The sequence below is a fragment of the Bradyrhizobium sp. KZN70725 genome, from assembly GCF_055264925.1.
In genome coordinates, this window is sequence record NZ_JBUYWT010000065.1 from 1 (window position 1) to 40,543 (window position 40,543).

38 protein-coding genes and 2 pseudogenes are annotated in these 40,543 nt (G+C 65.3%); 13 read left to right on the top strand and 27 right to left on the bottom strand.

Annotated elements, in window-relative coordinates:
* Window positions 1-136 precede the first annotated feature (136 nt).
* From ACZBJS_RS36155 to ACZBJS_RS36165, 3 genes are all read right to left on the bottom strand, one after another.
* The gene (locus tag ACZBJS_RS36155) at window positions 137-982 is read right to left on the bottom strand and encodes an IclR family transcriptional regulator (protein ID WP_057015479.1); all 846 of its coding nucleotides are present in this window, start codon (window positions 980-982) and stop codon (window positions 137-139) included.
* Between the two features lie 249 nt (window positions 983-1,231).
* Window positions 1,232-2,518: an MFS transporter gene (locus ACZBJS_RS36160; RefSeq protein ID WP_316398417.1), complete on the bottom strand. Its 1,287-nt coding sequence runs from the start codon at window positions 2,516-2,518 to the stop codon at window positions 1,232-1,234.
* A 233-nt stretch (window positions 2,519-2,751) separates the two neighbouring features.
* Entirely contained in the window at window positions 2,752-4,137 is a 1,386-nt protein-coding gene (locus ACZBJS_RS36165; RefSeq protein WP_316398416.1) for a M20 family metallopeptidase, read from the bottom strand.
* Window positions 4,138-4,375: 238 nt separating this feature from the next.
* Between ACZBJS_RS36165 and ACZBJS_RS36170 the strand changes: the two genes are divergently transcribed.
* On the top strand, window positions 4,376-5,755 hold the full coding sequence (locus tag ACZBJS_RS36170; protein WP_316398415.1) for an LLM class flavin-dependent oxidoreductase: 1,380 nt from the start codon (window positions 4,376-4,378) through the stop codon (window positions 5,753-5,755).
* A 282-nt stretch (window positions 5,756-6,037) separates the two neighbouring features.
* Here ACZBJS_RS36170 and ACZBJS_RS36175 read toward each other — a convergent pair whose 3' ends face one another.
* The 3 genes from ACZBJS_RS36175 to ACZBJS_RS36185 form a co-directional block, all read right to left on the bottom strand.
* Window positions 6,038-7,702: a thiamine pyrophosphate-binding protein gene (locus tag ACZBJS_RS36175; RefSeq protein WP_316398414.1), complete on the bottom strand. Its 1,665-nt coding sequence runs from the start codon at window positions 7,700-7,702 to the stop codon at window positions 6,038-6,040.
* Between the two features lie 130 nt (window positions 7,703-7,832).
* Entirely contained in the window at window positions 7,833-8,348 is a 516-nt protein-coding gene (locus ACZBJS_RS36180) for a GFA family protein (RefSeq protein ID WP_229190744.1), read from the bottom strand.
* A gap of 62 nt (window positions 8,349-8,410) precedes the next feature.
* A complete protein-coding gene (locus ACZBJS_RS36185; protein WP_463439904.1) occupies window positions 8,411-9,538 on the bottom strand; it encodes an alkene reductase in 1,128 nt (375 codons plus the stop codon).
* A gap of 161 nt (window positions 9,539-9,699) precedes the next feature.
* Here ACZBJS_RS36185 and ACZBJS_RS36190 point away from each other — a divergent pair, with 161 nt between their 5' ends.
* Window positions 9,700-10,083 carry a winged helix-turn-helix domain-containing protein gene (locus tag ACZBJS_RS36190; RefSeq protein WP_016846469.1) on the top strand — a complete coding sequence of 128 codons (384 nt, stop codon included), beginning with the start codon at window positions 9,700-9,702 and terminating at the stop codon, window positions 10,081-10,083.
* 289 nt (window positions 10,084-10,372) lie between these two features.
* On the opposite strand, the gene ACZBJS_RS36195 is transcribed toward ACZBJS_RS36190, so the two are convergent.
* Window positions 10,373-11,869, bottom strand: coding sequence for an aldehyde dehydrogenase family protein (locus ACZBJS_RS36195; protein WP_316398412.1), 1,497 nt, complete (start codon window positions 11,867-11,869; stop codon window positions 10,373-10,375).
* 192 nt (window positions 11,870-12,061) lie between these two features.
* Here ACZBJS_RS36195 and ACZBJS_RS36200 point away from each other — a divergent pair, with 192 nt between their 5' ends.
* On the top strand, window positions 12,062-12,913 hold the full coding sequence (locus ACZBJS_RS36200; protein WP_076827619.1) for an SDR family NAD(P)-dependent oxidoreductase: 852 nt from the start codon (window positions 12,062-12,064) through the stop codon (window positions 12,911-12,913).
* Window positions 12,914-13,191: 278 nt separating this feature from the next.
* Here ACZBJS_RS36200 and ACZBJS_RS36205 read toward each other — a convergent pair whose 3' ends face one another.
* The 8 genes from ACZBJS_RS36205 to ACZBJS_RS36240 all read right to left on the bottom strand — a co-directional run bounded on the left by ACZBJS_RS36205 (window position 13,192) and on the right by ACZBJS_RS36240 (window position 20,085).
* A complete protein-coding gene (locus ACZBJS_RS36205; protein WP_024581255.1) occupies window positions 13,192-13,398 on the bottom strand; it encodes a hypothetical protein in 207 nt (68 codons plus the stop codon).
* An 82-nt stretch (window positions 13,399-13,480) separates the two neighbouring features.
* A complete protein-coding gene (locus ACZBJS_RS36210; RefSeq protein ID WP_316398822.1) occupies window positions 13,481-14,476 on the bottom strand; it encodes a nitroreductase family protein in 996 nt (331 codons plus the stop codon).
* Window positions 14,473-15,594, bottom strand: a complete 1,122-nt coding sequence (locus tag ACZBJS_RS36215; protein ID WP_463439905.1) for a GNAT family N-acetyltransferase — start codon at window positions 15,592-15,594, stop codon at window positions 14,473-14,475. The genes ACZBJS_RS36210 and ACZBJS_RS36215 overlap by 4 nt, the downstream gene beginning before the upstream one ends.
* Complete coding sequence (locus ACZBJS_RS36220; RefSeq protein ID WP_076827625.1) at window positions 15,591-16,790, bottom strand: hypothetical protein; 1,200 nt, start codon at window positions 16,788-16,790, stop codon at window positions 15,591-15,593. Before ACZBJS_RS36220 ends, ACZBJS_RS36215 begins: the two co-directional genes overlap by 4 nt.
* Window positions 16,787-17,662 (bottom strand): HesA/MoeB/ThiF family protein, encoded by an 876-nt coding sequence (locus ACZBJS_RS36225; protein WP_076827627.1) that lies wholly within the window; start codon window positions 17,660-17,662, stop codon window positions 16,787-16,789. The genes ACZBJS_RS36220 and ACZBJS_RS36225 overlap by 4 nt, the downstream gene beginning before the upstream one ends.
* Entirely contained in the window at window positions 17,659-18,726 is a 1,068-nt protein-coding gene (locus ACZBJS_RS36230; protein WP_316398824.1) for a hypothetical protein, read from the bottom strand. Before ACZBJS_RS36230 ends, ACZBJS_RS36225 begins: the two co-directional genes overlap by 4 nt.
* A gap of 304 nt (window positions 18,727-19,030) precedes the next feature.
* The gene (locus ACZBJS_RS36235) at window positions 19,031-19,306 is read right to left on the bottom strand and encodes a YiaA/YiaB family inner membrane protein (protein WP_038384293.1); all 276 of its coding nucleotides are present in this window, start codon (window positions 19,304-19,306) and stop codon (window positions 19,031-19,033) included.
* Window positions 19,307-19,389: 83 nt separating this feature from the next.
* Window positions 19,390-20,085, bottom strand: a complete 696-nt coding sequence (locus tag ACZBJS_RS36240; RefSeq protein ID WP_316398825.1) for a PspA/IM30 family protein — start codon at window positions 20,083-20,085, stop codon at window positions 19,390-19,392.
* A 112-nt stretch (window positions 20,086-20,197) separates the two neighbouring features.
* On the opposite strand from ACZBJS_RS36240, the gene ACZBJS_RS36245 reads away from it, so the two are divergent.
* The 4 genes from ACZBJS_RS36245 to ACZBJS_RS36260 all read left to right on the top strand — a co-directional run bounded on the left by ACZBJS_RS36245 (window position 20,198) and on the right by ACZBJS_RS36260 (window position 23,658).
* The gene (locus tag ACZBJS_RS36245; RefSeq protein ID WP_316398826.1) at window positions 20,198-20,806 is read left to right on the top strand and encodes a TetR/AcrR family transcriptional regulator; all 609 of its coding nucleotides are present in this window, start codon (window positions 20,198-20,200) and stop codon (window positions 20,804-20,806) included.
* A 298-nt stretch (window positions 20,807-21,104) separates the two neighbouring features.
* Window positions 21,105-21,314: a cold-shock protein gene (locus ACZBJS_RS36250; protein ID WP_028341292.1), complete on the top strand. Its 210-nt coding sequence runs from the start codon at window positions 21,105-21,107 to the stop codon at window positions 21,312-21,314.
* A 232-nt stretch (window positions 21,315-21,546) separates the two neighbouring features.
* A complete protein-coding gene (locus ACZBJS_RS36255) occupies window positions 21,547-22,680 on the top strand; it encodes an acyl-CoA desaturase (protein WP_463439913.1) in 1,134 nt (377 codons plus the stop codon).
* 237 nt (window positions 22,681-22,917) lie between these two features.
* Window positions 22,918-23,658 carry a hypothetical protein gene (locus tag ACZBJS_RS36260; protein WP_463439906.1) on the top strand — a complete coding sequence of 247 codons (741 nt, stop codon included), beginning with the start codon at window positions 22,918-22,920 and terminating at the stop codon, window positions 23,656-23,658.
* A gap of 50 nt (window positions 23,659-23,708) precedes the next feature.
* Here the strand turns inward: ACZBJS_RS36260 and ACZBJS_RS36265 are convergent, their stop codons facing one another.
* The gene (locus tag ACZBJS_RS36265) at window positions 23,709-24,533 is read right to left on the bottom strand and encodes an amino acid kinase family protein (protein WP_316398829.1); all 825 of its coding nucleotides are present in this window, start codon (window positions 24,531-24,533) and stop codon (window positions 23,709-23,711) included.
* A 13-nt stretch (window positions 24,534-24,546) separates the two neighbouring features.
* A pseudogene (locus ACZBJS_RS36270) lies at window positions 24,547-25,358 on the bottom strand (amino acid kinase family protein).
* 445 nt (window positions 25,359-25,803) lie between these two features.
* Between ACZBJS_RS36270 and ACZBJS_RS36275 the strand changes: the two are divergent.
* Window positions 25,804-26,598 carry a hypothetical protein gene (locus ACZBJS_RS36275; protein ID WP_463439907.1) on the top strand — a complete coding sequence of 265 codons (795 nt, stop codon included), beginning with the start codon at window positions 25,804-25,806 and terminating at the stop codon, window positions 26,596-26,598.
* On the top strand, window positions 26,564-27,802 hold the full coding sequence (locus ACZBJS_RS36280) for a hypothetical protein (RefSeq protein ID WP_463439908.1): 1,239 nt from the start codon (window positions 26,564-26,566) through the stop codon (window positions 27,800-27,802). The genes ACZBJS_RS36275 and ACZBJS_RS36280 overlap by 35 nt, the downstream gene beginning before the upstream one ends.
* 68 nt (window positions 27,803-27,870) lie before the next feature.
* Here ACZBJS_RS36280 and ACZBJS_RS36285 read toward each other — a convergent pair whose 3' ends face one another.
* Window positions 27,871-28,848 carry a zinc-dependent alcohol dehydrogenase family protein gene (locus ACZBJS_RS36285; protein WP_463439909.1) on the bottom strand — a complete coding sequence of 326 codons (978 nt, stop codon included), beginning with the start codon at window positions 28,846-28,848 and terminating at the stop codon, window positions 27,871-27,873.
* A gap of 119 nt (window positions 28,849-28,967) precedes the next feature.
* Here ACZBJS_RS36285 and ACZBJS_RS36290 point away from each other — a divergent pair, with 119 nt between their 5' ends.
* Together ACZBJS_RS36290 and ACZBJS_RS36295 are read left to right on the top strand one after the other, a co-directional pair.
* Window positions 28,968-29,549 (top strand): TetR/AcrR family transcriptional regulator, encoded by a 582-nt coding sequence (locus ACZBJS_RS36290; protein ID WP_229192409.1) that lies wholly within the window; start codon window positions 28,968-28,970, stop codon window positions 29,547-29,549.
* A gap of 142 nt (window positions 29,550-29,691) precedes the next feature.
* Window positions 29,692-30,048: a hypothetical protein gene (locus ACZBJS_RS36295; RefSeq protein WP_316398832.1), complete on the top strand. Its 357-nt coding sequence runs from the start codon at window positions 29,692-29,694 to the stop codon at window positions 30,046-30,048.
* Between the two features lie 279 nt (window positions 30,049-30,327).
* Here the strand turns inward: ACZBJS_RS36295 and ACZBJS_RS36300 are convergent, their stop codons facing one another.
* The 5 genes from ACZBJS_RS36300 to ACZBJS_RS36320 all read right to left on the bottom strand — a co-directional run bounded on the left by ACZBJS_RS36300 (window position 30,328) and on the right by ACZBJS_RS36320 (window position 35,949).
* Window positions 30,328-32,403, bottom strand: coding sequence for a 2Fe-2S iron-sulfur cluster-binding protein (locus ACZBJS_RS36300; RefSeq protein ID WP_463439910.1), 2,076 nt, complete (start codon window positions 32,401-32,403; stop codon window positions 30,328-30,330).
* 61 nt (window positions 32,404-32,464) lie between these two features.
* Window positions 32,465-33,079 (bottom strand): glutathione S-transferase family protein, encoded by a 615-nt coding sequence (locus ACZBJS_RS36305; RefSeq protein WP_229192412.1) that lies wholly within the window; start codon window positions 33,077-33,079, stop codon window positions 32,465-32,467.
* 197 nt (window positions 33,080-33,276) lie between these two features.
* On the bottom strand, window positions 33,277-33,690 hold the full coding sequence (locus ACZBJS_RS36310; RefSeq protein ID WP_057017901.1) for a Rieske (2Fe-2S) protein: 414 nt from the start codon (window positions 33,688-33,690) through the stop codon (window positions 33,277-33,279).
* A 7-nt stretch (window positions 33,691-33,697) separates the two neighbouring features.
* Complete coding sequence (locus ACZBJS_RS36315) at window positions 33,698-34,810, bottom strand: amidohydrolase family protein (protein ID WP_316398834.1); 1,113 nt, start codon at window positions 34,808-34,810, stop codon at window positions 33,698-33,700.
* 74 nt (window positions 34,811-34,884) lie between these two features.
* Complete coding sequence (locus ACZBJS_RS36320; protein WP_316398841.1) at window positions 34,885-35,949, bottom strand: amidohydrolase family protein; 1,065 nt, start codon at window positions 35,947-35,949, stop codon at window positions 34,885-34,887.
* A gap of 235 nt (window positions 35,950-36,184) precedes the next feature.
* Here ACZBJS_RS36320 and ACZBJS_RS36325 point away from each other — a divergent pair, with 235 nt between their 5' ends.
* Entirely contained in the window at window positions 36,185-36,664 is a 480-nt protein-coding gene (locus tag ACZBJS_RS36325; RefSeq protein ID WP_316398835.1) for a hypothetical protein, read from the top strand.
* 58 nt (window positions 36,665-36,722) lie between these two features.
* Here ACZBJS_RS36325 and ACZBJS_RS36330 read toward each other — a convergent pair whose 3' ends face one another.
* The gene (locus ACZBJS_RS36330) at window positions 36,723-37,496 is read right to left on the bottom strand and encodes a DJ-1/PfpI family protein (protein ID WP_316398836.1); all 774 of its coding nucleotides are present in this window, start codon (window positions 37,494-37,496) and stop codon (window positions 36,723-36,725) included.
* A 64-nt stretch (window positions 37,497-37,560) separates the two neighbouring features.
* On the opposite strand from ACZBJS_RS36330, the gene ACZBJS_RS36335 reads away from it, so the two are divergent.
* Window positions 37,561-38,556 (top strand): GlxA family transcriptional regulator, encoded by a 996-nt coding sequence (locus ACZBJS_RS36335; RefSeq protein WP_229192419.1) that lies wholly within the window; start codon window positions 37,561-37,563, stop codon window positions 38,554-38,556.
* A gap of 56 nt (window positions 38,557-38,612) precedes the next feature.
* Here the strand turns inward: ACZBJS_RS36335 and ACZBJS_RS36340 are convergent, their stop codons facing one another.
* From ACZBJS_RS36340 to ACZBJS_RS36350, 3 genes and pseudogenes are all read right to left on the bottom strand, one after another.
* Window positions 38,613-39,161, bottom strand: coding sequence for a carboxymuconolactone decarboxylase family protein (locus tag ACZBJS_RS36340; protein ID WP_463439911.1), 549 nt, complete (start codon window positions 39,159-39,161; stop codon window positions 38,613-38,615).
* 191 nt (window positions 39,162-39,352) lie between these two features.
* Window positions 39,353-40,270, bottom strand: a complete 918-nt coding sequence (locus ACZBJS_RS36345; protein WP_463439912.1) for a LysR family transcriptional regulator — start codon at window positions 40,268-40,270, stop codon at window positions 39,353-39,355.
* Between the two features lie 80 nt (window positions 40,271-40,350).
* A pseudogene (locus tag ACZBJS_RS36350) lies at window positions 40,351-40,543 on the bottom strand (IS630 family transposase); the annotation flags it as partial.

The window sequence follows — 40,543 nt, forward strand, 5'->3', positions numbered from 1 at the left end:
ATATCGCATGCTCGGCCCTCTGTGTCTCGACAACCAGAAAAGACCGATTTGCCTCGGTCCTGCCGAGCATGCACCGCGACACAGTGAATCATTCCCCGGACACCCCTGCGCACGCGGGGAGAGGCGAAGCGGCAGCTCAACCGACCTTCGCCGCACGCCCGTTCTTCGGCGCCTGGGCCAGCGCGCGGGCCAGCACCTGGGCTTCCTTCTTCAGCATGTCGGCGAGCTCGCCTTCGCGGCGACGGATGCGGTCGGACGCGGCGCCGATCGAGAGCGCGGCGACCACCTCGCCGGCATCGTCGCGCACCGGCACGCCGACGCCGCCCATGCCGGGGAACGCGGCGTCGATCAACACGGTGTGGCCGGCCTTGCGCGCCATGGCGATCCGCTCGCGCAGGAACTTTGGCGTGATGCGCGGCGATTTCGCCAGCCGCGGCACGATCACCTCGATCACAGCCTCGATCTCGGCATCCGGCAGCCAGACCAGCAGCGCCAGCGCGCCGGCGCCGACGCCGAGCGGACGGCGGCTGCCGATCTGCAAATAGTTCGGTTGCAGCGGATGGTTGCCGACCGAGCGCGCCAGATAAAGCGCCTCGACGCCGGATCGCACCGACAGCAGCGCGGTATCGGCCGAGCGCTCCGACAGCCGGAGCAGGCTCGGCTGCGCCAGCTCGGCGATGTCGACCGAACGGCGCGCGCCGACCGCCATCACCCGCGCCTCCTGGCCGAGCTCATAGGTCTTGGCGCCGGCGACGCGGCTGACGAAGCCTTCCTCAATCAGCGAGTTGAGAATGCGCAGCGCCGTCGCCTTGTTCAGCGAGGTGGAGTCGGCGATGTCGGTGAGCCGCAACGGCGAGCGCTGCGCCAGCACGCGCAGGATCGCGCAGACCTTCTGGATCGCGTTGAACTTGTCGGGTTGGCCCGGCTCCGGCAGTGGCCTCTTGCGGCTGGTCCGTGCGGTCGCAGTCGTGGAGGCGTTCATGCCCTGGCCTTCCTTGCCGTCAATTCCAAATCCTGAACCGGGCAGGACGAAGATGCGCGCCCGGCCGACATCATCCTAGGACGGATGACGCACGCCGGACACCGTATACTTTCGTCAGATGAAACTTTGATTTCGACTATCTACGCTGCTGTGCAACAATAAGGATATTTGAATTTCGCATCACGAAATCTGATGCGGTTTGCGCGTGATCTCTTCGAAAAACCGCTTCGCACTTTTTCGGATCATGCGCTACGCCAGCCGCAGCCTGCGGATCGTGAACAGCGCGCAGAGGCTGAGGATGCAGACGGCGGTGAGATAGTAACCCGGCGCGAGCTCGCCGATCGCCGCGAAGCCACCCATCCAGGTCATGATCGCCGGCCCCATGCCGCCGAACAAGGTGACGCCGATATTGTAGCTGAGACCGAGCCCGGTCGCACGCGTCGCCGCCGGAAACAGTTCCGACATCAGCGCGGCGAGCGGCCCGTAATACAGCGACTTGAGGACGCCGAGCCAGAGCACGCCGATCAGGATGATCATCGGCGTCGGCTTGCCGGTGAGCAGGAGGAAGGCCGGGAAGATCGACACCAGCAACAGCAGCGCGAACAGGATCATGTGGGTGGTGCGTCCGATCTTGTCGGAGACCATGCCTGCGATCGGCGCCAGCAGCGCAACCGCGGTCTGCGCGGCGAACGAGGCGATGAAGCCAACCGATGGCGCGAGGTTGAGCGTCTTCACCACATAGGTCGGCATGTAGACGATCAAATAGTTGACCGCGGTCGACACCGCGAGTGCGCCGATCGCGAGCATCGTGGCGAGCTTCTGCCGCGCGAACACTTCCCTGACCGGCGATTCCTTCTTCGCCGCCGGCGGCGGGGTCGCATCGTCGACGTGGTTGCGGATGTAGATGCCGACCGGGCCGATCAGGACGCCGAACAGGAACGGCAGCCGCCAGCCCCAGGACTGCAAATCCTCCGGGCTCATCAGCGAGGTCAGCAGTGCACCAAAGCCGGCGCCCAGCAGCCCGCTGACGCCCTGGCTCGCGAACTGCCAGCTCGCCACGAAGCCGCGCCGCTCCGGCATGTGCTCGACCAGGAACGCAGTCGAGGAGCCGAACTCGCCGCCGGCGGAAAAGCCCTGCACCAGGCGTGCCAGCAGCACCGCGATCGGCGCCAGGATGCCGATGGTCTGATAGGTCGGCATCAGCGCCAGCACCAGCGTGCCCAGCGTCATCAGCACGATCGACAGCATCAGCGAGGCCTTGCGGCCGTGCCGGTCGGCATAGGCGCCGAGCACGACGCCGCCGATCGGGCGGATCAGAAACGACAGGCCGAAGCTGCCGAAGGTCAACAGCAGCGAGGTGGTCGGATCATTGGCCGGGAAGAACGCCTTGGAGAGATACACCGCGAAATAGGCATAGACCGAGATGTCGTACCATTCGAGCGCATTGCCGACCGAGGTCGCGACGATCAGGCGGGTGATGTTTTTCTTGTCGACCGCTGTTGCGCGCTGAGCGTCCGCCGAAGTTGATAGTGTCATTACATTTTCCTTGCCGGTGAAGGCACCAGCTTTTCAACTCGAAATGGCCGGCTTGACCCGGCCATCCACGTCTTCCCCGTCATCCGCGCGCAAAGGCTTCGCCTTTGTCGCTGGAGGTGCGAGCTCTTGCGAGCCTCGAAGGATGCACGGCGCCACTGGTGGCCGTCGATCCTTCGAGGGCCGCTGAAGAAGCGGCCACCTCAGAATGACGGGGAACAAGCGAGCCCAGCTCCTTATCCCTTGTGCTTTGCCTCGCCGAGGTCCCAGAACAGGCCGGCCATGATGGTCAGCGCCTCCTCGGTCACCGGCAGCAGGATGTGCTCGTCGGGGGCGTGCTGCGAGCAGCCCGGATAGGAATGCGGCACCCAGATCGTCGGCAGGCCGAGGCCTTCGGAGAACACGTCGTTCGGCAGCGAGCCGCCGAAGTTCGGCAGCACCGCCGGCGCCTTGCCGGTGGTGGCGCGGATCGAGTTCGCCGCCCAGTCGATCCACGGGCTGTCCATGTCGGTGCGCGAGGCGGCAAAGCGCTGCGTGCCCGAGACCTCGACCATCGGAAAACCGTTGTTGTGCAGATAGTCCCGCACCGCGTCGATCACCTCGAGATGCCGGGTGCCGACGACGAAGCGGAGCTGCAGCACGGCGTTGGCCTTGCCAGGGATCGCGTTGGCGGGCTTTTCGATATTGCCCGACGACATCGCCAGCACCTCCAGAGTGTTCCAGGCATAGAGCCGCTCCGCCGCGGTCAGGCCCTCCTCGCCCCAGTCTTCCGCCAGCGCCGGTTCGTCCGCCGTCGGCTTGACCTCGACGTCGGCGAGCGCGGCGCGGACGCGGTTGGAGATCGGCGGCGGTTTGAGGATATCGAGCTTCATGCGACCCTTGCCGTCGACCAGGCTCGCGATCGCGCTCGCCAGGATCGTGGCGGGGTTGGCGAGCACGCCGCCCCAATTGCCGGAATGGTTGCCGCCCTCGCGCAGATTGACGTCGAGATGGATGCGGTTGCCGCCGCGGCAGCCGAGGAAGATGGTCGGCCGCTCCGCCGACAACCGCGGCCCGTCGGACGCGATGAACAGGTCGGCCTTCAGCTCCTCGCGATGCGCCTCGCAGACCTCGCGCAGATCGGGCGAGCCGATCTCCTCGCCGGTCTCGATGATGAATTTGGCATTGAAGCCGAGCTTGCCGCCGCGCGCCTGCTTCACCGCGCGCAGCGCCGCCATGTTGATCGAATGCTGGCCCTTGTTGTCGGCGGTGCCGCGGCCATAGACGCGCTCGCCCTTGACCGTGGTCTGCCAAGGATTGAGCCCGTCGCGCCATTCGCCGACCATGCCGTCGACGACGTCGCCATGGCCGTAGGTCAGCACGGTCGGCCGCGAAGCGTCTTCCTGATAGTCGGCAATCAGATAGGGCCCGCGGCCGGTCGGCGACTCGATCAGGTGGGTCTTGAAATCGAGCTCGGCGAAGGCCGGTTGCAGATTCTCCACCAGATAGGCGCGCAGCGCATCGGCCTTGTCGGCATTCAGGCTCTCGGTCTGGTAGCCGACCCTGCGGTCCAGTTCCTTCAAGAACTCTCCCGATTGAAAATGCTCTCGCACCTTTGCGATTGCGTCGGCCCGTGTCGCCATGATTGTTCCTTCGTCCGGTCGCGTCTTGGCATGATCGCACCGGAACGCCATGCTTTGCGTCCCGATCATGCTTCTGGAGGGGCGCAACCTATCGGGATCGGCTCGCGACCGGAAGGGCGCGAAATGCGAATGGGCCTTGCCAAAACGTGGGAAGTCGCAACAAGTTGAAGCGGGACGCCCGGCACCGACCGGGCAGCAATCGAAGCGGCGCGCAAGGTTTCGACCAAGGTTTTCGACAATGACAAAACAAATCCGGCTCAACGCCTTTGCCATGAACTGCGTGGCGCATCAGTCGCCGGGGCTGTGGACCCATCCGCGCGACCGCACCAAGGACTACAACAAGCTGTCCTACTGGATCGATCTGGCGAAGACGCTGGAGCGCGGCCGGTTCGACGGGCTGTTCCTCGCCGACGTGCTCGGCGTCTACGACGTCTATGCCGGCAATCCGGATGCGGCGCTGCGCAACGCGGCGCAGACCCCGGCCAATGAACCGTTGATACTGATCCCGGCGATGGCCGCGGTGACCGAAAATCTCGGCTTCGGCGTCACCAGCAATCTCTCCTTCGAGCCGCCCTACCCGTTCGCGCGGCGGATGTCGACGCTCGATCACCTCACCGGCGGCCGGGTCGGCTGGAACGTGGTGACCGGCTATCTCGATTCCGCCGCGCGCGGCGCCGGCAAGGACAAGCAGACCGCGCATGACGACCGCTACGAGCTCGCCGACGAATATATGGAGCTGGTCTACAAGCTCTGGGAAGGCAGCTGGGAGGACGACGCCGCGATCCGCGACGTCGCGCGCGGCATCTTCACCGATCCGAGCAAGGTGCATCCGGTACGCCATGACGGCAACAACTACCGGCTCAACGCGATCCACCTGTCGGAGCCGTCGCCGCAGCGCACGCCGGTGCTCTACCAGGCCGGCACTTCGCCGCGCGGCCGGCAGTTCGCCGCCGAGCACGCCGAATGCGTGTTCATGTCGGGACCGTCGGCGAAGGTGATCGGCCCGCGGGTGTCGGCGATCCGCGAGCTCGCGGCCGCGAAGGGCCGCAACGCGGCCGAGATCCTGATGTTCTCGATGATGTGCATCGTGGTGGCGCCGACCGAGGCGGAGGCGAAAGCGAAGTACGCCGAGTATCGCAGCCATATCAGCCATGAAGGCGCACTGGCGCTGATGTCGGGCTGGACCGGAGTCGACTTCTCGACCTATTCGCTCGACCAGGAGGTCCGCCACGTGCAGAACGACGCCGGCCGCTCCGCGATGGACAACGTCACCCGCGCCGATCCCGACCGGGTCTGGACCGTGCGCGAGGTCGCCGAGCATGTCGGCATCGGCGGCGCCGGCCCCGTGGTGGTCGGCTCGCCGGAGCAGGTCGCCGACAAGATCGAGCAATGGTTCGAGGACACCGACGTCGACGGCCTCAACATCGCGTTCGCGATCTCGCCCGGCGATTTCGAGGACATCGCCGACATGCTGGTGCCGGAGCTCGTCAAGCGCGGCCGCTACAAGCGCGAGTATGCCAAGGGCACCTTGCGGGAGAAGCTGTTCGGCGCAGGGCGTGCGAGGCTGGACGCGACGCATCCGGCGAGTCGGTATCGGGCGAAGAAGATGACGACGTAGCCAGCCCCGTCATTGCGAGCCACCCGGTCGGCGCGAAGCGCCGCCGGATGACAGGCTCAGCGAAGCAATCCATAGCTCCGCATATGCGGGATCATGGATTGCTTCGTCGCTTCGTGCCTCGCAATGACGCGGCACACACATCTGCCCATCCCGTCATCCTGAGGAGCGCGCTCTTGCGCGCGTCTCGAAGGATCGACGGCCACCGGCCGGGCCGTGCATCCTTCGAGGCTCGCTCCGCTCGCACCTCAGGATGACGGTGAGAGGAGAGCGCATCGTGAAAAGTCAATTCACCGCATTGCTCACCACCACCTCGATCAGCTTCGCACCCGGGCGGCTGAACGCCGACTTCATCACGCTCTTCAGCTCTTGCGGGTCGGTGATCCTGATCGCCTCGAGCCCAAGCGAGCGTGCGACGCCGGTGAAATCGACCGGCGGGTCGATGAAATCCATGCCGACATAGTTGTCGTCGCCGTGGAAGGCGAGCAGGCGCTGCTTGATGATGCGGTAGCCGCCATTGTTGACGATGACGAAGGTCAGCGGCAGCTTGTGATTGGCGGCGGTCCACAGCGACTGGATCGAATACATCGACGAGCCGTCGCCGGAATAGCACACCACCGGCCGCTCTGGATTGGCGAGGCTGACGCCGACCGCGGCCGGCAGGCCCCAGCCGATGCCGCCGGATGCCAGCGCGTGATAGCCGTAGCGGTCGCGATGCGGCCGCAAGCCAATGATCTGACGCGACGAGGTCAGGCCCTCGTCGACCAGGATCGCGTTGTCGGGCATCGCCTCCACGACCTGCAACGCCAGCCAGTCCGGATCGATCGGCGAGGTCTGACTCGCCTTCGAGATCTGTTCGACCAGCGCCTTGCGCTTCGCCGCCCAGTTCTTCGTCGACAAGGCCGCGAGTCCCTGCCTGGCACGCGTCTCCAGCGCGCCGCCGCCGGCCTCCTTCAACGCCGGCACCAGCGCGCGCAGCGTTTCCTTGACGTCCGCCTTCACCGCGATCTCGGCGCCATAGTTCCTGGCGAGGTCGCTGTCGACCAGGCCGACCTGTACGATCGAGAGCCCGTCCGGCAACGGATCGACCTCGCTGTAAACGGACATCCGCAGCGGATCGCCGCCGAGCGCGATCAACAGATCATGCGGTGCCAGCACGTCGCGCGCGACCTTCTGCAGCCGCGCGATCGCGCCCATGAAGCTCGGGCTTTCGGAGAGGAAGTGCGAACCATAAGGAGTCGGCGATTGCCAGGCCGGGCAGCCCAGCGTCTCGGCGAGATCGGCCGCCTCGCGCAGCGCATCGCTTTTCACGATCTCGTCGCCGACGACGATCACCGGTCGCTCCGCTTTCAGGATGCGCGCGGCCAGCGCCTTGAGCGAATCCTCCGACGGCCTCACCCGCGTGTCGATCCGGGTGGAGCGGCCGAGCTCGATGCCGGCTTCGGAATTGAGGATGTCGCCGGGCAGCGAGATGAACACCGGCCCGGTCGGCGGCGTGGTCGCGATCTTGGCGGCGCGGCGCACGATGCGCGGCAGGTCTTCGAGCCGCGTCACCTCGACCGCCCATTTCACCAGCGGCGTCGCCATCTGCACCAGCGGACCGTAGAGCACCGGTTCGGTCAGGCCGTGGCCCTGTTCCTGCTGCCCGGCGGTCAGGATCAGCGGCGTGCCGGTGAAGCTGGCATTGTAGAGCGAGCCCATCGCGTTGCCGAGGCCCGGCGCAACATGAACATTGCAGGCGACCAGCTTGCCGGAGGCGCGGCTGAAGCCGTCGGCCATCGCGACCACCAGGCTCTCCTGCATCGCCATCACATAGGTGAGATCGGGATGGTCCTTCAGCGCGTGCATGATCGGCAGTTCGGTGGTGCCGGGATTGCCGAACAGATGGGTGACGCCCTCATCCTTCAGCAGCGCCAGAAATGCCGAGCGGCCGGTAATGCGATTTTTCATGTTCCCTCCAGGCCTGTCGGCGCGTTGGCCGACGGGGATCGAGGGAGATGACCAAACTTGCGCGCGAGGGGCAATCGAGCGAGCGGTCATGGCCGCATTCCGCAGGCGCGCGCCTGAGGTGAAGCACTCGCTAGAACATCCCCTCACGCGCGCTGCGCTTCCTCTTTTTCGAGCGCTGCCAGACCACGCCGGGATAGCCCTTCAGCGGCACCAGCGGCTCGCCGGTGTAGGCCCATTCCTGCAGTTCCTCGATCGCGATGTGATAGAGCGGCTGCCGGCCGGTGCGCCCCGAGAACAGCGCGCGCGGGATGTTGACCATGTGCGGCGACCGCGCGCGCTCGTAGATGATCGGCGTGCCGCAATTGGCGCAGAAGCTGCGCGCGGTCTTGCTTTTCGCGTCCTCGTAACGCGACAGCTCGCTTTCGCCTTGCGTGATGCGGAAGCGCTTCTTCCAGCTGCCGACATAGGTCGCGTAAACCGCGCCGTGCGCACGACGGCTGGCGGCGGTGTGATCATGCCAGGCCCAGCGCGCCGGCACGTCGATCTCGAACCGCACCTTGCCGCACAGGCATTGGCCGGCCGCGGGCTTCGCCAGCGCCACCGGCTTTGGCTTTTTGGTCGGCTCGAACTCGTCGTCCGGAAACATCACGGTCTCCCATCAAGGCATCGTAGCCCGGACGAGCGAAGCGATATCCGGGCTACGAAGAGTTACGCCTGCGCCAATTCGTCGTGCACCGGATAATCCGTGTAGCCCTTCTCCTCGCCGGCATAGAAGGTGGCGCGGTTGTACTTGGTCAAGGGATAGCCGCGCTGCAGACGGCGCGGCAGATCCGGGTTGGAGATGAAGTAGCGGCCGAACGCGATCGCATCGGCATGACCTTCGGCGACCGCGCTCTGCGCGGTTTCGCCGACGAAATTGCCGGCGGTGATCAGCACGCCGCTCCACATCGGGCGGTACAGCACCATCGCCGCCGGCACGTTCTGCCAGTCGACCTCGGCACGCCCGGTGCCCGAGGCGCGCGGCTCGATGAAATGCAGATAGGCGAGCCCGAGCTTGTCCAGCGCCGTGATGGCGTGGCTGTAGAGCGGCATCGGGTCGGCCTCGCCACTGCCATTGGCGATGCCGTAGGGCGAGAGCCGCACACCGACGCGGCTCGCGCCCCAGACCTCGGTCACCGCCTGCGTCACCTCCATCAGGAAGCGGACGCGGTTCTCGATCGAGCCGCCATACCGGTCGGTGCGCAGGTTGCTGCGCGACTGCAGGAACTGCTCGATCAGATAGCCATTGGCACCGTGAACCTCGACGCCGTCGAAGCCGGCGGCGAGCGCGTTCTTCGCGCCCTGCCGGTAGGCCTCGACCATCAGGGCGACCTCGTCGGTCTCGAGCGCGCGCGGCGTCTCGTAATCGACCACCTTGCCGTCCGCCGTCATGCACTTGAACTCGGAGGGGATCGCGACCGCCGACGGCGCCACCGGCAGGGCGCCGCCCGGCTGGAACGAGGAGTGCGAGACGCGGCCGACGTGCCAGAGCTGCAGGAAGATCAAGCCGCCCTTGGCGTGCACGGCATCCACCACCTCGCGCCAGCCCGCGATCTGGGCCTCGCTGTAGATGCCGGGAACACCGGGATTGCCGAAGCCGGTCGCGACCACCGGCGAGGCCTCCGCGATCAGCAAGCCGCCGGGCGTGGCGCGCTGCGCGTAATATTCCGCGTTGATCGGCCGCGGCGCGAGGCTCGGCCGCGCCGCCCGCATCCGCGTCAGCGGCGCCATCACGACGCGATGTTCGAGCTGGTAGGGACCGATCTTGAGCGGAGAGAACAGCGACGGAGGATTCATGCCTGCCCCAATTAATCTTGTGTCATTTCCCGTTGTAGTCCGGGCATGATCCGCCCGGAGAACCGGTACCCACTTTTCCGGATCATGCCCGTTATCTAACGGGTTCATCTTGTTCATGAAAGCGGGTAGTGGCAATCTGTTGCCACGAGAACAGGTCTCCCATGTCGAAATCGAGCGCCTCATCGCTCCCCTCCCTCAGCGTCCGCATCGACCTCGATGCCGAGGACCGGATCGGGCCGGGCAAGATCCTGCTGCTTGAGCGGATCAAGGAATGCGGCTCGATCTCCGCCGCCGGCCGCGCCATGGACATGAGCTACAAGCGCGCCTGGGACCTGGTCGACGAGATCAACCGCATCTGCCGGCAGGCGGCGGTGGAACGGCAGACCGGCGGCAAGAATGGCGGCGGCGCGGTGCTGACCCCGTTCGGCCTCTCCTTGGTGGCGCGCTACCGCAAGATCGAGCGCGACGCGGCAAGCGCCGTACGCAAGGATCTCGAGGCGCTGCGCAGCGACATCGGCAAGCCGAAGAAGGCCGCCGGGCGCTAAACGCAGAAACCGGCGGCCGCAGCAAGGGGCGCTTACGAAAAATATCGAAAACAACCCCATGCAAAGGCGCCGACGGCGGCCGGCGTTCGACAACCCAACTTGACGCGTCGGGCAAATCAGGGATATTCTTCTAATATTCCGAAATCATGCGGGCGTTGGAGCGGAGAACTCCCCTCGGCGAACACGCCGAGCGTTGAGACCTGTACCCCTCACCCGGATTGCATCTGGCGATGCAATCCGACCTCTCCCCGCAGGCGGGGAGAGGTGAAGAGAAACAGCGGGACCAGCCCTAAGCTGTCTTGATCCAGACCGCCTTGACGTTGAGATATTCCTCGACGTGCTGCTTGCCGGACTCGCGGCCGTAGCCGCTCATCTTGTAGCCGCCGAACGGCACCGCCGGATCCATCGCCTGGTAGCAATTGACCCAGACCGAGCCGGCACGCAGCGCCTTGGCGACCTGGTGCGCCTTGCTGACATTGGTGGTCCAGACGCCCGAGCCGAGGCCGAAGGTGGTGGCGTTGGCGCGCTTGATCAGTTCGTCCGGATCCCTAAACGAAATCGCCGAGATCACCGGGCCGAAGATCTCCTCCTGCGCGATGCGCATGTTGTCCTGCACATTGGCGAACACGGTCGGCTGAACGAAGTAACCCTTCGACAGCGCGCCCTCGGTGAGGCGGCCGCCGCCGGCAAGCGCCTTGGCGCCTTCCTTCTGGCCGATGTCGAGATAGCCCGACACCCGGTCCATCTGCTGCTGCGACACCAAGGGACCAATCTGGGTGTTGGGGTCGAGGCCGTTGCCGACCTGCAGCTTCTTGCCGAACTCGGCGACGCGGCCGACGAATTCGTCATAGACCTTCTGCTCGACGAACAGCCGCGTGCCGGCGCTGCAGATCTGGCCGGAATTGGCGAACACCGCCATCGCCGCGCCCGGCACCGCGGCGTCGAGATCGGCATCGGCGAACACGATGTCCGGCGACTTGCCGCCGAGCTCGAGCGAGACGCGCTTGAGGTTGCCGGCCGAGGCACGGATGATCGACTGGCCGGTGATGTGCGAGCCGGTGAAGGCGACCTTGTCGACATCCGGATGCGAGGCGAGCGCGGCGCCCGCGGTCTCGCCATAGCCCGGCACGACGTTGACGACGCCGGGCGGAATGCCGGCCTCCATGCAGAGCTCGCCGATGCGCAGCGAGGTCAGCGGCGATTCCTCGGCCGGCTTCAGCACCACGGTGCAGCCGGTCGCGATCGCGGGGCCGATCTTCCAGATCGAAGCGGTCAACGGCCCGTTCCAGGGGATGATCGCGCCGACCACGCCGATCGGCTCCTTCAGCGTGTAGGAGAATATCTCGCCGGGCAGCGAGTTCTCGATGGTCTCGCCGTGGATCGCGGTCGCCTGTCCCGCATAGTAGCGCAGCATGCCGAGCGCGCGCAGGCGGTTGCCGCGGGTCCGGCTGATCGGTGCGCCCATGTCGAGCGTGTCGAGCTGGGACAGTTCCTCGAAATTGGCTTCGACGACCTCGGCCAGCTTGAGCAGCATGTTCTGCCGCTCGAACGGCTTCACCTTGCTCCAGGGCCCTTCGAACGCGCGGCGCGCCGCCGCGACCGCACGGTTGATGTCCTCGGCATCGCCCTCGGCGACCGACGCGAGCAATTCACCGGTCGCGGGATTGTGCGTCTCGAACTTCTTGCCGGAGGCGGCGTCGACCCATTTGCCGTCGATCAGCATCTTCTTGTAGGAGCCATCGGCATAAGGATGGCGCGTGATCGGAACAGCCTGCGAAACAGCCATGTTTGCACTCCCTGTAAAATGTCGGCTGAGGTCTTTTGGAAGCGTTATATCCCGAATTCTACAGCGCGAACGCGAAACCGTAAAGCCGAGCCGGCGTTGATCAGGGCGGCACGCACGAAAACCTCCCATGCGCGTGCGTGCATGGTACGATAGCGACCGCACCTCAGCCACACATGTGTCCGGAGACCGCAGATGCCCCACCCCGTGATATCAGCCAATCATGTTGCCGTGATCACCGGCGGCGCCTCCGGCATCGGACTTGCCGCCGCATTGCGGTTCGCGCAGGCCGGCATGAAGGTCTGCATCGCCGACCTCGACGACGACCGGCTGAAGGATGCTGCGACAAAGCTGTCATCTGCGGCGCCGGGCGGCGCTGATGACATTATGACGGCGGCTGTCGACGTCAGCCGCGCCGACGCGGTCGCAAGCCTGGAGGCCGCGGTCGCGAAAAAGTTCGGCGGCACCGACATCCTGATGAACAATGCCGGCATCCAGCCCGGCAGTGCGATGTTCGGGCCCGCGGACAATTGGCAGCGCATCCTTGGCGTCAATCTGTGGGGCGTGATCAACGGCACCCAGGCGTTCGCGCCCAACATGATCAAGCGCGGCCGGCCGGGATTGATCATCAACACCGGATCCAAGCAGGGCATCACCACGCCGCCGGGCGATCCCGCCTACAACGTTTCCAAGGCCGGCGTGAAGGCATTCACCGAAGCGCTGCAGCACGAGCTGCGCAACACCGCCGGCTGCAAGATATCGGCGCATCTCTTGATCCCCGGCTTCGTCTTTACCGGGCTGACCGCGCGCGGCCGCACCGAGAAGCCGGCCGGCGCCTGGACAGCGGAGCAGACCATCGACTTCATGATCGAACGCCTCGATGCCGGCGATTTCTATATCCTCTGCCCCGACAACGACGTGCCGCGCGCACTCGACGAACGCCGCATCCTGTGGGCCGCCGGCGACATCGTCGAGAACCGCCCGCCGCTGTCGCGCTGGCATCCGGATTACGGCGATGCTTTCGCCGCGTTCGTGAAGGGGAGGTAGGGCCACCCGTCATTGCGAGGAGTTCGCGACAAAATTGCAAAGCAATTTTGCGCTGAAGCGACGAAGCAATCCATGGCACCGCATACGCGGAAGGATGGATTGCTTCGCGGAAGCCCGTCATCCGGCGGCGCTTCGCGCCGACCGGGTGGCTCGCAATGACGTGGAAGCGTCGTCGAGAATTGTAGCGAGCGGCCTCCGCACGCCGTCGTCCTGGCGAAAGCCAGAACGACGGCTGAATACATTCACATTCTGTCAGGATGACGGGAGCGCGGCCCCGCTCACAGCGTTTCCTGCTTGTGGTCGCAGTTCTTGCAGGTGAACTTGACGCGGGACTGGCCCTTTTCCGCCTGCACCCGGTTCGGCGCACCGCATTTGCCGCAAACGGCCTCGATCCGGGTCGTGCCCTGCTTGATGACCAAGTTCCGCTTTTCCATGGTCTCGCGGATGAGGCGTTCGGCCTCCTCGCGCAGCGATTGCTTCGACATCATCTCCACCGGTCGTTGGTTAGCGGGCGGCGTCATAGCACGACCGCGTGAAGTTTTGACAGCGGGGATTGCAGCTTAATTTTCAGACAATGAGCCGGTCAACCGGCAACCGGAAATGCCGCGGTTTGATCGGTTTTGACGGCCGGCCGATGCGGAACACATTGACGAGGCGCAGATCGGCGCCAATTTTGCCGAGCTTTCGCAGCCGGTCGTTGAAGTCAGGATGATCTGATAGCGCCGAAATCGGGCACGCCGCGAAACCGGCGCGATCGATCTCCAGCCAGGCGCGGTAGAAATGGCGTCCGGTCGTGAGTGGATCCTCACCGAGCGGACGGCAAAACAGCACGATCGCCGATGCCGACGCAGTCTTGGCGCCGTCGGCAAGCAACGACGCGGCGAGGCCGAGACGATCGAGCGGCTTGAACAGGCTGCCGAGCACGTAACGCGCGGCGGTGGCCTCGACCACATTCATGGCCAGCGCATCACGGTTGAGGCCATCGAGCAGATAGTGCGGATGGCCGGGCGACAGCCGCATCCATGCGAGCAGCTCGGCCCGGTAGTCGTCACCGCGGACAAAGGAGAATTCGGCCCGGTCGGCCCAACCGGCGATATCGGCAATCGCCCGGCGATCGCCAATGCAGATCACATCGTCGCGCGCGGCGGCCAGCTGCGCCAGCGCCGCCGCATCGTCCGGCGATGCCGCGAACTTGCCGCGCCACGACACGCGGCGTGCCACGAGGTCCGCCAGCGGATCGGGCTCGGCTCCTTGCCTGATCGCAAAAGAGCAGAGCACGGAGAGTTGCGGCGACAGCGGCTGCTCGAGCGTGGTCATGCCCGTGATTGCGAAGCCACGCCGGTTGAGCGCGAGGCTCATGCCCTCCAGCGCCGCGCCGTGCGACACCAGCACGTCATGCCCCGCGGGGTCGGCGACCGGCGCACGCACACCGGTCGCGTCGACCAGCGCCAGCCGCCCGTCGCCGAGCAGGCGCCAGCGGGTCGGCTGGATGTTGTGGACGCTCGGCGCCAGCCGCGCCTCCGCGACCAGCTCGCGCAGCAGATCCCGTGTCAGCTCGCTCATGCCGCGGCCAGCCGCTTGGTGAACAGATGCAGCCGGTGCAGCGGCCGTGCGCCGACCTTCTCGACCTGGCGCAGCGACGGACCGTTGATATCGGCGATCCAAGTGCCGCCCAGCGTGCGGTAGCCCGCCTCCTGCAACGCCAGCGCGGTGCGGTAGAGCATCGCGCCGTTGAGACCGCGATTGTGCAGGTCGCGGCAGACCGACTGATAGATCAGCACCGCGCGCCTGTTCATCACGCGGTGCCGCACGAATTTGAACGGCGCTGACAGCCCGACCCGGCCGTCGATCGCCTTGATCAGCGGATTGAGGTCAGCGATCGCGATGATCGCGCCGGCGGGCCGGCCGCGGTGATAGACCACGGTCGAAATCCGCTTGTCGATGATCCACATCATGTCGCCGGCCTGGAACAGATATTCGGCGGCGGTCGGCGGCACGAACATCGGATTGTCGGCAAAGCCGTCATTGAGGATCAGCCGCGCGTCCTCCAGCCGCACCTTGAAGGCGGAACGCTTGATCGGCTGCCAGACGAAATCCGGGTCAGCGAGCACGGCGCGCTGCTTGTCGCCGAGCAGTTGCTCCGGCTTGCCGCCGTCGAGGGCGATCTCGAACGTCGTCATCGGGAAGGTCGCGGCGTAGCCGGCGCGTTCGAGATGCTTTGCGATGTGCGGCGGCGACCACATCATGTCGGTGAACGGCGCATGGTCGAACCCGTCGGTCATCACGCCGATCTGCTGCATCGCCGTGAGGTTGAAGTTGCCGGTGACGCGGCTCATGCCGCGCGCCGACAGCCATTGCTCGGCGGCGCGCAGCAGCGCATCGGCCACCTCGACGTCGTCGATGCAATCGAAGAAGCCGAATGCACCATGGCGGGTGCCGTGCTTGCGGTTGGACGCGTCGTGGATCGAGGCGGCGATGCGGCCGACCGGCCGTCCATCGCGATGCGCTGAAAATAGCGCATAGCGGCCGTGGCCTTCGGTGACGAACGGATTCTTCGCCGGATCGAACATCCGGTCGAAATCGCTCCACAGCGGCGGCACGTAGAGGCTGTCGGGCCCATAAGCGTTGAGCGCGGCGTCGAATGCCGCCCTGCGGTCACCCTCGCGGATCTCTGATGTCATTTGGCCTCCGGGGTCAACGCCAGCAGCCGGCGCACCAGCGCCAGCGCGGTCTCAGTGGCGGGGTCGGCCGCGGTGACGGGCACCGCGAGCACGATCAGGTCGAGCGGATCGTGTCCGAGCACGATGACATGGGAGGCGTTGTTGGCTGCGATCAGCGACACGATGCGCTCGGCCGCGGGATCGGTCGGCGCCAGTCCCCACGGCGCGTCGGACCGCCGCAGCACACGCCGTGTCGACAGGAAGTCGTGCAGCAGCGGCGGATCGTAGAGCGCAAGCTCGTTCTCGCGGAAGCGCCGCGCGCTTTCGAAGATCGGGTGCCGCGCCAGCTCGGCGATCAACTGCTCCCTTGTCTGCGCCGGCGATGCCGCGACTGAGTTGAGCACGCCCGGCTCCTGCGATTCGAACAGCGCCCGCAGCGCGTCCGTCATCAACCCGATGGTCAGGACGCCGGCGATCGCAACCGCGACGAAACGGATCATCTGCGCGGCGTCGACGTCGGGCGCCATGAAGGCAGCGGCGAGGCCTAGCAGGCCCGACGAGATCAGCCGCAGCGCCATCATCGCAAGGCCGTGCCGGCGCGTCTCGGCGCCGCCGCCGGCGATCAGCATCACGGTCACGGTGAGCAGCGCGCCCAGCGCGCCGAGCCGCACGGGGATATCGGGAAACAGCGTGCGGAAATCGGTCAGGATGAACGGGATCACGACCAGCGCGCCGACCGCCATGCGGCCGATGCTGCGGTTCTCCGCAGCCATCAGCGAGGCGCGATCGCGCGTTGCCAACAGCAGCGCGCAGGTGGCGAAACCCAGCAGCTGGAACAGCGCCAGCGCGATCGCGTAAGGCATCGCCAGCCGTTGCAGTCCGAACAGGCCGCCGAGACCGAGCAGGATGGCGCCCGCGAGCGCCGCGATCTTGACCGCGCGCGGCGCGTGGCGCCGCAGGATGCCTTCGGTGACGATCAGGGCGCCGAGCGGGACCAGCGAGGCCGGGATCACCGAGAGGCGGTCGAGCAGGCGGCTTCCGGTCCACCAGGCAAGACCGCGGTCGAGGAACAGAATCGCGATCACGCCGAGCGCGAGCAGCAGGCGGCGCGTCAACGGGCTCCTCGGATCGCGCCGGTAGAACGTCATCATCGCCACGGCGAGCCCGATGGCGCCGCACAGATTGACGATGGAATCGGCGATCACCCCGGAGGTCATTTGCCGCCCGTCAGTTCATCGATGGCCCGCCGCACCAGCGGACGCATCAAGGCGGCGACCAGCGCATTGCGCGGCTTCTCGATCGCGGGCCGGTGCGGGTTGAGAAACCAGCCGCGACAATCGGTGCCGGAGGTGCGGCCGAGGATCAGCGCGACCGCCTCATAGGCCATCAGCATGCCGGTCGAGATCACCATCGGCGCAAACGACATCCGGCTGCGGCGGCCGGCGGCGACTTCGCCGGCGATGGCGAGGTCGACATAGTTGCGCGACGAGGAGTGCAGCATCACGTGCTCGATCTCGGCGCGCATCGCGGCGCGGCGGTCGTCCTCGGTGATTTCGGTCCAGTCCTTGCCAAGCGTCGGAAAGCCGAGGCGCTGCTCGGGCCGCGGATCGTGCGGGCGCACCACGATCACCGACGGCAGCGGCGACATATAGGCGTCGATCACCGTTGCATCGGCGCGCTTCGCGGTCCGGTACAGATGCACGCCGGCGGCGATATCGTCCATGCCGTTGACGATGACCGGGCACTGCGCGGCGATCCCGGCCAGCTCGCTGGTCCAGTTCTCGCCAAGCACCTCGATCTCGATGGTCGGATTGATCCGTTTTGCGGCTTCGGCGGCAACCGCCGCCTTCTCGCGCCCGACCTCGTCGGCGAAGGCGAACACCTGGCGGTTGAGGTTGGAGACCTCGAAGCGGTCGATGTCGGCGATCACGAATTTGCCGACGCCGGCGCGCGCCAGCGCCATGAAGGCCGCGCCGCCCATGCCGCCGACGCCGCAGACGAACACCCGCGCCTGACGCAGCAGCTGCTGCTCGTGCTCGTCGATGAAGCCGATATTGCGGCCGGTGAAGGAATAGTAGTCGAAATTCATCGCGCGGCCCCGTTATCCTGCTTGCGCGGACGCAGCGTGCCGAAGGCGCGGCTGTCGTCCATCCAGTAGACCACCGGCAGCACCAGCCGCTGCAGCGCCAGCATCGCGGACGCCGCGAGCAGCGACGGCAGCGAGCCCGAGGGCACCTCGCTCATGAGATAGCGGCGTGCGCCGGCAAGATCGACGCGGCCGAGCTGCAGCACGTCGTCGCCGCGGCCGTAATCCAGCTCGCGTTCGCAGAATTCGTTGTAGATTGCGTTGCGGTGCTTCGGGGCGACCTCGAAGGTCTTCTTCAGCGCGTCCGAGCCGCCGGTATAGGCGTTGGTGATGACCGAGCGCGCCTCGTCGAAGCCGGCCTCCTCGCCGACGCCGAACACCGCGCGATGCCTTGCCATGATGCCGCGCGCGAGTTGCAGGTGCGCAAAGCTCTGTCGCGCGCCCGGCAGCGGCGACGGGTAGACGTCCGAGAACGTGTCGCTGACCATGCCGGCCACCGCCGGCACCTGGGTGACGTTGGAAATCCATTTCGGCCGCAGCCCGTCGCGGGCGAACAGCACCAGCGCGGTCAGGCCGTAAAGCACCCAGGACAGCCCCTGGCCGCGCACATCGGGATCGACCATGACGAGGCCGAGGTGGGTGACCTCGGCCGGCTCGCCGTCGAGCGGCACGTCCATCACCGACAGCGCGTTGAAGGCGATCGGCCGCCCGGTGTCTTCCTCCGAGATCAGCGTGACGACGGCGCGCGACAGCCGCTCGGGTTCACCGGAGAAGATGCCGTAGGTCAGGCTCTCCTCGGGCAGCGTCTTGGCGGCGACGATGCGCAGCTGCTCGACCAGCGCGTCGAGCTCGTCCCTCGGCAGCGACAGACCGGGCGATTCGACGATGCGGGTGCGTTGGCCGGCCTGGGTGCGCAAGCTGAGATCGATGGTCGGCTGCGACAGCGCCTTCAGCCAGAAGCCGCCATGGCTGCGCAGACCGTCAAAGGCGGCGCGCGCCTTGCCAAGACTCTTGCCAAGGTTCTTGCTGCCGCGCGAAGCCGGCGTGGGATTGTCCGTGGACGCCATTTCTCTGTCCCTCGGGCGCGATCTCTGCACTCGCCCCTGTTAAGGAGCCATGAGCGCAACCTGACGCTGTTTGCCGCACGGTAAACAAGGCCTTCCGGAAACGGAACAAGTTGGCCGTAAGCGGTCGGCGGCCTATCCACACCGTCATTGCGAGGAGCGATAGCGACGAAGCAATCCATCGCTCGGCATACGCGGAAGAATGGATTGCTTCGCTGCGCTCGCAATGACGGCGGGGTCGGCCAAGTCCCCGGAACGACAAAAGCGGCGGGTGAGAAACCACCCGCCGCTTCGACTTGACTTCGGCTCACCCTGCCTTGGAGACCTCCATCAGCAGGCGCTCCGCCTTGGCGTCCTCGATGCGGTTGACGAACTTGCTGCTCTCGTAATTGTCGCGCACCGTCTTGGTCAGCGTGACGCAGGTCTGGATCAGCATCACGATGCCCATCGTGAGATAGCCCTTCATCCAAAGGTCGATCGGCAGGAAGAACACGCCGACGGCGACGAGGAAGGCGGAAGCCGCGAAGGACGCGTAGGTGAAGGTAACCCAGCTGCCGCTGTGGGGTTGGATGGTCTGGTTCATGGTCGTCTCCTTGATGATAGATGGTTTGAAATTGGCTTGGTTTCAGACTTGAAGTTCAGGCTTGAGGTTTCAGGCTTGGGATTTCAGGCTGCTGGCGGGCCCTTGGCTTTCAGCCGCGCCAGCACGTCGTCGGCGGTCGATTTCATGCGCGGGCCAAAACCCTGCTCGGCGAGCTTCTCGGCGGTGGCTGATGGTCCCGAGGCGGCGTCGATCTCGATCAACGCCTCGTCGGCGGCCTGGATCTCCATCTGCCGCTCGCGCAGCCGCTTCAGCGTCGCCTCCGCTTCCGGCAGCGTCGACTCGTAGGGGCGCGCCGCCTCGATGCCGCTCCGGCGCAGCGAACGCACCGCTTCCGATGCGCGGGCCAGCCGGCGGCCGCGGTCGAGCTCGGCGATGCGCGCCTCGGCGTTGCCGACATGGCGCTTCAGCCGGGTGATCTCGGAGGCAAACAGCGCGCGTGCGGTCATCGCGGCGTCGCGCTCGGCTTCGAGATTGGCGATCGCCTGCGCGGCTTCGCGGGCGAGGTCTTCCCGGCCGCCCTCGAGTGCCGCCGACGCGCGCACCTCGAGATCGGCGATCCGGGCGTTGGTGGCGTCGAGCCGCCGGCCCTCCTGCTGGTCGCCGGCGATCGCCAGCGCCAGGGTCCGCTTCGAGCGGTCGACGGCGGCGGCGGCATCGCGCATCTGCTGGTCGAGGATGACCAGCGCGGTGCGGTCTTGAAGTTCCTCTTCGGCCACCGCAACGGTGCCGCGGAAAAGAGTGAAAACAGTTTTGAACATTTCATCGCTCCCTGTTATGAGCATCGCTCATGAATCGCTTGTACCACATAATGAGCATTGCTCAAGAATTATTTGAGCAACGCTCAAGATAATGGTTAACGAAGGATCAAAGATGTCCAAGGCATTGGAACGACGTGCAAAACTGCGGGAAGCGCTGATCGAGGCGGCGGAACGGGCGATTGCGGCAAAGGGTCTCGGTGGCCTGAAAACCCGCGAACTGGCCCAGGAAATCGGGGTCGCCAATGGCGGCGTCTACAATCTGGTCGAGGATGTCGACGAGCTGATCCTGCGCGTCGGCTCGCGCACGCTGGCGCGGCTCGATGCGTCGCTGTCGCTGGCCGAGATCGGCGGGGCTGCCGCGCCGCGCGAGATGCTGGTGCGGATCGCGGTCGCCTATTGCGATTTCGCCGCCGACAATCTCGAACTGTGGCGCGCGCTGTTCGAGCATCGCATGCAGCCCGGCAAGCCGGTGCCGGAATGGGCAATCGCCGAGCAGATGGAATTGTTCCGCCACATCTACAAGCCGCTCGCCGCGCTGTTTCCGCAGCGTTCGCCGGCGCAGCTCGGCGTCACCGCGCGCAGCCTGTTCTCCGCCGTGCATGGCATGGTCGCGCTCGGGCTGGAGCACAAGCTGATCGCGGTGCCGATCGGCGCGCTGCGCAGCGAGATCGCAACATTGACGCGCGCGATGGTCGACGGGCTGACGGCGAAGAAGGAATAGACCGCGTGGCCCCAAACCGCACGATGTCCCCGCCATCCGGTCAAGCAAAGTTGCCGCAGAGCACCGTGAATTGCAGCCGTTGCCCCAGGGGGACGCAGCGGCCGAGGTCAGAAAGGGGAGAAAGCCACTTGCGGAATGACCGAACCGTAGCTATTTACCGCGGATCGAGTTTCGGCCGAACGACTTGGCCTCGCCGCTGATAGCGTGCCTGACTGACGACCCTCACCCCCTGAACTTCGAATTCGCCCGCTGCACTCGTGAGTGCGGCTCCAAACACGTATCTATAGGACGATTTTCCATGAGCATGGGAACTGTGAAGTGGTTCAACAGCCAGAAGGGTTTCGGCTTCATTCAGCCGGACCAGGGCGGCCAGGACGTTTTCGTTCATATCAGCGCAGTCGAACGCGCCGGCATGAGCACCCTCAACGAGGGACAGAAGGTCTCTTTTGAGATCGTTGCAGACCGCCGGACCGGCAAATCTGCTGCGGACAATCTGCGCGCGGTGTAAGCTGCGACAATCGGCCATGCTGCTTTGACCACGGATGAACTGGCAAAGCCTCTGGTTACGCGACCCCGCGACCGGTCACCCGGCCGCGGGGTTCTCTTTGTCAACACCGCGCGCAATGCCCGCCAGGACCAGGACTTGAACCGTCTGCCGGCGAAACGGCCCGCGCATCGAAGCAGCTGAGGTCGCGAGCGTGTCCACCAATATCGATCCAGCTCGGCAGCACGACGACATCATGTACCCGCAGGTCCTCCCGTTTCTGCTGGTCCACGCAGGGTGTCTGGCGGCGATCTGGACGGGCGTCTCATGGCAAGCGACCGCAATTTGCGTCGCTCTGTATTGGCTGCGCATGTTTGCGATCACCGCCGGCTATCATCGGTACTTCTCGCATCGGGCCTACTCAACGAGCAGGGCGTTTCAATTCATCCTCGCATTCCTCGCCCAAAGCAGCGCTCAGAAAAGCGTCCTTTGGTGGGCCGCGAAACATCGACATCACCATCTTCATTCGGATACCGAGCAAGATGTGCATTCGCCGGGGCATAAGGGCTTCGTGCACAGTCATCTCGGGTGGATTTTTTATCGACAGCACGATGCAACTGATCTGACGAAAGTTGCGGATTTTACCTCGTATCCGGAGTTGATGTGGCTTCACAGATTGGAGGTCTTGCCGGCGATCGTGGTCGCAGGTCTGTGCTTCCTCATCGCCGGATGGCCAGGGCTCGTGGTCGGTTTCTTCTGGAGCACCGTGCTGCTGTATCACGCCACGTTTTGCATCAACTCCCTCGCGCATGTTCACGGGCGCAAGCGGTACGTTACGGGCGATGACTCCCGCAACAATTGGCTGCTGGCTCTGTTTACGATGGGTGAGGGTTGGCACAACAATCATCACGCCTACCAAAGCAGTGCGCGGCAAGGCTTCCGGTGGTGGGAGATTGATGTGACCTATTATGTTTTGGTGACTTTGTCCTTGCTCGGTATTGTCTGGGATCTGAAGGCGCCGCCCACGCTGGTTCTCCGCAACGAGCAGCGCTTGGGATCGCGTGTGATAAAGCGAACGGCTGAACAACTCGCTGGTCGCTTCAATCCCGAGTACATCGCGCAGGCCATCAAATCGTCGGTCCACGAAACCGGATTGTCGGTGCGGGAAGCGCTTGTTCTGTTACAGCATCGCGCCGACTTGCATCTGCCCAGCATACCAACGCGCGACCGGTTGTTGGCTGAAGCCCAGGCCATGTTCGCGAAGACAAGTTCGTTGGACGACATTGTCGACCGTGCGCATGAACTCCTGGTGGAGTCGGTTTGCCTCCTGCTCGCGGTTCCACCTCGGATGGCCGGCGCAAGCCCGAAACCTCAGGTGAGCCAACCGTAACATTTTGCCTTGGCCTTTTCCCGACCTCACGGCTCCGTCGCGTAGGCGCGCCCGGGCTCGAGCGCGTAGATCGTCAGGAAGCGCAGCGGCCGTTCCGGATCGCAATTGCGAAACAGCGTGTGCGGAACGTCAGGGCGATCCTGCAAGGTCTCGCCCGCCCGATACTGGCGCGGCGCCTCGTCGTCATACGCGGACTCGGCAACGCCTTCGACGATGAAGGCCGCTAATGGGATGCCGATGCAGCGGGGCGACCCCGCCGGGCGGATAGGTCACCTCGGCAACGACAAGCTCGCGATCATCGCCGGGCAAAGCGAGACGCTCAAGGGTCCTGCGGGTGACGCCGGCGAATCCGGCTTGTTGAGCTTTTGCCTGACCGTCGCTGCTTTCAGCCATTGGAACCCTTCCCTGTCACGCGCGCCTTTGCCCCATTCAGATCAAGGCTGCGGTGACTATGGGGGCGCTTCAACGACGCAACAAGCGCCCAAGCATTTCAACACATGTCGCGCGGGCGAGGCGAAGCCCTTGCCACCCCTGCTCCCACGTTGCAGGATTCCTGCGAGAACCTTCAGCAGTGGGCCTTGCATGAAAACGAGTATCGTCACGACGCGGGCGTCGGGGATCGCCGCCCTGGCGCTCATCTTTGCATTAAATGTCACGCCGGCATCTTCGGCGCAGCCCGTGCCGGAATGTTCGATGTCGATGACATTGGCGGATTGGGGCGAGAATTCGAGCGGCGATATCGACGTCGCCTCGGGCCAAAGCTGCCAGATCCCGATCGGGATCCGCGGCACGGTGACGGACTCCGCGATCTCGCAGAAGCCGGCCTACGGCAAGCTGAAGAAGATCAACGCATCGACCTTCGAATACAGGGCGAAGGCCAAGTACAAGGGCAGCGACACCTTTGCCATCAAGGCAACGGGCCAGGGGCCGAAGGCATCCGGCACCTCGGTCATCACCGTGCACGCGACGATCAAGTAGTCCCTCGGTCGCGCGCCGCCTAAACGCGACGCGCGAGCATTACATCGGTATCAGGCCGGCCGCGCGCCGGTGCGGATGATCGATCCGACATGCTGGCCACGCAGCGCCGCCGCGAGCCGGCCGGGAACGAGGCCGTTCACGACCTGCACCCGCTCGATATGCCGCGCATTGGCCATCACCTCGAGCAGCGCGGGATCGAACGGCAGCGTGCCCTTCAGCTTGGCGAGGTCGGCGAGGCTGGCCTCGCGCAGCAGCTGCGCCTTCTTCCCCTCGGGACCATTCGGATCGTCGGTGTAGACGCCGTCGACATCCTCGACGATCGTCAGGCCGGCGGCACCGAGCGCATCGGCGATCAGGAACGCACCGGTGTCGGCGCGATGCAACGGGATGCGCGAGACCGGGAATTCATGATGGTGATAGGGCGGAAACGCGCTGCCCACCACGGCGCGGGCCGCGGAGAGATGGATCGCAAGCTGGCTCGCGATGGTCGGATGCTCGATATAGGACACGCCCTCCGGCGCGAGCAGGCAGGCCAGGATGTGGCCGTTTTGGCCGGCTTCGCTCGCCGCGAGCGGCGCGAGCGAGCCGACCGGCAGGCCGAGATCGAGGCCGACGCTGTAGAGATGACGGGCGCGGATGCCGGCGCCGGTCAGGATCAGCAGGCGGTGCTCGGGCAGCAGCGAACGCAACTCGGCGACGATCGGCAGGATCGCCTCGTGGCCGCGATCCATGATGGAGCGGCCGCCGATCTTCACCACCTGCACCCAGGGCAGCAGCGGGATCGGGCGGCCGCCGGCAACGGGACGGGTGAGATCGCTGTCGAGCAGGGTCTGGCGCGCGAGCGGCGAGGCGACGTGCTTGATGGTGTCATCCATGGTCGGTCCCTGCTCAGTTCGCGGTGATGATGGTGCCGACATGCTCGCCCGCAAGCGCACGGGTGAGGTTGCCGGGGACGAGGCCATTGACGACCTGCACCTGCTGGACATGGCGCGCGGTGGCGAGCAGATCGAGCACCGGGAATTCGAGGATCGAATCCTGCAACCCCTTGGCCTTCATCTCGGCGACCGAGATTTTCGGGATGAAGGTCGCGCCCTTCGAAGTCTTGGGGTTCGCGGTGTAGAGGCCGTTCTCGTCCTTCACATAGATCATCGCCTTGCAGCCGAACTGTTCGGCGACCAGGAAGCATCCGGCATCGGTGCGATAGGGCGGGATCATGCCCTCGGCTGCCGGCCGCATCCAGAGGCCGTAGGGCGGCATGCCGCTGAAGATCACGGCGTTCACCTCGGCGAGATAAAGCGGCACGGCCGAAAGCCCGGCGCCGCTGACCGCGGAGATGCCGTGCTTGGCGAGCAGCTGGCCCAGCATCACCGCGTTCTGGTCGGCGACCGAGGCGCCGAGCTGCGACACACGCCGGCCGGCAGCCGCAGCCCGGCCGCGATCGAATAGAGGTGCCGGGCGCGGGTGCCCGCGCCGGTCCCGATCAGGATCTTGTGCGCCTTGCGGGCCGCGACGATCTCATCGACCAGCGGGTAGACGGCGGCGCGGCCGCGGTCGATGACGCTTTGCCCGCCGATCTTGATCACGGTGGCATCCGGCAGGATCCGGAAGTCCGATGCCGCCTCCGCCGTCGCCAGAAGCTGCGGATCGGTCAACGATCGCTGCATCAGCAGCGCTTCAAGCTCCGCCGTCGTATTCGCCATGAGAAACGTCCTTTCTCCAATGCGCCTGGCATTGCTTCCATCGGCCCGCGATGTTCGATGTCTCCACCGGTGTCTCGCAAAGACCCGTGTTCGAATTGCACGGCTAACGGCAAGCCTGGCGCGTCTCAAGCCGCAACGGCGGGGATAGACCATCGCGAATGGCACCGGCGAGTGCGTGTCGCGACACCCGCTGCGAGGCCGTTCGGAACGGGATACCTATGACGTTTTGCCGCACGCGACTCGACTGATGGGTGTGACACCCACCATAGATGCTGCATTGAAATTCTGCGATCCTGAATTTGATATTAACGATTTCTTCGGAATGCGCTGATCTCAGCCGGACGATACTAATCTCAGCCTGGCCCGCCTCACGGGCCAAAATTGATTGCCTTGCACCTTGGAAATTAGCCGGTCTCGACCGGCGCACCCCACGAGGAAGCAAACCATGGCCAATTCCGCACCGGTCGTCACGATTGGTAACCACAGCCTGTTGTACAATCAGTGGCAAAAAATACAGCCATGGCTCACCTATGCCGACTCCGACGGCAATCCCGCGCAGAAATTTCAGTTCTGGGACGGCGGCACAGCTGCGAACAGCGCCTATTTCTGGACTTCCACCAACGACCATTGGGCCGCCAACACGACGATCGAAGTTTCGGCCTCTGACCTCTCCGACGTGTGGGTGCGTGCTGGTGCGGTCGGCGGCACCGAGACACTGTGGGTACGCGCTTTCGACGGGACCGATTGGGGTAACTGGACGTCTTTCACGCTCACGACGATTCCAAACACTGCGCCGGTCGTCACGGTCCCCGACGTGCAGCTGCACACCAATACATGGACGCAAGCCAAGAATTGGCTGACCTACTCCGATGCCAACGGGGATGCAGCCACCAAATATCAATTCTGGGACAGCGGCACCTCCGCAACAAGCGCCTATTTCTGGACTTCCACCAATGATCATTGGGCTGCCAACACGACGATCGAAGTGGCGGCCGCCGACCTGGCCGATGTCTGGATCAAGGGTGGCTCGACAACCGGTGCCGAGACGTTCTGGATCAGAGCGTTCGACGGAACAGACTGGAGCAACTGGGACAGCTTCACGCTGACGTCGGCCAATACTCCGCCCGTCGTGACAGCCGGTGATCATTCCATACATATCGATCAATGGGTCACCGTCGACAACTGGTTGACCAAGACCGATGCCAATGGCGACGATCACGAAGTACCAGTTCTGGGATAGCGGCACCGCCGCCACCAGCGCCTATTTCTGGACGCCCGACAATTCCCACTGGGCTGCCAACACGACGATAGACGTTTCGGCTGCGGACCTCGCCAATGTCTGGATCCATGGCGGCTCGACAACCGGTTCCGAGACGATGTGGGTAAGGGGATTCGACGGAACGGAGTGGAGCTCCTGGGACACATTCACCGTGACGTCGACGCCAAACACGGTCCCCGTCGCGACCATCAACGACCAGTCGCTGCACGTCAATCAATGGGTCAAACCGCAAGGCTGGCTCACTGCGACCGATGCCGAAGGTGACACGATCACCAAATACCAATTCTGGGACGCCGGCGCGGGCGCGACCAGCGCCTATTTCTGGACACCCGACAATTCCCACTGGCCTGCCAACACGACGATCGACGTTTCAGCATCCGATCTGGCCAATGTGTGGATCAAGGGCGGCTCGACGACCGGTTCCGAGACGATGTGGGTAAGGGCATTCGACGGTATCGCCTGGAGCAATTGGGACAGCTTTAATCTGACGTCGACCAATACGGCTCCGACCGCGACGATCAACGATCAAACGCTGAACGCCGCGCAGTGGGCGCAGCTCGTCAACTGGACGACGGCATCCGACACTGACGGCGATGCAATCACCCAATACCAGTTCTGGGACGGTGGCGGGGCTGCGACCAGCGCCTATTTCTGGACGCCCGACAATTCACACTGGGCGTCCAGCACGGTCATCGACGTCTCGGCGTCCGACCTCGCCAATGTATGGGTGCGAGGTGGCACCGCGGCCGGTACCGATTCCATGTTTGTGCGCGCTTTCGACGGAACGAGCTGGAGTGCCTGGGACAGCTTCACCGTGACCAGCCTGGCAAACCACGCACCCGATGCCTCGATCAGCAATCAGACCTTGCATGTCAACGAGTGGAGCCAGGTCGGCAACCTGGTGTCCTATGCTGACGCTGACGCGAATCCCGCGGCCGCCTATCAGTTTTGGGATGGCGGCGGCAACGCCAACAGCGGCTATTTCTGGACCTCTGCGAATTCCCATTGGGCAGCCAGCACCGTGATCGACGTCAATGCCGCCGACCTCGATGATATCTGGATGCGTGGCGGCGCCACCACCGGCAGTGAGACGATGTATGTGCGCGCCTATGATGGTATTGACTGGAGTGCGTGGCACGCGTTCACGCTCTCGACCATCGTCTAGCTGCCCCGGCGTGACGTCGTGCGGACATGCGCCGGCGTGTCGCGCCGGCGAATATCGGGGGGTACGACCTAACTTGGCGTGAAGATCACCTTGCCCTTGAATGCCGCCGCCTGCGCGATCGCCTGTGAAAAATCCTCCAGGCGATAGGTGCCGACCACCGGCGCGCTGATCGCACCCGATGCGACCATCGGCACCAGATGGTCGTACATTCCGGCCAACGCTTCGTCCGTCGCAGTCTTGCCCCAATGACCGAGCCAGAAGCCGCGCACCGACACCTCGTTGAAGATCACGCTCAAGGCCGAGCCGGAGAACGGCTGTCCGCTCATCGCGCTGTAGATGACGAGCACTCCTTTTGGCGCGAGGGAGTTCATCAGGTTCAAGGCGGATGAGCCGCCGACCATGTCGAGCGCCAGCTGGATCGGCGCCCCACCCGTTTCCCTGGCGACGCGCTTGGCGAGATCCGGCCCGTCGAGCAGCACGATATCGCCGCCGACCGACTTGACCTCGTCCACGACGTCCTCGCGGCGGACGATGTTGACGGTCTTGAGCCCGAGCGACTTGGCGATGGCGATCACCGCGCGCGCCGTCGCCGAATTGGCGCCGTTCTGGATTACCCAGCCGCCGGGCGGCACTTTCACGAAATCGGTCAGCAAGAGATAGGCGGTGGCCGGATTGACCCCGATCATGGACAGTTGCTGGACATCGGCATTGTCAGGCAGCGCACGCTGCCATGATGCGGTGAATTTGACCCGCTCGGTCCAGGTCGGGACCGTGAAGGGAATCAGCGTGCGGTCGCCCTCCTTCAGATTCCTCACCTGCGATCCGGCGGCAACAACCCGCCCGACGCCCTCGATCCCGAGCGTGGCCGGCGGTGACGGCAGATAGCCGTAGCGCCCGGCGATGATCATGAAATCCGAATTGTTGATCGGCGCAGCCTCAACCGCGACCACGATCTCGTCGGGGCCGGGGCTGCCGACGTCCGGCACCTCGTTGAGCTTGACCACGTCCGCTGCACGTCCGAACGCAACGACCTGAACCGCTTTCATGGCGTGATCTCCCGATTTCGTTGTGTACTTCTAAGTACAGAATATGGATTGCGTCAATAGCCGGACCTGCCTTCACAGCAAGGTGAAGGCTTCACATCCGACGCGGGAGTACATAAAAGATGGATATGGCAAGGCCGCGCAGCTTCGATCCGGACGATGTCCTGGAAATCGCCCGCCAGATGTTCTGGCAGAAGGGCTTTCAGGCGACTTCGCTCGACGACATCACGGCGGCAAGCGGCGTCGCGAAACCCAGCCTCTATGCGGCGTTCGGCGACAAGAACGCGTTGTTCCTGAAGGTGCTGGACCGCTATCACGACGGCATCCTCGGCTGGGCCGAGCGCGTGCTGGCGCAGCCGGGGCCCGCGCGGGACGTCATCAGGCAGTGGCTTACCGGCTTCATTCCCTATTGCTCGGGCGAGAAGGGACAGCGCGGCTGCCTGTCGATCAATTCCGCGACCGACGGCTCGCTCGACCAGGTCGAGCTCCGCAAGAGCATCGAGCGCTACAACCGGCGGCTTGAAGAGCTGCTGCGCGCGCGGCTGCGCACCGATCGCGCCCAGTTCAGGAAGGACTTTGACCCTGACGTCACCGCCCACACCATCATGGTGGTGCATGCCGGACTGCTGGCGCTCGCGCACCAGAGGCCGGATTCGAAGCAGGTGAAGGCCGTGATCGATCAGGTGATGAGCCTGCTCGCCTGAGTTTGTCGGCACCCGGCCTCCCGGCAGCCCCCGCGCGCTCTCACGATTGTGATTATATGACGATTATCATCTGATTGATGTCCTGATCTCGATGACCATCTCCGGGCTGGCTGTCATGGGCTTTCCGGATTTTGGGGATCAGATGAACAAACGGTTTTGGCGTGCGGCAATCGTTCTAGTCACCGCCCTGCTGGCGAAGCCGGCGATCGCGCCGGTGCAGGCCCATGATCACGGGCATCCCGAATTGAACGCCTGGTATGAGAGCCTGCGCACCGTCAAGGGCCCCTGCTGCGACGGCAGCGACGCGAAGCGTGTCGATGACGCCGATTGGGACACCAAGGACGGCCACTATCGCGTCCGGCTCGAAGGCGAGTGGGTCGATGTTCCCGACGAGGCCGTCGTCGCCGGACCGAACCGTGCCGGCCGCACCATGGTCTGGCCGTATTATCTGGACGGGCACCCGAGGCCACGCTGCTTCATGCCGGGCAGCATGGGCTAAACACCATGAGTTAGGTTCAATCGATCTCGCAACGCGCTGACTACACCTCTCCCGCTTGCGGGGTCGAGACGAGCGAAGCTCGCTCTTAGGTCGCATCGCATCGAATATGCGATGCGGGTGGGGGCTCTCTCGGCAGCGTGACTCGCGGAGAGAGCCCCCACCCCAGCCCTCCCACGCAAGCGGGAGAGGGGCGCGCCACCTTGCGATTGCCATTCAATCTAATCTCATCATGCCTTCGGCGACCAAGCTGCGCAGGCCGGCGTCCTGCGGCACAGCTGATCAGAGATCCAGCTGGATCCGGTCCTCGCCGTTGGCCTCCGGCTTCGCCGGCACGGCGCAGCAGATCAGCACCTCGTCATCGGCTACCTCGGCGGCGGGCTGCTTCACAAAGGTCACGGCGCCTGCCAGCAATCGCGTTCGGCAGGTTCCGCAATTGCCCTCCCGGCAGCTGAAGGCGGGGCTAAGGCTGCGCGCTTCCGCCAGTTCGAGCAGCGTCCCCGCCTCCGGCGTCCAGCGCGCCTCCTTCAACGAAGTGGTAAAGGCGACCGGGACCGGCGTTGTCGCCGGCGGTCGCCGCGGCGGCGCTGCGGTGACGAGGTCGGGCTTCCGAACCAGCGATGAAGGACCGAATGCTTCGGCGTGAATCCTGCCGTCGGCAATGTTGTAGCCGCGCAGGGCGTCATAGAGCGATTGGGTGAACCGCGGCGGTCCGCACAGATAGAAGTCATAGTCGTTGAACGGCAGGACGCGCGACAACAGCGCCATGTCGATCCGTCCCGCCGCGTCGTAGTCTGTGCCCTGCTCGGCGCCGTCGACATCGCCGAGGACGCGGACGATCCGCACCGCGCCGCCGGCGGCATCCACCAGCTGCTGCAATTCGTCGCCGAACGCGCGGTCCTGTTTCGCATGCGCAGCCTGAAACAGGAATGTCGGCCGGATGCCGCGGGTGCGCAGCCCCTCATAGACCACGTGGCGCAGCATCGCGAGCAGCGGCGTGATGCCGACACCGCCGGCGAGCAGCACCGCGGGCCGCTTCTCGCGCGCATCGATCGTGAAGCCGCCAGCCGGAGCGCGCGCTTCGATGATGTCGCCGACATGGATGGTATCGTGGAGATGCTGCGATACGACACCGTCGCGCTTCACGCTGATCCGGTACATGCCATCCGACGGCGCAACCGACAGCGTGTAGGTGCGGATGACTGGCTTGTCGATACCGGGCAACGAGAGACCGATCGGCAAATGCTGTCCCGCCCGGTGCGGAAGCAACCCCGCGCCGTCGTCCGGCTGCAAATGAAACGAGCGGATCGATCGGCTCTCGTCGACGATCCCAGTGACCTTGAACGGCCGCCACTGCGTCGCGCGCTCGGCGGCGCGGATTCGGTCGGCGGTCTCCCCCCAGTCGCCGGTCATCAGCGAATTCGGCGACCAGCCTTCGGCCCGAAACGCCCAGCGCAGCGGCAGCGCGCCGCGCCGGCGCACCACGCGGCGGGCACGGAAGCTCCACAGCCGCTCGGCACCCTGAAACGCCGCGATCTCCGGCGAGTCCAGCATCACCTCAGCGTCACCGCTCAGCTGCAGCAGGTCGCCGGTTTCGAAATCGACAAACACCAGCCCGGCCTTGCCGTTGACGAGGATGTTGCCGAGCGTGTTGAAGAACAGATTGCCGGCGAAATCGGGAATCGTCAGCGTGCCGTCGTCGGCGACGCGGACGAAGCCCGCCCGGCCGCCGCGATGCGAGACGTCGACCTGACGACGGTCCTCACGCTCGGCATAGGACGCCACGAAGAACGTGTCGGCCGCCCTGATCATGTCGCGCGCGGCCTGATCGAGCGCCGTGCTTGCCTCGATCTCTCCCGTGAACGGTTCGTCCGGCGCGCACACGAAGGCGAAATCGCGCAGCTGGATATACTGCGCGCAATTGCCAAAGCTCTGATCGAGCTCGAAGCTGAGCGCCTTGCCTGATGCCGCGCGCAGCAGCCCGTTCGCACGGTTGCGGCGCCGCGTGTGCAGTTCGATTCCGAGCAGTCCGATCGCATCGCCCGCGCGCATGCCTTCGCTGACGGGATCGCTGGCGTCAGGCCGCGCATCGATCTCGAGGCTGCGCGGCGTCGGCGAGGAGATGAAGCCCGGCCGGCCGGCCAGCAGCGAGGCCCAGGCGTCGCCGCTTCGGTCCACGCTGCCGACGACGATGAAGGGAATCTGCGCGAAGAAATCGCGATGCTGGTCGGGCATGAAGTCGCGCACCACACGCTGGCCGACGGCCTCCATCTTCTCGGCGACACCAACCTGCTGCTGGATCGCCTTTTCGCCGGCATGCCAGGTCGCGAGCTTGCTCTTGGTTCGTCTGTCGCTCATCGTATCGCCCTCCCCTTCGGGGGTTGGACGGGCGCGCCCGACGGCACGCCCGGTCAGCAGGTCACGCGGCCGCCAGACCGACTGGGGTCTTGGCGAAGGCCACGAAGCCCGGCAGCGCCTCGATCCGGCGCAGCCACGCGTTGACGCGCGCATAGGCGGAGAGATCGACATTGCCTTCGGGCGCGCTGGACAGATAGCTGTAGAGCGCAACGTCTGCGATCGTCGGCGCCGCGCCGACCAGCCAGTCGCGCCCGGCGAGATGGGCTTCGAGCCGCTTCAGCAGAACATGCGCCCGCGCGATCACGTCGTCCGGATTGTGCTTCGCGCCGAACACGGTGATGAGCCGCGCCGCAGCGGGCCCAAACGCAAGATCGCCGGCAGCAACCGACAGCCAGCGCTGGACCGCGGCAGCGCCCCTTGCATCCTGCGGCAGCCAATCGGTGCGGCCGAGCTTGGTCGCGAGATAGACCAGGATCGCGTTGGAGTCCGGGATGATTACGCCGTCATCGTCGAGCACCGGCACCTGGCCGAACGGGTTGAGCGCGAGATATTCCGGCCGCTTCTGCGCGGCGGACTTGAGGTCGACGTCGACCAGTTCGTGCGGAATTTCCAGCAGGGACAAAAACAGGCGCGCGCGATGCGCGTGGCCGGAGAGAGCGAAGTGATAGAGCTTCATATGCCGTTCCTGATGTGGTGGACGGGTTCATTCCCGACCGCGACCTCAAGGTGGCCCATTGCAGCGGTCATTATAATTGCCGTCGACGGCACTTCATTATTGCAAAAACTGCAATATCCTTCATGGCCGGGCTTATCCGGGGCATGACGAGGTCCGCGGCGACGCGCACGGTCGCGTGACCTGCGCCAACGCGCCGGCTAGACCTCAACGATCACGTAACTGTCTTCGATGTGCACCGGGAAAGTCTCGGCGACATACGGCCCCTTCTGCAACTCGGCGCCGCTTTCGACCGCGACCGGATAGGAGCGGATCCTGAACCGCTTCGGATCGAACCAGGACTGCCCGTTGCGCATGTCGAATTCCCAGCCGTGCCACGGACAGCGCAGCATCTCGCCGACCCGGTCGCGCTGATAGATGCCGGGCTCCGGCGAGGTCAGGCGCGCGACGCAGGCCGCCTTCTCCAGCGGCGCGCCTTCATGCGGGCAGCGATTGAGCAGCGCGAAGAACTCGCCATTGACATGGAACACGACGATGTCGCGGCCCTCGATGCCGAACACCTTGTTGCCGCCGGCCGGAATCTCACTGGTGCGCGCGACGATGTGACGGGTCATCTGTGTCCTAGAATTTGTAAACCGCGCGGGCGTTGGCATTGAAGATCTTGCGACGCTCGGCGTCCGTCATCGGCGTCTTGAAGGCGTAGCGCGCGTCGTCATAGTCCCAATGCGGATAGTCCGACGAGAACAACAGCCGGTCGATGCCGGCCCATTCGATCAGCTGCCGCAGGTGCCTGGCTTCATCCGGTTCGTCGATCGGCTGGGTCGTGAACCAGAAATGCTCCTTCACATATTCGCTCGGTCGGCGCTTCAGATGCGGCACCTCGCTGCGGAAGCGTTCGAAGTGCTGATCCATCCGCCACATCGTCGCGGGGATCCAGCCGAAGCCGCCCTCGATGAACACGATCTTCAGTTTCGGGAAGCGCTCCGGAACGCCTTCCAGCACCAGGCTGGTGAGGTTCGACGCCACCGTGTGCGCGTTCGACTGGTGCTCCTCGCAATAATAGGACGGCCAGCCGCCGCCGGTCGGCGCATGGCCGCCATAGCCGCCGACATGGATGCCGAGCGGCAGGTCGAGCTCCTGCGCGCGTTCATAGATCGGCCAGTAGCGGCGGCGGCCGAGCGGCTCATTGGCGCGCGGCGAGACGTTGATCTGGATGTATTCGCCTGATTTGGCACAGCGCTCGATCTCGGCGAGGCCGAGGTCGGAGCCGTCCTGCCCGACCAGGATCGAGGCCTTCAGGCGGGGATCGCGATGCGCCCAGAACGCCAGTTGCCAGTCGTTGATGGCGCGCTGGATCGCGGCGCCGAATTCCAGATTCTGCTGCGAGAAGATGAAGAGATCGAGCACCTGCAGGATCCCGAACTCGACGTCGAAGGGATCGAGATGCTGCTTGCGCATGAAATCGAGGTCGGAGCCGGGCACGCCGCCGGTCGGCGGCCAGGCATCGCGCCGCGCGATCAGCGGCGAGGAGCGCGGATACGGCGTGGTGCCGATATAGGGCGTGCGCAGATGACTGCCATATTCCTTCAGATGCTGCTGCCAGCGTTTCGGCAGGAACTCGTTGAGGTCGCTGTGCGCGTGAAGGCTCGGATGGATGTCGCAGTCGATGATCTTCAGCCGCGTCGCCGCGGTCTTCTCCTGGTCGAGCATCGGGCGGTCGATGACGTCACTCATGCGATCCTCCTTCTTGTTTTGCGCATGATCTTGTCGGAAAACCGGCTCCCACTTTTCCGGATCATGCGCGCGAATTACGAATTCAGCTTCAACCGCGGGAACGTTTCAATCGGGTTGTCTTCGCACATCCGCTGGACGAGGCTTTTCGGCAGATGCGGCGGGATCGGATCGTCGCCGTCGAACTGCCAGTGCGGATAGTCGGATGCGAACAGGAACATCTTGTCGGAGCCAATCTGATCGATGATGTCGGCGACACCTGTTGCGTCCAGCGGCGCGTCGAACGGCTGCATGGTGACGCGGAAATGGTCGCGGATGATCGCGGCGGGCTCGCGCTCCACCCACGGCACCTCGACGCGCACGCCGCGCCAGGTCTTGTTGGCGCGCCACATGAACGCCGGCAGCCAGCTGACGCCCGACTCCATCAGCACGACGGTCAATCCGGGATACTTCCCGAACACGCCCTCATAGATCAGGCTCAACGTCTGCGCCTGAAACGCCTGCGCCTCGGCGAGATAATATTCGTAGCGGTAGGACGGCCAGCCGATCGAGCTCGGCGCGCCCCGGTAGGCACTGCCGGCGTGGATCGCGATCGGAAGCTTGTATTTCTCCGCGGCCTGATAGATCGGCCAGTAATGCCGCCGGCCGAGCAGCGTCTCGCCCTGCGAGGGCACCAGCACCGAAACGAAGCGATTGTCGCCGGCCCTGCGCTCGATCTCCTCGACCGCAAGGTCGGGCGCCTGGATCGGCACCACGATCGAGGCGCGCAGCCGCGTGTCCCTGGCAAGCCATTCGGCCGCGATCCAGTCGTTGATCGCCCTGCAGAAGTCCGCGGCCATGTAGGAATCGAACACCGCCTGCGCGCCATAGACGACGTTGCAGATCGCGTGGCTGGCGCCGAGCTGGTCGAATGCGCCGCGCTGCACCATGGCAAGATCGCTGCCGGGCTTGCTGCCGTCGGCCGGCCGCCAGTCGGCGCGGCCGGATAGCGGCATCGACGGCGGATAGGAATTGAGGTCGAGCCCGTCGATGGCACGGCTGACGACCTGTTCCTTCCAGTGATCGCTCAGATAGGGCAGCAGCGTGGTGCGCGTTCCCCCCACCGCGGGATGGATGTCGCAGTCGATACGCGTGGCCGCCATGGCGTTCCCCGGATTGATCTTCTTGTCGTCGTTGTTGGCGGCATCGCTGCCACGGATCGGACTGTGACGCCGATGGCGCGATCGTGCAAGCGGGTCCACGCGGGGCCGCCCTGCCCTGTGCGCATCGCGCCTCACGCGAAGTTGCGGGATCGCGTGTGAATGGCGTCACCCCTTGAAGTCACGCGACATGCTAGCGATTCCGCGCCGCGGAAAGCGCGGGCACCGGGAGACGGGAATGGGACTGGGCCGACTGACGATCCTCGCATGTTCATTGTCACTGGCCTCGTCGGCCACATGGGCTGCGCCTGCGACCAGCTCGGGCTCGGTCGCGCTGGCGCTCGCCGGCGTGGTGGCGCCCTACTCGCCGCTGCCGGCCAAGGAGAAGAAGGCGGTCGCCGCATTCTTCAACGGCGACAGCAATGTCTCCTATACCAGCAAGATCATCGTCACCGCCGACAAGGTGGTCTGCCGCGCCAGCAATGTCGACATCACCTCGCGTTCCTGCGCGCTGACCTTCGGCGGCAACACCCACACCGTGAAGGGCAGCGAAGCCAATGCAATGTTCGCGACCGTGGCGCTGGCCGGCGTGCCGCCCGACGGCGCCGCGGGCACGATCTACGAGGCGCTGTCGAAACTGTCCTGCACGCTGGATCCGAAGGTGATCAAGGACAAGGCCGGCGGCGGCGCCGACTGCAGCTTCGAGCCGGGAAACTAGTGCTACGAGACGAGGTCGAATAGCGACTGCGCCGGCGCTGCACTCCCTCTCCTTCTTCTTACGGGGCCCGCACGCCGGGCGAGGTGACACCGAATCGAGTGTTCGGCAAAAGCCTGCACTCACTCTCCTGCACGGTGACGCCCAGCCTCGCCGCGACACGGCGCGCGGTTTCCTCCCGCTGCTCCGTGATCGCGCGCACGGCCTGGCGCGACTGCTGCAGGATTTCGGGTGGCGCGGTCTCCGGCGTGCCGCTGTCGAACGGCGGCTCCGGCGCATACACCATATAGAGCTGGATCGCGCGCGCGGCATCGTCGCCGCGCAGTTCAGCCGCGAGCCGCAATGCGCCATCGATGCCTGCCGTGACTCCGGCGGCAAAGACGAAGCTTCCGTCCACCACCACGCGTTGGTTCACGGGCGTAGCGCCGAACAACGGCAGCAGATGAAACGACGCCCAATGCGTCGTCGCCCTGCGCCCCTTCAGCAGGCCGGCCGCTCCGCAGATCAGCGCGCCCGTGCAGACCGAGAAGATGCGGCACGCCCCCGCCGCCTGCCGGTTGATCCAGCCGAGCACCTCCGTGTCCTCCATCAGGGCTTGCTGACCGAAGCCGCCCGGCACATGCAGCACGTCGAGCGGCGGCGCATCGGCCAGCGTCGCATCCGGTGTCAGCCGCAATCCCTTGATGTCGCGGACCGGCTCGGCGGTCTTGCCGTAGATGCGGTAGGTCGAATTCGGAATCCGCGACAGCACCTCGAACGGCCCGGTCAAATCGATTTGGTCGACGCCTTCGAACAGCAGCGAACCGATCCGCAGATGAACATCGTGAGCGATCATCGAACTTCCCTCGAACTTTCCTTGCGCTATGGACAAAGCGAATCTAGCGCGGCAGGTTTCGGCGATGACGCCAACCAGCCCACGTTTTTCGCCAAACCGCCGCCGCTCGATCGAAGTGCTGGCCTATCCGGCCGTGCAGTTGCTTGACGTCACCGGGCCATTGCAGGTGTTCGCGTCCGCCAATGCGCTGGCGGCCAAGGCAGGCAACGCCGAGCCATATGAAGTCCGCGTCGTTGCAAAGGATGGCTCACACGTCGAGTCGTCCGCCGGCGTCGGGCTCGCGGTGCATCCGCTGCCCGCGATCGGCAGCCCGGTCGACACGCTGGTGATTCCGGGCGGCGACGGCGTCAACGCCGCGGCGGCCGATGCCGTCCTGGTGGACTGGGTGCGCGAACGCGCCGGGCAGGCGCGCCGCACCGCATCGGTCTGCACCGGCGCGTTCCTGCTCGCCGCATCGGGCGTGCTCGATGGCCGGCGTGCCGCGACCCATTGGGGATTTTGCGCAGAGCTCGCCGAGCGTTTTCCCGATGTCCGCGTCGAGCCCGATCCGATCTTCGTGCGCGACGGTTCGTTCTGGACGTCGGCCGGCGTCACCTCCGGCATCGATCTGGCGCTGGCGCTGCTGGAGGAGGATCTCGGCCGCACGGCGGCGCTTGCCGTCGCCCGCTATCTCGTCGTGTTTTTCAAACGGCCGGGCGGACAGGCGCAATTCAGCGAAATCCTGTCGCTGCAAGCCACCGACGACAGGTTCAGCGCGCTGCACGACTGGATCAGCAACCATCTGGCCGGCGACCTCTCGCTGTCGACGCTGGCGAAACAGGCCGGCATGAGCGAGCGCAGCTTCAGCCGCCATTACGCCGAAGCGACCGGCTTGACGCCGGCACGCGCAATCGAGCGGCTCCGGGTCGAGGGCGCGCGGCATCTGCTCTCGGAAACGCGCCTGCCGATCAAGCGCATCTCACAGCGCTGCGGCTTCGGGTCGGAGGAAACGATGCGGCGCAGCTTCCTGCGCCTGCTGTCGACCACGCCGCAGGACTATCGCGCCAGGTTTGCGCTCTGACGCGCACGGCCGGCCGCGCGGTCGACGTGCAATGATTGACGCCAGGCGAGACCGTCTCAGCCGTTCCAGGCATATTCCTGCAACGCCGCCTCCAGCGGCGGATTGGTGACGCTGCCGGTGTAGTTGGTGATGGTCGACGCCGCCACGATGGTGATCACCTCAAGCACGAGATCCTTGTAGAACCCGGCTGCCAGGAATCGTTCGATCTCCTCGTCGTCGAGCCGCCCACGCTTTTCGATCAGCGACCGCGCCAGCGTCGAGAGCGCGCCGAGCGTCTTGTCGGCAGGCGAGCGGCCGGCACGCATCGCGTCGACATCGGCCGGATCGAGCCCAGCCTGCAAGCCGAGCGCGGAATGCAGCGCGACCGCCCAGGCGCAGCCATTGGTCACCGCGTCGGTGAGCAGCACGGTCTGGATCTGCTGCTCGGTGAAGCTGCCGCCGTGAACCTTGTCGAAGATGCCGAGGAAGCTCTGGATCAGCACGGGCGACGTCGCCATCGCCGCCGCAAGGTTCGGGATCATGCCAAACCGCGCCTCGACCTGGCGCAAAGTAGGCCTCGAGGCTTCGGGGGCAGACTCGAGCGTATGGACAGGAAAACGCGCCATCGGAAATGCCTTTCGCGGTGTTGATTGAACCCGAGTCCTCCGGACGCAGCTGAGCTGTTGCGATCCGCGCGCGGGCAACCGGATTCGATGGAAGCTATCTAGACCCGCCCTGACGCGCGCGTTCGCCAAACTCCCCACGTTCCGCGCCACTGGGGGCAGCGGCGACGTTGGGCTACGTCGCGCAGACTCCACTAGTCGCCGGCACGGTCCTTCACCCGTCGCGTCACGATCCCGAGCAGACGGCCAAGCGTGCCGGCGGCGGGGCCCTTCTTGCGCGCCAGCGCGAGCGGCGCGACGAGGCCGGTGGCGCGGTCGAGGCGGAGATAGGACACGCCGGCGGTCTCGAGCCGCGCCATCGATTCCGGCACGATCGAAATGCCGAGGCCCGCTGCGACCAGGCTCAGCGTCGACACCATCCGCGTCGCCTCCTGCGCCACCTTCGGGCTGAAGCCCGCGGCGCGGCAGGCGGCGATGATGCTGTCATAGAGGCCGGGCCCGGTCGGACGGCGGTAGAGGATCAGCGGCTCTTCGGCGAGCGAGGCCAGCGAAATCCGCCGGCGGGTGTCCTTGCGGGCGCGCGGATGATGGTCCGGCAATGCGACCACCATCTCCTCGTCGAGCAGACGCGTGATCGTGAGGTTCTCCAGCCGCTCGCCTGGCGCACGCACGAATGCGGCATCGAGCCGATCGGCCTCGACGGCTGCGATCAGCTCGCCGGTCGAGGCCTCCTCGAGCGACAGCGTGATCGCCGGCGCGCGCTCGCGCATTTCGCGCATCACGCCGGTGACGAAAGGATGGAAGGCGGCCGAAGAGGTGAAGCCGATCGCAAGCTGCCCCTCCTGGCCGCGGCTCGCGCGGCGCGCGGCCTCCACCGCGAGGTCGGCGTCGCGTAGGATCGCGCGCGCCTTGCCGACGAAGGCACGGCCGGCCGCGGTCAGCTCGACCCCGCGCGGCTGCCGGCGAAACAGCGGCGCGCCGATCGCGGCTTCCAGCGCGCGGATCTGCTGGCTCAGCGGCGGCTGCTGGATGCCGAGCCGCGCGGCGGCGCGGGTGATATGGCCTTCCTCGGCGACCGCGACGGCATAGCGGAGATGGCGCAGTTCGATCATCGGGCGATCCATATGCAACAGATATGCGAATTCCCGTATCCATATATTGGAAATTTGTCACGCGGCCAACTAGTAGCTCGTCACAGTGATTTTGACTCTTTGGGTATGCCTGGATAGGCGCGCCCCAGTTTGGTGCGAGCTTTGTCCGTTGTGAACATCCAATTGATACGGGCGCGAGTTTTGTTTCGCTGCCGCTCCCATGCTGCGATCTCGTTTCTAAGGCGTTTTGGATCGTCGATCCGGCGGCCGAGACACTGCCCTTGGAGCACGCCG

Excerpts from the sequence above, each read along its gene's own strand:
- ACZBJS_RS36240 (WP_316398825.1), bottom strand. The coding sequence starts at position 20,085 with ATGTTCAAAACTGTTTTCACTCTTTTCCGCGGCACCGTTGCGGTGGCC.
- ACZBJS_RS36300 (WP_463439910.1), bottom strand. The coding sequence starts at position 32,403 with ATGAGCGACAGACGAACCAAGAGCAAGCTCGCGACCTGGCATGCCGGC.
- ACZBJS_RS36160 (WP_316398417.1), bottom strand. The coding sequence starts at position 2,518 with ATGACACTATCAACTTCGGCGGACGCTCAGCGCGCAACAGCGGTCGAC.
- ACZBJS_RS36245 (WP_316398826.1), top strand. The coding sequence starts at position 20,198 with ATGTCCAAGGCATTGGAACGACGTGCAAAACTGCGGGAAGCGCTGATC.
- ACZBJS_RS36250 (WP_028341292.1), top strand. The coding sequence starts at position 21,105 with ATGAGCATGGGAACTGTGAAGTGGTTCAACAGCCAGAAGGGTTTCGGC.
- ACZBJS_RS36310 (WP_057017901.1), bottom strand. The coding sequence starts at position 33,690 with ATGACCCGTCACATCGTCGCGCGCACCAGTGAGATTCCGGCCGGCGGC.
- ACZBJS_RS36230 (WP_316398824.1), bottom strand. The coding sequence starts at position 18,726 with ATGGCGTCCACGGACAATCCCACGCCGGCTTCGCGCGGCAGCAAGAAC.
- ACZBJS_RS36180 (WP_229190744.1), bottom strand. The coding sequence starts at position 8,348 with ATGTTTCCGGACGACGAGTTCGAGCCGACCAAAAAGCCAAAGCCGGTG.
- ACZBJS_RS36175 (WP_316398414.1), bottom strand. The coding sequence starts at position 7,702 with ATGAAAAATCGCATTACCGGCCGCTCGGCATTTCTGGCGCTGCTGAAG.
- ACZBJS_RS36155 (WP_057015479.1), bottom strand. The coding sequence starts at position 982 with ATGAACGCCTCCACGACTGCGACCGCACGGACCAGCCGCAAGAGGCCA.
- ACZBJS_RS36265 (WP_316398829.1), bottom strand. The coding sequence starts at position 24,533 with ATGGATGACACCATCAAGCACGTCGCCTCGCCGCTCGCGCGCCAGACC.
- ACZBJS_RS36260 (WP_463439906.1), top strand. The coding sequence starts at position 22,918 with ATGCAGCGGGGCGACCCCGCCGGGCGGATAGGTCACCTCGGCAACGAC.
- ACZBJS_RS36215 (WP_463439905.1), bottom strand. The coding sequence starts at position 15,594 with ATGACATCAGAGATCCGCGAGGGTGACCGCAGGGCGGCATTCGACGCC.
- ACZBJS_RS36335 (WP_229192419.1), top strand. The coding sequence starts at position 37,561 with ATGACGCCAACCAGCCCACGTTTTTCGCCAAACCGCCGCCGCTCGATC.
- ACZBJS_RS36205 (WP_024581255.1), bottom strand. The coding sequence starts at position 13,398 with ATGTCGAAGCAATCGCTGCGCGAGGAGGCCGAACGCCTCATCCGCGAG.
- ACZBJS_RS36235 (WP_038384293.1), bottom strand. The coding sequence starts at position 19,306 with ATGAACCAGACCATCCAACCCCACAGCGGCAGCTGGGTTACCTTCACC.
- ACZBJS_RS36285 (WP_463439909.1), bottom strand. The coding sequence starts at position 28,848 with ATGAAAGCGGTTCAGGTCGTTGCGTTCGGACGTGCAGCGGACGTGGTC.
- ACZBJS_RS36170 (WP_316398415.1), top strand. The coding sequence starts at position 4,376 with ATGACAAAACAAATCCGGCTCAACGCCTTTGCCATGAACTGCGTGGCG.
- ACZBJS_RS36280 (WP_463439908.1), top strand. The coding sequence starts at position 26,564 with ATGGCGACGATCACGAAGTACCAGTTCTGGGATAGCGGCACCGCCGCC.
- ACZBJS_RS36165 (WP_316398416.1), bottom strand. The coding sequence starts at position 4,137 with ATGGCGACACGGGCCGACGCAATCGCAAAGGTGCGAGAGCATTTTCAA.
- ACZBJS_RS36305 (WP_229192412.1), bottom strand. The coding sequence starts at position 33,079 with ATGAAGCTCTATCACTTCGCTCTCTCCGGCCACGCGCATCGCGCGCGC.
- ACZBJS_RS36210 (WP_316398822.1), bottom strand. The coding sequence starts at position 14,476 with ATGAGCGAGCTGACACGGGATCTGCTGCGCGAGCTGGTCGCGGAGGCG.
- ACZBJS_RS36185 (WP_463439904.1), bottom strand. The coding sequence starts at position 9,538 with ATGAATCCTCCGTCGCTGTTCTCTCCGCTCAAGATCGGTCCCTACCAG.
- ACZBJS_RS36195 (WP_316398412.1), bottom strand. The coding sequence starts at position 11,869 with ATGGCTGTTTCGCAGGCTGTTCCGATCACGCGCCATCCTTATGCCGAT.
- ACZBJS_RS36220 (WP_076827625.1), bottom strand. The coding sequence starts at position 16,790 with ATGACCTCCGGGGTGATCGCCGATTCCATCGTCAATCTGTGCGGCGCC.
- ACZBJS_RS36295 (WP_316398832.1), top strand. The coding sequence starts at position 29,692 with ATGAACAAACGGTTTTGGCGTGCGGCAATCGTTCTAGTCACCGCCCTG.
- ACZBJS_RS36255 (WP_463439913.1), top strand. The coding sequence starts at position 21,547 with ATGTACCCGCAGGTCCTCCCGTTTCTGCTGGTCCACGCAGGGTGTCTG.
- ACZBJS_RS36325 (WP_316398835.1), top strand. The coding sequence starts at position 36,185 with ATGGGACTGGGCCGACTGACGATCCTCGCATGTTCATTGTCACTGGCC.
- ACZBJS_RS36290 (WP_229192409.1), top strand. The coding sequence starts at position 28,968 with ATGGATATGGCAAGGCCGCGCAGCTTCGATCCGGACGATGTCCTGGAA.
- ACZBJS_RS36275 (WP_463439907.1), top strand. The coding sequence starts at position 25,804 with ATGGCCAATTCCGCACCGGTCGTCACGATTGGTAACCACAGCCTGTTG.
- ACZBJS_RS36190 (WP_016846469.1), top strand. The coding sequence starts at position 9,700 with ATGTCGAAATCGAGCGCCTCATCGCTCCCCTCCCTCAGCGTCCGCATC.
- ACZBJS_RS36225 (WP_076827627.1), bottom strand. The coding sequence starts at position 17,662 with ATGAATTTCGACTACTATTCCTTCACCGGCCGCAATATCGGCTTCATC.
- ACZBJS_RS36200 (WP_076827619.1), top strand. The coding sequence starts at position 12,062 with ATGCCCCACCCCGTGATATCAGCCAATCATGTTGCCGTGATCACCGGC.
- ACZBJS_RS36315 (WP_316398834.1), bottom strand. The coding sequence starts at position 34,810 with ATGAGTGACGTCATCGACCGCCCGATGCTCGACCAGGAGAAGACCGCG.
- ACZBJS_RS36320 (WP_316398841.1), bottom strand. The coding sequence starts at position 35,949 with ATGGCGGCCACGCGTATCGACTGCGACATCCATCCCGCGGTGGGGGGA.
- ACZBJS_RS36340 (WP_463439911.1), bottom strand. The coding sequence starts at position 39,161 with ATGGCGCGTTTTCCTGTCCATACGCTCGAGTCTGCCCCCGAAGCCTCG.
- ACZBJS_RS36345 (WP_463439912.1), bottom strand. The coding sequence starts at position 40,270 with ATGATCGAACTGCGCCATCTCCGCTATGCCGTCGCGGTCGCCGAGGAA.
- ACZBJS_RS36330 (WP_316398836.1), bottom strand. The coding sequence starts at position 37,496 with ATGATCGCTCACGATGTTCATCTGCGGATCGGTTCGCTGCTGTTCGAA.